We start from the raw sequence: 56913 nt of genomic DNA, 5'->3' as shown, positions 1-56913 counted from the left end.
GAACGGCCGCTTGCCCACCGCGTGGCAGATCGAGTTGATCGACCACGTCACGTGGTGCAGCAGCGCCACGCGCACCAGCGAACCCCAGAAGAAGGCCGTGAACGCCCCCCACCAGGACATCGTCACCAGACCGCCCACCAGCGGCGGGATCGCCAGCGACAGCATCGTCCAGAAGACGAAGTCGCGGCTGATCCGCCGGATCGCCGGGTCCTTGACCAGGTCCGGGGCGTACTTCTGCTGGTCGGTCTGCTCCTCGTCGAACAGCCAGCCGATGTGCGCCCACCACAGGCCCCTCATCAGCGCCGGCACCGTCTCGCCGAACCGCCACGGGGAATGCGGGTCGCCCTCGTGGTCGGAGTACTTGTGGTGCTTGCGGTGATCGGCCACCCACCGCACCAGCGGCCCCTCCACCGCCATCGACCCCATGACCGCCAGCGCGATCCGCAGCGGCCGCTTCGCCTTGAAGGAACCGTGCGTGAAGTAGCGGTGGAAGCCGATGGTGATCCCGTGGCACGCCAGGAAGTACATGAACACCATCAGGCCCAGGTCCAGCCAGGTCACCCCCCAGCCCCAGGCCAGCGGCACCGCCGCCAGCAGCGCCAGGAACGGCACGGTGATGAACAGCAGCAGCGCGATCTGCTCCACGGAGCGCTTCTGCTCACCACCGCGCGTCGCGGAGGGCGCCGGGGGCGCCGAGGAGTCCTCGATCAGTTCGGGACTGATGGTCATGGTGGGGTTCCCCTGGGGGGTGAGAAGCCGGCAGGCGCCGGGCCACGGACCTACGGGTCCGTAACTTACGGCGTCGTAAGTATGGCAAAGACCCCGCGCGCGGCAACAGGACGACGCCACCTGCGCGAACCGAGTCCACAGAGCGGGCGCTCTGCCGGGGCACAGGGGCGGGACACCTATCCTGGTGTCGTCGGACAGCGCGGTCCGCACGGGCAGCCCGGGCTGCGCAGCACGACCGGCATGGCCGCGCACCCCCCGGGAGCCCACAGCCCAGTAGCGCTCGAACACTGCAAGGAGCCGCACCTGTGAGCAGTGCTGACCAGGCCGCCCAGGCCCCCGTCACCCAGCCCGCCGACCCCTCCGCCGCGACGCGGACGGCGGAGACGGCGAACGCGGAGCTGCGCGCGGACATCCGCCGCCTCGGCGACCTCCTCGGCGAGACCCTCGTCCGCCAGGAAGGCCAGGAACTCCTCGACCTCGTCGAGCGGGTCCGAGCCCTGACCCGCACCGACGGCGAGGCCGCAGCGGCCCTCCTCGGCGACACCGATCTGGAGACCGCCGCCAAGCTGGTGCGCGCCTTCTCCACCTACTTCCACCTCGCCAACGTCACCGAGCAGGTGCACCGCGGCAAGGAGCTGCGCGCCCACCGCGCGGCCGAGGGCGGGCTCCTCGCCCGCACCGCGGACATGCTCAAGGACGCCGATCCCGAGCACCTGCGCGAGACGGTCAAGAACCTCAACGTCCGTCCCGTCTTCACCGCGCACCCCACCGAGGCGGCCCGCCGCAGCGTCCTGAACAAGCTGCGCCGCATCGCCGCCCTGCTGGAGGAGCCCGTGTCCGGCGCCGGCGACCGCCGCCGCCACGACCTGCGGCTCGCCGAGAACATCGACCTCGTCTGGCAGACCGACGAACTGCGCGTCGTACGCCCCGAGCCCGCCGACGAGGCCCGCAACGCCATCTACTACCTCGACGAGCTCCACGCCGGCGCCGTCGGCGACGTCCTGGAGGACCTCGCCGCCGAGCTCCAGCGCGTCGGCGTCGAACTGCCCGCCGGGACCCGCCCGCTCACCTTCGGCACCTGGATCGGCGGCGACCGCGACGGCAACCCCAACGTCACCCCGCAGGTCACCCGCGACGTGCTGATCCTCCAGCACGAGCACGGCATCACCGACGCCCTCGAACTCGTCGACTTCCTGCGCAGCCTGCTCTCCAACTCCATCCGCATCGCCGGCGCCACCGAGGAGCTCCTCGCCTCCCTCCAGGCCGACCTGGAGCGCCTCCCGGAGATCAGCCCCCGCTACAAGCGGCTGAACGCCGAGGAGCCCTACCGGCTCAAGGCCACCTGCATCCGGCAGAAGCTCCTCAACACCCGCGAGCGCCTCGCCAAGGGCACCGCCCACGAGGAGGGCCGCGACTACCTCGGCACCGCCGAGCTGCTCACCGACCTCACCCTCATCCAGACCTCCCTGCGCGAGCACCGCGGCGGCCTCTTCGCCGACGGCCGCATGGACCGCACCATCCGCACCCTGGCGGCGTTCGGCCTCCAGCTCGCCACGATGGACGTGCGCGAGCACGCCGACGCCCACCACCACGCCCTCGGCCAGCTCTTCGACCGCCTGGGCGAGGAGTCCTGGCGCTACGCGGACATGCCGCGCGACTACCGGCAGAAGCTCCTCGCCAAGGAACTCCGCTCCCGCCGCCCCCTCGCGCCCACCCCGGCCCCCCTCGACGCGGCCGGCCAGAAGACCCTCGGCGTCTTCACCGCCGTCAAGGACGCCTTCGAGAAGTTCGGCCCCGAGGTCATCGAGTCCTACATCATCTCGATGTGCCAGGGCGCCGACGACGTCTTCGCCGCCGCCGTCCTCGCCCGCGAGGCGGGCCTCCTCGACCTCCACGCCGGCTGGGCCAAGATCGGCATCGTCCCGCTCCTGGAGACCACCGACGAGCTCCGCGCCGCCGACGTCATCCTCGACGAGATGCTCGGCGACCCCTCCTACCGGCGCCTCGTCTCGCTGCGCGGCGACGTCCAGGAGGTCATGCTCGGCTACTCCGACTCCAGCAAGTTCGGCGGCATCACCACCAGCCAGTGGGAGATCCACCGCGCCCAGCGCCGGCTCCGCGACGTCGCGCACCGCCACGGCGTGCGGCTGCGCCTCTTCCACGGCCGCGGCGGCACCGTCGGCCGCGGCGGCGGCCCCTCGCACGACGCGATCCTCGCCCAGCCCTGGGGCACCCTGGAGGGCGAGATCAAGGTCACCGAGCAGGGCGAGGTCATCTCCGACAAGTACCTCGTGCCGTCGCTGGCCCGCGAGAACCTGGAGCTGACCGTCGCGGCCACCCTCCAGGCCTCCGCCCTGCACACGGCCCCGCGCCAGTCCGACGACGCCCTCACCCGCTGGGACGCGGCGATGGACATCGTCTCGGACGCCGCCCACGGCGCCTACCGGACGCTGGTCGAGGACCCGGACCTGCCCGCGTACTTCTTCGCGGCCACCCCCGTCGACCAGCTCGCCGACCTGCACCTCGGCTCCCGGCCCTCCCGCCGCCCCGACTCCGGTGCGGGCCTCGACGGCCTGCGCGCCATCCCGTGGGTGTTCGGCTGGACCCAGTCCCGCCAGATCGTCCCCGGCTGGTACGGCGTCGGCTCCGGCCTCAAGGCCCTGCGCGAGGCCGGCCAGGACACCGTCCTCGCGGAGATGGGCGAGCGCTGGCACTTCTTCCGCAACTTCCTGTCCAACGTCGAGATGACGCTGGCCAAGACCGACCTGCGGATCGCCGCCCACTACGTCGACACCCTCGTCCCCGACGAGCTCAAGCACGTCTTCGACCGGATCCGGGCCGAGCACGAGCTCACCGTCCGCGAGGTCCTGCGCATCACCGGCGGGGAGCGGCTGCTGGACTCCCAGCCCGTGCTCCAGCAGACCTTCGCGGTCCGCGACGCCTACCTGGACCCGATCTCCTACCTCCAGGTCTCCCTGCTGGCCCGCCAGCGCCAGGCCGCCGCCCGCGGCGAGGACCCGGACCCGCTGCTGGCCCGGGCCCTGCTGCTCTCCGTCAACGGCGTCGCCGCCGGCCTGCGCAACACCGGCTGACCGGCCCCGTACGCGCAGGAAGCCCCCCGCCGCAGGCGGGGGGCTTCCTCGTAGGGCACCGGATCAGGAGTTGTACGTGGACTGGGCGCGCTCCAGGCCCTCCTGGACCAGGCACTCCACCGCGTCCGCCGACCGGTCCACGAACCAGTCCAGCTCCTTGCGCTCGGTGGCGGAGAAGTCCTTCAGCACGAAGTCCGCGACCTGCATCCGGCCGGGCGGGCGGCCGATGCCGCACCGCACCCGGTGGTAGTCGGCGCCCATCGACTTCGTCATGGACTTCAGGCCGTTGTGGCCGTTGTCGCCGCCGCCGAGCTTCAGCCGCAGGGTCGCGTAGTCGATGTCCAGCTCGTCGTGGACCGCCACGATCCGCTCCAGCGGGACCTTGTAGAAGTCCCGCAGCGCCGTCACCGGGCCGCCGGACAGGTTCATGAACGACATCGGCTTGGCGATCACCACCCGGCGGTTCAGCGGCCCGGGCGGACCCATCCGGCCCTCGACCACCTGCGCCCGCGCCTTGTGCGCCTTGAACTTCCCGCCGATCCGCTCCGCCAGCAGGTCGGCCACCATGAAACCGATGTTGTGGCGGTTGCCGGCGTACTCCGCCCCCGGGTTACCGAGACCGACGATCAGCCACGGCGCCGCGTCGTCCGACATCCAAAGCTCCTTAAACCCGTGAACAAGCCCGTGAACGAGAACGACCGCCGTCCCGCTCCAGTGGAGCCGGACGGCGGTCGGTCAGCAACTGCTGAGGGGGTGGGGCGAGGCTCAGGCCTCGTCGCCCTCGGCGGCCTCGGCGGCCGGCTCCTCGGCCTGCGGGGCCACGACCTGCAGGACGGCGGTCTCGCCGTCGACGGCCAGCGTGGTGCCGGCCGGCAGGACCAGGTCCTTGGCGTGGACGGAGGCACCGGCCTCCAGGCCCGCGATGGAGACCGTGACCTCGGTCGGGATGTGGGTGGCCTCGGCCTCGACCGTGATGGTCGACAGCAGGGTCTCCAGCAGGTTGCCGCCGGCGGCCAGGTCGCCCTCGGTTACGACGGGAACCTCGACGGTGACCTTCTCGCCCTTCTGGACGATCAGGAAGTCGACGTGCAGGATGTTGCGCTTCAGGGGGTGGCGCTGGACGGCCTTGGGGATGACCAGCTCGGTGCCGTCGCCCTCGATGTCCAGGGAGAGCAGCGCGTTCGGGGTCTTCAGCGCCATCATCAGGGGGTGCGACTCGACGCCGACGTGCTTCGGGGTGGTGCCGTGGCCGTAGATGACACCCGGGGTCAGGGCGTCACGGCGGGACTGGCGGGCAGAGCCCTTGCCGAAGGTGTCGCGGAGCTTCGCGGAAAGCTTGATCTCGGACATGTTCACTCCTCGTGGGGTGACGAAAACGGACAGAGGTCACCCGGCCGGAACGGCCTGCTACGAAGAGCGCGTCGATAACGGAGCATCCGTACCGGAAAACGGGTACGGCCTCCCTCGCCGAGCAACTCGTCGAGTGTACCCGGGAGGGAGGCCGTGCCCAAAAGGATCTAGTCCTACTGCTGTTCCTCGAACAGGCTGGTCACCGAACCGTCCTCGAAGACCTCGCGCACCGCGCGGGCGATCATCGGGGCGATCGACAGGACCGTGATCTTGTCGAGCTCCAGGTCGGACGGGTCCGGCAGGGTGTTGGTGAAGATGAACTCGCTGACCTTGGAGTTCTTCAGGCGGTCGGCCGCCGGGCCCGACAGGATGCCGTGCGTGGCCGTCACGATGACGTCCTCCGCGCCGTGCGCGAAGAGCGCCTCGGCGGCGGCGCAGATCGTGCCGCCGGTGTCGATCATGTCGTCGACCAGGACGCAGACGCGGCCCTTGACCTCACCGACGACCTCGTGGACGGTCACCTGGTTGGCGACGTCCTTGTCGCGGCGCTTGTGCACGATCGCCAGCGGCGCGTCCAGGCGGTCGCACCAGCGGTCGGCCACGCGGACGCGGCCGGCGTCCGGGGAGACGACCGTCAGCTTCGTACGGTCCACCTTGGCGCCCACGTAGTCCGCGAGGACGTTCAGGGCCGACAGGTGGTCCACCGGACCGTCGAAGAAGCCCTGGATCTGGTCGGTGTGCAGGTCGACCGTCAGGATGCGGTCCGCACCCGAGGTCTTCAGCAGGTCCGCCACCAGGCGGGCCGAGATCGGCTCGCGGCCCTTGTGCTTCTTGTCCTGACGGGCGTACCCGTAGGACGGGATGATCACGGTGATGGAGCGGGCCGACGCGCGCTTCAGCGCGTCGATCATGATCAGCTGCTCCATGATCCACTTGTTGATCGGAGCCGTGTGGCTCTGGATCAGGAAGCAGTCCGCGCCGCGAGCCGACTCCTGGAAGCGGACGTAGATCTCGCCGTTCGCGAAGTCGAAAGCCTTGGTCGGCACGAGACCGACACCGAGCTGGTGCGCGACCTCCTCGGCCAGCTCGGGGTGGGCGCGGCCGGAGAAGAGCATCAGCTTCTTCTCGCCGGTCGTCTTGATCCCGGTCACAGCACTGTCTCCTCAGACGTGTGAAAGCTGCTCGCCCCCGTGTGCGTCCGTCCCGCACACGGTGAGCCAGCCGAATTGCGTGCACCTATCACGGTACGCCGTCCTGGGCGTACCTGTTTCCGGTCAGTTCACCTCAATGGCTGCCGGAGTCCTTCTCCGCCGACGACTGCGCGGCCGTCGCCGCCGCGCTGCCGGGACGCTTGCGGGCCACCCAGCCCTCGATATTCCGCTGCTGGCCGCGGGCCACGGCCAGCGCGCCGGGCGGCACGTCCTTCGTGATCACCGAGCCGGCGGCCGTGTAGGCGCCGTCCCCGATGGTGACGGGAGCCACAAACATGTTGTCCGAACCCGTCTTGCAGTGTGAGCCGACCGTGGTGTGGTGCTTGTGCTCACCGTCGTAGTTGACGAACACGCTCGCCGCGCCGATGTTCGAGTACTCGCCGATCGTCGCGTCGCCCACGTAGGACAGGTGCGGCACCTTCGTGCCCTCGCCGATCGTCGCGTTCTTCATCTCGACGTACGTGCCGGCCTTCGACTTCACACCCAGGTTCGTGCCCGGACGCAGGTACGCGAACGGACCCACCGAGGCCAGGTCGCCGATCACCGCGGAGTCCGCGACCGCGTTGTCCACCCGGGCGCCCGCGCCCACGCGGGTGTCCTTCAGGCGGGTGTTCGGGCCGACCTCGGCCCCCTCGCCGATGTGCGTCGCGCCGAGCAGCTGCGTACCCGGGTGGATCACCGCGTCCTGCCCGAAGGTGACGGTCACGTCCACGAAGGTGCCCGCCGGGTCCACGACCGTCACGCCCGCGAGCATCGCCCGCTCCAGCAGCCGCGCGTTCAGCAGCGCCCGCGCCTCGGCCAGCTGCACCCGGTTGTTGATCCCGAGGATCTGCCGGTGGTCGCTGCCGACCGCCGCGCCGACGCGGTGGCCCGCCTCGCGCAGGATCCCGAGCACGTCGGTGAGGTACTCCTCGCCCTGGCTGTTGTCGGTGCGCACCTTGCCGAGCGCGTCCGCGAGGAGCGCACCGTCGAAGGCGAAGACCCCGGAGTTGATCTCCCGGATCGCGCGCTGCGCGTCGGTGGCGTCCTTGTGCTCGACGATGGCGGTCACGGCGCCGGTGGCCGGGTCGCGGACGATGCGGCCGTAGCCGGTGGAGTCGGGGACCTCGGCGGTGAGCACGGTGACGGCGTTGCCGTCGGCCTCGTGGGTGGCCGCGAGGGCGTGCAGGGTCTCGCCGGTGAGCAGCGGGGTGTCGCCGCAGACGACGATCACGGTGCCGGCCAGCGGGCCGCCGAGCTCCTCCAGGGCCATGCGGACGGCGTGGCCGGTGCCGTTCTGCTCGTGCTGGACGGCGGTGCGGACGCCGGCGTCGACGCCGGCGAGGTGCGCGGTGACCTGCTCGCGGGCGTGGCCCACGACGACCACGAGGTGGGTCGGGTCCAGCTCGCGGGAGGCCGCGACCACGTGACCGACGAGCGAGCGCCCGCAGATCTCGTGCAGAACCTTGGGTGTGGCCGACTTCATGCGGGTGCCCTCACCCGCTGCGAGTACGACGACGGCTGCCGGGCGGGTTGCGCTCACGGGTGGGCCCTTCGGCTTCGGGGGTGGACCCGTGAAGGATAGCGGGGGGTCACAGTCCGAAAACGAGGCCGGGTCCCGACCGTGAGGCCGGGACCCGTACGCGTGCTGCTCCCCCGCCAGGACTCGAACCCGGACATAAGGCACCAAAAGCCTCAGTGCTGCCAATTACACCACAGGGGATGGCAAATCAAGTCAACTGGGACATCTGCTGGTCCCGGTCCACGTTGATCGCTCCTACTATGCCGCACCCTGCCCCCTCGACGCGACGGTCAATCGGGGGTCCGGACCGGCGTCTTTCGGCCGCCGGCGGCTCACGGGATTTCGGCCCGCCGCGGTGCGGGGGCCGCTGCGTACGCTGGACGGCATGACCAAAACGGGGGATGAGCGCGGGGGGACGGGCCGGGACGGGCCCTGGTGGTGGGAGCGGCGGCGGGCGGCCGTGCTCGACGTGGGGCTCGGGGCGGCCTCGGCCGTCGAGTGCGCCCTCGAAGGGGTGCCGACCGCCCGCGAGGCCGGGGTGCCGGTGTGGGCCGGGGTGCTGTTCGGGGCGCTGGTGGGGTCCACCCTGGTGCTGCGCAGGCGCCGGCCGGTCGCGGTGGTGCTCGTCGGGATCGCCGTCACCCCGGCCACGATGGGCTTCCTGCTCGCCGTGGTGGGCCTGTACACGCTGGCGGCCTGCGAGGTGCCGCGCCGGGTCCTGGCGACGCTGGCCGCGATGTCGCTGGCCGGGACCTTCGTGGTGACGTACGTGCAGACCCGCGGGGACGTGGAGGCCGACGGCACGCTCGTGATCGTGCTGTCCGTGTTCATGGCGGTGGCGCTGACCGTGCCGCCGGTGCTGCTCGGGCTGTACGTGGGCGCGCGGCGGCGGCTGATGGAGAGCCTGCACGAGCGGGCGGACTCGCTGGAGCGGGAGCTGTCGCTGCTGGCGGACCGGGCGGAGGAGCGGGCCGAATGGGCCCGCCAGGAGGAGCGGACGCGCATCGCGCGGGAGATGCACGACGTGGTGGCGCACCGGGTGTCGCTGATGGTCGTGCACGCGGCGGCGCTCCAGGCGGTGGCGGCGAAGGACCCCGTGAAGGCGGCGCGGAACGCGGCGCTGGTGGGTGACATGGGGCGCCAGGCGTTGACGGAGCTGCGGGAGATGCTGGGGGTGCTGCGGGCTCCGGAGAAGCAGCCGGCACAGCGGCGGCCGGTTCCGCTGCCGTCCGCGCCGGCGGTGCCGGAGGAGGGGCCTTCGCTCGGGGAGCTGGAGGCGCTGGTGGGGCAGTCGCGGGCGGCCGGGATGGCCGTGGAGGTCCTGGTGCAGGGCGAGGGCGGCGGCTACCGGCCCGAGGTGGAGCAGACGGCGTACCGGGTGGTGCAGGAGGCGCTGACCAACTGCCACAAGCACGCCCCGGGCGCGAGGGTCGTCGTACGGCTGGCGCACCGGGAGGGGGAGGTGGCCATGCAGGTGGAGAACGGGCCGTGCGAGGGGGAGGCGCGGGGTGCCGACCTGCCCAGCGGCGGCAACGGGCTGGTCGGGATGCGGGAACGGGTGCTGGGGCTGGGCGGGGTGTTCGTGTCCGGGCCGACGGACGGGGGCGGGTTCAAGGTGTCGGCCGTGCTGCCCGCCCGGTAGCCGCGGCGGTCCGTCAGCCGGTGGTGAGGCGGGCGGGCTGGAGGCCGGTGAGCAGGAGGGTGAGGGCCTCGTCGAGTCCGGCGCCCAGGTACCAGTCGCCGGTGTGGTCGACGAGGTAGACGCGGCCCTCGCGGTCGATGGCCAGGTGCGAACCGCCGTCGGTGCCCGCGCCGAGCGGGCAGAGCTGGGTGGACAGGGCGCGTCCGAGGTCGGCGAAGGTGCGGGCGAGGTGGAGGCCGGTCAGCGGGTCCACGCGTACGGGCGTGGGGGCTATCTGGCGGCCGGGGCCCGGGGCGCTCAGGGTGAGGCCGCCGAACTCGGCCCAGGCCTCGACGGCCGCGGGGAAGACGGTGTGCCGGTGGCCGGCGGGGGTGGTGTGGTCGCGCAGGGCGTCGGCCCAGTATTCGGCCTGCTTGATGTCCCAGCGGCCGGGTTCCCAGCCGGCGGTGCGCAGGGCGGAGTCCACGGGGCCGGGGAACCGGGTGGCCGAGGAGCGGTCGTAGGAGGCGGAGGACGCGGTCATGGCGGCTACTCGGGGTGGGTGAGGTCGACGGGGCGTACGCCGAAGTGGTTGAGGAGGGCGTCGCAGGAGCGGCAGGGCGGCGCGTAGGTGCCGTGGAGGGGGTCGCCGTCCTCGCGGATGCGGCGGGCGGTTATGCGGGCGTGCTTGAGGGAGCGGCGGGCCTCGCTCGCCGAGAGCGGCTTGCGGGAGGCGCGCTTGCTGCGGGCGCCCTCGACGGCGGCGAGGTGGCGGGAGAGCAGGATCGCCTCGGGACACCGTCCGGTGAAGCGTTCCCGCTGGCCGCTGGTGAGGGTGTCGAGGAAGTCCTGGACCAGGGGGTGCAGGACGGGCGGCCGGTCGCCCTTGCCGGCGGTGCCGGTGAGGGTCTCCCCGCGGACGGAGAGCGCGGCGGCGACGGTGGGCAGGATGCCGTCGCGGCGGAAGCGGAGCACGGGCGTGGTCTGGGCGGTGCCGGTGCTGCTCCAGCGCAGGCGGGGATCGCCGACGGGACCGGCCTCGGCCGGCTGCGGGCGGCCCGTGCCGGGTGCCGCGTTTTGTGTGGCCGCAGTCTGTGTGGTCGCGGTCTGCATCGTTGCTCTTCCCTCCCGTGGCGGCGGTGGTGGTCGCTGTCGCGCACGCCCCCGTGCTGCGGGACAGCCTGTCAAATGTCACCTGTCGCGCGGAAGCGGGGTCGAATATTCGTATCAATTCGGATGTTCCCGCCCCGTCGGTGCACGCGGGACTCGGGGGCGGGTGAGGGTCTTGCCGGAGCACATAGGCTGTGGTGAACCAGCCAGATCCAGCAGGGGGCTACCGCCATGACGACAGGTCGGCTCGGGCAGCAGGCCGCGCCACCCAACGCCGCTTACTCGGGGCAGGTCGTGCATTTCCCGGACCCGGTCCGGGCCGCTCGGCATCCCCACGGGGTGCGGATGGACGGCAACGGTCATCCCGACTTCTCGCGCTACGCACGCGCGGCCGTGGAGATCGCCGAGCCCCCGGAGGGCTTCGGCGTGGACGAGCTGCGCCTGACGGACTTCGTCTCCGCCAACGCGGCGATGCGCGCCTCCGGCCACCCGCTGTGGGACACGGTGGGCCCGGTGGCGACCCCGCACGGCTGGACCTGGCACCACGTCGCCGGCTCGCGGCGGATGGAGCTGGTCCCGGTCGAGGTCAAGGCGCTGCTGCGGCACCACGCGGGCCTGGCGACGGCCCCGGTGGACCACGACAAGCGCGGGGCGCGGCCGCTGCAGGAGGCGCGTCCGGCGCACCTCGGGCTGCCGAAGGCCCTGGTGTCGGTGTCGGAGCTCCAGGTGCAGGGGGTCGAGGAGGACCTCGGCTACCGGCTGCCCGAGGCGTACCGCTCCTTCCTGAAGGCGGCGGGCGGCTGCGCGCCGGTGGGCGCCGGGCTGCTGGTCGAGCTGGGGCTGCTGGTGGACCAGCCGTTCTTCACGGTGCGCGAGGAAGCGGCCGTCAACGACCTCGTGTACGTCAACAAGTGCCTGCGGGACCACCTGACGAAGGACTACCTGTGCGTGGCCTTCGTCCAGGGCGGGCTGCTCGCGGTGAAGGTGAAGGGCGAGGGCGTGGGCTCCGTCTGGTTCTCCCCGTACGACGACGGCCGCGACCGGGACGGCTGGACGGTGCAGGAGCGGGTCGAGCGGCTGTTGCTTCCGTGCGGTGCCGATTTCGATGCCTTCCTGGAGCGGTTGGCGGGTAATCCGCCGGAGCTGGAGACGGTGGCCGGTCTGATGGTGGACGGCGGATTCGCGCGTTCGGTTGCAGTGTCCGGCGCCGGCATGGGTGAGGGGTGACGGCGTCGTGGTGACGTTCGCGCAGGCGCAGGAGCGCGCCGAGGAATGGATCAACGGGGACGTGCCCGCGTACCAGCACCGTGAGGTGCGGGTACGGGAGTTCGGGCTCGGGTTCGTGGTGTGGGCCGAGGACCGGGCGGCCGGTCCGGTGTCCGGCGGGGGCCGGCAGCGGCTGGTCATCGCGCGGGACAGCGGCGAGGTGACGCTGTGGCCCGGGCTGCCGGTCGGCGAGGTGATCCGGAGGTACGAGGAGGAGTACGGGGCGGCTGCCGCGCCGGCGTCCTCGGAGGCTTCGGTTCCGCCGCCGCGGATCGACTCGGAGCAGACCTCCTTCATGATGGCGCCGCCGCAGTGGCTCCAGGAGGCGGCCGACCGGGCGGGGATCCCGGCGGCGGGGGCCTCGGCGCCCGCGCCGGCCGCGGCTGCCGGCTCGGGCTCGGGTCCGGGTTCCGGGGCTGCGCAGGGGGCGGTTCCGCTCGGGCGCGGCGGTCACGGGGCCGGGGTGCCCCACGAGCCCGCGAACGACGGGGTGCCGTCCGGTTCCACGCCGTGGGCCGGGACGGACGTGAACTCCGGTGCCGACGACGGCTCCGTGCCGCTGCCCGCCACCGTCTTCGCGCCGCCGCTGTCCGGCTCCGACCTGGACGACGCGCCCGCCGCCTCGGGGGTGGCCCCGGAGGCCAAGACCACGCTGATGGCGGGTGGCAGCCAGCTGCCGAGGACGACCGTCGCCCCGGTGGTGGCGGTTCCGGCGGAGGCCCCGGGCATCGCCGACGCGCCGGCGAGCCGGGCCCGCGTCTCCCCGCCGGGCGGGGTCGCGCAGCCCCCGCAGCCTCCGCACGCGCCGCCGGCGCCGCAGCAGCCCCCGCAGACGCCGCCGGTCCCGGCGGGTGCGCCCGGGGCTCCGGGTGCGCCGGGCGGCGGGGCGGCGTACGCCGCGACGATGCTGGCCGCGCCGGGCACGACGCCGGCGCCTCCGGGAACGCCGCCGGCGCCTCCGGGGACGCCGCCGGCGCCGCCCGGTCCGCCCGGTTCCCTGGGCGGGGGGATCGACCACGCCGCGACGATGCTCGCCGGCCCGGCCGTCGTGCAGCCGCCCGGTCCGTCGGCGCCTCCTGGTCCGCCTGGTCCGCCGGCTCCGCCCGCGCCTCCGGGTGCTCCCGGCGCGCCCGGTGCCCCGGGTGCGCCCGGTGCCGGTGCGCATCATGCCGCGACCATGCTGGCGGCGCCGGGCATGGTGCAGCCGCCCGGTCCGCCCGGGCCTCCCGGTGCGCCGACGCCGCCCGGTCCGCCCGGGGCCCCCGGTGTGCCCGGGGGGTCCGGCTCCCTGGGCGGGGGGATCGACCACGCCGCGACGATGCTCGCCGGCCCCGCCGTCGTGCAGCCGCCCGCTCCGCCCGGCCCGCCGGGTGCTCCTGGTGCGCCCGGTGCCGGTGCGCACCATGCCGCGACCATGCTGGCCGGTCCCGGTGCGGTCCAGCCGCCCGGTCCGCCCGGCATGCCCCCCGGTCCGCCGCCCGGCCCGGCGGCACAGCCGCAGGCCCCGTCCGGCGCGCCCACGGTCGGCCCCGGCTACCAGGCCGTGCTGCGCTACCGTGCGCCCGACGGCTCCGAGCAGCAGCTGATCCGCCGCTCGGCGCCCGGCACCCCGCACCCCGAGTGGCAGATCCTGTACGAACTGCGCGCGATGAACGTGCCGCCGCAGCAGGTACTGGAGCTGCACACCGAGCTGGCCTCCTGCGAGCTGCCCGGCGGCTACTGCGCCCGGATGATCCGGGAGACCTGGCCGCAGGTGCGGATCACCAGCGTGGCCCCGTACGGAACCGACCACGCGGGCCGTCAGCAGGGCATGCGGCACCTGCTCACCCATCAGGGTGAGCTGCACCAGGTGGCCGACGGCCCCGCACGCCCCGCGCCGGTCCGGGCGCCGCTGCCGCAGGTGCCGCTCCAGCCGGCGATCCCGATGGACGCGATCGCGCAGGAACTGGCGGGCGCCTTCGGGCCGCAGGGGGTCTTCCGCTTCGACCAGCGGGCGGTGTCCCGTCAGGGCGTGCCGGAGATCGTGGCGCAGACCCTGATGTGGGCGGGCCTGCCGGTCGACTTCGGTCCGTTCTTCTGGGCGCAGGCGGTGCCCGGCCAGCCGGTGCCGACGCTGGCCGAGCTGGCCGCGCAGCGCGGGGTGCAGCCGGCGTCCGACGCGGGCTCGTACCTGGTCGTCGGCAGCGACTTCGGCAAGGCGCTGTGCGTCCAGTACGGGACCGCGCACATAGTGGCGGTGCCGGTCGAGGCCGGTCCCGGCGGGGCGCCCGTGCCGCCGCAGTTCGTGAACTCGAGCCTGCCGCAGTTCGCGCGTTCGCTGGCGATGCTGGGTCACATGTGGCGCCTGCGACAGCATCTGACGCCGGAGCAGGCGGGGCGTTGGACCGTCGATTTCCAGGCGAATCTGGCGGGTCTGGACAGTGCGGCGCTGGCCTCGCCCGAGAGCTGGTGGTCGGTGCTGCTGGAGCAGATGTGGGACGGCCTGCTCTGACGGCTTGACCTTCGGAACGGCCGGGCCGGATCCCCTCGTGCGGGGGATCCGGCCCGGCCATTCCGGCTTCTGCGACCAAATGACGCATCCTTGACAGCAATCCCCGCGAGAGAGGCGCTCCCAGGATGACTGCACCCTTTGCGACTGTGCGCGGTCGCGGCTACCGGACGGACGAAGTCGACCGGTACCTCGCGCGGCTGTCCGGCAGCCGGGACGAGGCCTGGGAGCGGGTGGCGCGGCTGACCGTGCTGGCCCGTCAGATGGAGGCGGAGGCCGAACGGTTGCGGGCGGCCGTGGCCGCGCTGGCCCCGCAGACGTACGACGAGCTGAGCGAGCGCGCGCGGCGGATCCTGCAACTGGCGCAGGAGGAGTCGGAGGTCCTGCGGGAGGAGGCGCGGGCGGACGCGGCGGAGGCGGCGGGCGCGGCCGAGGCGCACGCCGACCGGGTGGCCGAGCTCGCGCGGCACGACGCGGAGGCGGTGCGGGAGCAGACCGAGGTGCGGGCGCGGCAGGGGCTGCTGCGGGCGCAGCGGGAGGCGGACGGGCTCCGGTCGGAGGCGCGGGAGGACGCGTCGGGCTGGCGCTCCGAGGCGCAGGCCGCGCTGGCGGAGACGGGACGCCGGGCGCGGGCGCTGCTCGCGGAGCGGGAACAGGAGCAGGTCGAGCGGTGGGACGCCTCGGGCCGGGAGCTGGCGGCGCGGGCTGACGAGCAGGACGCGCGGTACGCGGAGCTGGAGCGGCACGCGGAAGCGCGGCTGGCGGAGGCGCGGCGGGGGTACGCGGAGGCGGAGGAGTCGGCGCGGCACGGCCAGGAGGACGCGGAGGCGCGGGCGGAGGAGCTGATCGCCCAGGCGCGGGTCCGGGAGGAGCGGACGGGGCGCGAGACGGAGCGGATCCTGCGGGAACACGAGGAGGCGCAGGAGGAGATGCGGGCCCACATGAGCCACGTCCGCTCCAGCCTGGCGGCCCTGACGGGGCGTGCGGCACCGGCGGAGGGGTAGCCCCTGCCGTTGCCCTGGCCGGGCGGTTGACGTTGGGGCCGCTGCCCTGCCGGGCGGGCGGGGGCCGGGGGCGTGCTGCGGGGCCGGTGGCGGGGACGGGGTGGGGTGTCGTCCGGGACGGGCTTCGATGTTCGGCGCCCGTTCCGGATCCGGATGCGCGAGGTACCGCGCGCGGAAGTCATCTCGTTTTAGTCCCGGACGACACCCCACCCCGTCCCCGCCCCCGGCGGGTACCGGTCTATGGGCGGCCCCGGCGGAGGGACTCGTGGGCCGTGGCCAGGGTGAGCTGGGTGCCGTCGCTCCAGGAGCAGACCTCCAGCCACGACAGGTAACCGTCCTCGGTGAAGACCAGCACCTCGCCCGCGCAGTCGCCGTCCTCGGTGTGGATCGGGGCCTCGGCCGCCACTGCTCTGCCCGGCCCGCACGGCGCCGGGCGGAGGCCGGCGGTGTCGAGGTCGAAGTACGCGGTGCCGCAGCCGCAGGCGCAGCGCCCGTTCAGGCGCAGGTGCGGCACCTGGGCGCGGAGTGCCGGGTCGCCGTCCGCGAGGAGGAGCTCCAGTACGCCGGCGACATCGGGGGGAAGGGCCTCGGGCATGCCCGCACCGTACTCGGGGCAACCAAGTGGGTTGTCAGTGGGCGGCGTTAGCCTCGCGGCATGAGTTCTTCGCTGAGTGTGTACCTGCTCGACCTGAACGCCACCCACGCCCTCGTCGGCTCCCGCGACGATGCGCTCCTGGAGACCGTACGGACGAGGTTCGCGGCCGATCTCGCGCACGACGACGACTGGTTCGACTCCGAGATCGAGAACGGCGCGCCCCGTGCGTACGAGGCGCTGCGCGCGGTGGTGCACGGGGGGCCGTTCAGCGAGGACCGGGAGCACGCCTTCCAGTACGCCTACGCCTACAAGCGGCTCTGCGACCTGACCGGCTCCTTCCTCGACAACTCCTCCTTCTCCCCGTACCGGGGCGACTGGCTGTCGATGGTCGACGCGGGGCTGCGGGCGCTGAAGATCGACGCCGTTTCGGTCGAGGAGTTCGACTTCTCCGGTCTGCCCGCCGGGCTGCCGTCCACGTACACGCCGGGGTGCGGCGAGTGGACGTACGGGGAGTGCGTGAAGGCGCTGGAGCAGTTCGAGGAGACCAAGCGGCAGGGGAACCCCCCGCTGCTGGAGAGGGAGGTCGCGGAGGCCGTCCAGGACGTGCTGGGGTGGCTGCGGCAGGTCGAGGCGCGGCCCGGGTTCGGGATCGTGGGCTTCCGGTCCTAGTGGGCGACGGGGCGTGGAGGCGCGCGGGGGTCGAGGTGCTGCCCGGCGGGGAGCCGGCGCCGGTTCCGTGCGTCGAGGGGGAGGTTTCCGGGGGCGTCTACGTCCGGTACGCGGACCCGCGGCTCGTGGAGGCGCTCAACGGCTGTTGGCACCGCCTCGCCGTGGCCGAGGGCCTGTTCGGCGAGGACGGTGCGTTCCTGCTGATGGCGCCCGGTGGGGAGGGCCGCTGGCGGCGGGTGCGGTTGCTGGAGGGGTGGGACGTCATGGGGGCCGGTGCGGAAACGTTTCTCGGGTTGGGCGCCGGCCGCCCCGGCTTCACCGCGCTGGCGCTGGACGGCAGCGTTGCCGTCGTCGCGGCGTCGTACCGGGCGGGGGCCGGGGTGCACGCGGTGCGGCGTCCCGGGGGCGTCACCGGCCGGCGGCGGGCGGGGTGAGGAAGTCGCGGATCAGCGGGGCGATCTCGGAGAGGTGCGTCTCCAGGGCGAAGTGGCCCGCGCCCTCGAAGACGTGCACGTCGGCGTGGGGTGCGTCGCGGAGGTAGGCCTTGGCGCCCGCCGGGGTGAAGAAGGGGTCGCCCGCGCCCCAGACGACGAGCACCGGGACGGCGGCCGTGCGGAGCCAGGCCTGCCAGGCGGGGTAGTGGGCGAAGTTCGAGGCGTAGTCGAAGGCGAGGTCGGCCTGGGCGTCGGCGCGGCCGGGCAGGCCGAGGTAGTGGACGTCGAGCGTCCAGTTGTCGGGGGAGACGAGGGCGGGGTCCGCGACGCCGGTCTCGTACTGGAAGCGGGTGCCCTCCTCCGTGAACAGGGCGCGGACGCGTTCCTCGTTGCCGGGCACCTCGCGCCGCAGCCCGGCGAACTCCCGGGCGGCGTCGGAGAGGCCCTCGTCGTAGGCGTTGCCGTTCTGGACGATCAGGTGCGTGACGCGGTCCGGCCGGCGGGTGGCGAGCCGCAGTCCGACGGGGGCGCCGAAGTCGAAGGCGTACAGCGCGAAGCGGTCCAGGCCGAGGGCGTCGGTGAAGCCCTCCACGATGTCGGCGAGCCGGTCGAAGGTGTACGTGAACCCGGCCGGGGCGGTGGTGCGGCCGAAGCCGGGGTAGTCGGGGGCGATCAGCCGGACGGGGGCGTCGGCGAGGGCGTCCATCAGGCGGGTGAACTGGTGCGAGGCGGTCGGGAAGCCGTGCAGGAGCAGCAGGACCGGGCCGTCGGCCGGGCCGCTCTCGCGGTAGGCGACGGTCACGCCGTCCACGTCGACGGTGCGGTGAGCGATCATCACATGCCTCCTTGGGCTTCGGTGGCATTAGTCTGCGGGAGATGCGGCTAATGGGTCAAGAGGGATTGCTAGCATTAGTCGGGTGAACGTCTTCCCGCTGCTGGGCGAGCCCCTCGCCCTCGATCTGCTGAACACCCGGCCCGCCGGCTCCGGCGACCTCATCGCCGACCGGGCGGGACTCGCCGCCTGGCTGGCCGAGCAGCCCGGGCGGCTGAGCCACGTCCCGGAGGTCGGGGAGGACGAGGTGGCCGCCGCGCACGCCGTGCGGGAGGCGGCCGGGCCGCTGCTCGCCGCCGCGCGGCGCGGTGAGCGTCCCCCGGCCGGCGAGCTGGACGCCCTCAACGGGATCCTCGCCGCCGCCCCGGCCCGCACCGAGCTGTCCTGGACGGCGCTGACCGGCATGACGGCGGCCCCCTACCGGGAGGCCGCCCCCGCCCGGCGGCTCGCCGCCGAGCTCGCGGAGGCCGTGGTGCAGCTGCTCACGGACCCCCGGGTGACGGCGGTGCGCGCGTGCGAGGCGGAGGACTGCGTGCTGCTCTTCCTGCCCGCCCACCCCCGCCGCCGCTGGTGCGTGGCCTCGGCCTGCGGCAACCGGGCCCGGGTGGCCCGTTACTACGCCCGGCACAAGGGGGAGGGCGTGTGAGCCGCGAGTGGGAGTCGCTGACCGAGAGCCAGCGGGCCTTCATGATCAGTGCCTTCGAGATCGACATCCTGCCCGGCGTCTGGGGCGACCTGGCCGAGGAGGACAAGGAGCTGCCCGTCGCCGAGCTGTCCCCGATCCTGCTCGACCTCGTCGACCGGGGCTGGATCGAGGTGCGCCGGGTGGCCCCGTGGGTCGCGCCCGACGGGACCCCGGGGTTCCAGCCGGGCGAGGTCGTGCCGCGCGAGGTGCTGCCGGAGGTGCTGGCGGACCCGGACGAATGGGAGTACCCCGAGGGCGGAACGGACTGGATCGGGGCCCTGACGCTGACCGAGACCCCCGAGGGGTGGCGGGTCAACCGGATCTCCCCGGAGGAGGCGGCGGGCTGAGCCCGTGGGGGCAGGGCGGGTGAACCTCGGGGCGCGCTCCCGGCGAGGAAAGGTTTCGCCAGCGCGCCGCGCTCCTACGCTCCCTCCCGGATGCCACCGGACCGGCATCCGCCCGCGGAAGAGAAGAACGGAACCCCCTCATGCGTCTTCGCACCACCGCCGTCGCCCTCGCCGGAGCCCTCACCCTCGTCCTGCCGACCGCCGCCACCGCGCTCGCGGACGACGGCAAGGTCCTCAGCTACACCTTCGTCAAGGACGGCGCCAGCAAGACCGGGCAGGTGAGCGACCTGGCCGAGGACAAGTGCCACGCGCTGGCCGTGACCGACGCCCCGATCGAGGAAGTCGTCAACGAGACCGACAAGGTGGCCCTGTTCTTCGACAACAAGAACTGCGAGGGCGAGCCGGTCGCGGCTGCGGGTCCGGGTGAGAAGGCGGGCGACTTCGATGCCTCCGCCGTGGCCTTCGAGGCCGCCGAGCCGGGGCAGGGGCAGCAGAAGGACGAGAAGCGCGAGGACGCCGCCCAGGCCCCCGTCCAGCAGCCGGCCGACAGCGGCAGCGACGCCGTCGACGCGGAGGACGCCGACACCTTCGAGTCCCCGTTCCGGATGATCGGCTGATCTTCCCCGGGCGCGACGAGGGGCCCGGCACCCGGGGGTGCCGGGCCCCCGTCATGCCCGCGGGGCGGGGACCGCGGGCGCGCCCTCGTAGCGGTACGGGTCGCTGCGCAGCCCGCGCGAGACGACCACCACCGTGAACGGCGGCTTCGCCGTGGCCGGCAGCGGGGCGGTCAGGGCTCCGGTCGCCGCGTCCGGCGTCACCGCGAGCGGGGTGTCGTCCAGCGTGAGGCGGGGCTCGGTGAAGCCGCCGCCCTCCACCCGGAGCAGTCCCTCGGGGGTGACGGTCACGTCGGTGATCACCGGGTTGGCGCGGGTGGCCATCTTGTTCACCAGGTAGGCGCCCGCCGGAGCGCCGGTCAGCGCCCAGATCTCGGCGGGCAGCCGGGGGAGCCCGCCGCCCACGTCGGAGAGGAAGAAGAGGACGACGTAGAGCATCGTGACCGCGCTCAGGGCCACGTACTGGAGGTCGACCAGGTCGGTCCGGCCGCTGTCGTTCGCGATCAGCTCGCGCAGCGGGCGGCGGCCGCCGGGGGTGGGTTTGGGGGCCGGCTTGGCCAGGGTGCCGCTCTCGATCCGGAAGCCGACGACCGCCTTCGCGGCGATCAGGGCCGCGTACGGGCCCCCGAGCAGCGGCAGGTAGACCGAGGTCAGGGAGGCCAGCGGGCCGTCGGAGCCGGAGGTGCGGAAGTAGGAGACGCCGCCACCGGCCGTCAGCCCGTACGCGAGGATCGTGAGCAGCAGCCAGACCAGGATCACCGTCCAGGCCAGCGCGAGGGTGGTGGAGGTGGAGAGCCGGCCGTCGCGGCCGGTGACGAAGCCCGGCCTGCTGCGCAGGCGCAGGGCCACCGGTCCGGCCAGGGCGGCCAGTAACGCGAGCGCGAAGAGTGCGGATGCCATGTCGTCCCCCCGGAAACGGTCCTGGGGACGAGGGTCGCCCACTGGGCCCGAACATGACAACCCGCCCCGCGGGCCGGGCCCGGCCGCGAGCCGCCCCCCTGCTACTGGTGCTCCGGCAGCACCGGGAACCTGCGGGGCGCCACCAGCAGCAGCACCAGCACGGCCGCCACCCCGGCGGCCGTCGCGCCGAGGAAGATGTGCTCCACCGCGGCCGCCACCGCCCCCCGCAGGTGCTCCGCGGCGGCCGGCGACAGCCCGCCCGGTTCCGCCAGGGCCCGCGACACGTCGTCGAGGTGCTCCGGCAGCCCCGGCAGCGGCGTCCCCGCCAGCCGGGCGGTGACGGTCGCGTTGGCCACCGCCCCCAGCAGCGCGGCCCCCACGCTCTGCCCGACGGTGCGGCAGAACAGCACCGAGGCCGTCGTGGTCCCCCGCTCGGCCCAGCCCACCGTGGACTGCACCCCGACCATCAGCGGCAGCTGGAAGAGCCCGAGGGCGGCGCCCAGCAGCAGCATCACCAGCGCGGGCTGCCACGGCCGCGCCGGGTACGGCAGCAGGGTGAAGGCGAACAGGACCACCGACGCCAGGCCCACGCCCAGGGCGGCGGTGTCGCGGAAGCCGATGCGCCGGTACACGTGCTGGCAGAAGGCGGCCGACAGCGGCCAGCTCAGGGTCATCAGGGCGGTCAGCAGCCCGGCTCCGACCGGCCCGAGCCCGAGCACGGACTGGGCGTACGTCGGCATGAACACCATCGGGGCGACCATCAGCAGCCCCAGCGCCGCCATCGCCAGGTTGACGGCGGCGATGGTGCGCCGCCGCCACACCCAGCCGGGCAGGATCGGTTCTGCGGCCCGGCGTTCCACCCGGACCACCACGGCGGCCAGGACCGCGCTCGCGCCCAGCAGCGCCAGCGAGGGCGCCGACAGCCAGGGCCAGGCCACCCCGCCCTGCACCAGCGCGAACAGCAGCAGCCCGCCGCAGGCGAAGACGGCGAGCGCCCCGGCCCAGTCCACCGGGCCCCGGCGGCCGGGGGAGCGTACGGGCTCCACGAGGTGGCGGGCGGTCAGCCAGAGGGCCAGCCCGGCGAGCGGCACGTTGATCAGGAAGGTCCAGCGCCAGCCCGCGTACTCGGCGAGCACGCCGCCGAGCGCCGGGCCGAGCAGGGCGGAGCTCGCCCACACGGTGGTCATCCGGGCCTGTATGCGGGGGCGGTCGCGCAGCGGGTAGAGGTCGGCGGCCAGGGTCTGCACGGTGCTCTGCAGGGCTCCGCCGCCCAGCCCCTGGACGATCCGGAAGGCGATGAGCGCGGCCATGTTCCAGGCGGACGCGCAGAGCAGGGAGCCGGCCAGGAAGAGGGCGGTGCCGAAGAGCAGGACCGGCTTGCGGCCGAAGGTGTCGCTGAGCTTGCCGTAGACGGGGAGGGTGACGGTGACGGCGAGGAGGTAGCCGGAGAACAGCCAGGAGAAGACGGAGAACCCGCCGAGGTCCCCGACGATCTGCGGGACGGCGGTGGAGACGATCGTGCTGTCGAGCGCGACCAGGGCCATGCTCAGCATCAGCGACACCACCACCCGGGTGGGCGGCCGCCCGGGTGTGCCCGACCCCGTCCCCAGGTCCGACCCCGCCCCCGGGTCCGGCCCCGCCCCCGAGTCCGGCCCCGAGTCCGTTCCGGGTCCGGGGGCGGCCGCTGAAGCCCGCCCTCCGAAGGCCGCCGGCCCTTCCGCAGGGGTCTCCGCCGATCCCTTCGCCCCGCTTTCTCCTGTTTCCACCACGTTCCCCTCGTCTGCGGGGAACACCATCTCACCGGGCCGCGCCGGGCGGAATCCCCGTCTCACGGGCGTCCGGTCCGTGGGTGTCCCCTACCGCCGGTCCGCCGAAGGGCGGACAACCCCTAGGGGTGGGTCCGCATTTGGGTCCAGGGGACGTTCGTCCCGGCGGAGGAGGCCGAAGGGCCCGCGAGGTCCTTAACTGGTTCATACGAGCGGGGCCGCCGGGGGGCGGGGTGGGGTTAACCCCCCGGCGGATACGGCCACGGGCACCAGCGCGCAGGCCGCCCCCGCGCAGCAGACTTCGACGGCGGCCGTACGGAAATCGGCCATGCGCACACCGGCCGGACACGCACGGCCGCACCGGCACACGCAGGACCGGCAGGACCGGCACACCAACAGGGGAGACAGCACCGTGACAACGGCGATGACCGAAACCAGGCAGGGCAGCGGCGGGGGGCAGAACTCCGTCGCGGCCCGGGCGCGCCAGGTCGTCAAGGCCTACGGCTCCGGCGAGACCCGCGTGGTCGCCCTCGACCACGTGGACGTGGACATCCACCGCGGCCAGTTCACCGCGATCATGGGCCCCTCCGGCTCCGGCAAGTCCACGCTGATGCACTGCCTCGCCGGGCTGGACACGGTGACGGGCGGGCAGATCCACCTGGAGGACACCGAGATCACCGGCCTGAAGGACAAGAAGCTCACGCAGCTGCGCCGGGACAAGATCGGCTTCATCTTCCAGGCGTTCAACCTGCTGCCGACGCTCAACGCCCTGGAGAACATCACCCTCCCCATGGACATCGCGGGCCGCAAGCCGGACCCGCAGTGGCTGGACCGGGTCGTCCAGACGGTCGGCCTCGCCGGCCGCCTCAAGCACCGCCCGACCGAGCTGTCCGGCGGCCAGCAGCAGCGCGTGGCGGTCGCCCGCGCCCTCGCCGCCCGCCCGGCGATCATCTTCGGCGACGAGCCGACCGGGAACCTGGACTCCCGCGCCGGCGCCGAGGTCCTCGGCTTCCTGCGCCAGTCGGTCGACCAGCTGGGCCAGACCATCGTGATGGTCACCCACGACCCGGTCGCCGCCTCCTACGCGGACCGCGTCATCTTCCTCGCCGACGGCCGCATCGTCGACGAGATGTACGCGCCCACCGCCGATCAGGTCCTCGACCGGATGAAGGACTTCGACGCGCGCGGGCGGACCTCGTGACCGTCATGAAGACCGCGCGGCGGAACTTCCTCGCGCACAAGGGCAGGATGGCGCTCTCCGCGATCGCCGTGCTGCTGTCGGTCGCCTTCGTCTGCGGGACCCTGGTGTTCACCGACACCATGAACACCACCTTCGACAAGCTGTTCGCGGTCACCAGCTCCGACGTCACCATCAGCCCCAAGGGGGCCGAGGGCGGCGAGGACGTCCCCGACCGCGGGAAGCCGGAGGGGCTGCCCGGTTCCGTGGTGGAGAAGGCGCGCGGCGCCGAGGGCGTCAAGTCCGCCGAGGGCGGCGTCGTCTCCATGGCCGTGACGGTCGTCAACTCCAAGAACGAGAACATGGGGTCGACCACCGGAGCCCCGACCATCGCGGGCAGCTGGAACGACAACGAGCTCAAGTCGATGAAGATCACCTCCGGCCACGCCCCGCGCGGCCCCACCGAGGTGATGGTCGACGCCGACACCGCCGACAAGCACAAGCTCAAGCTCGGCGACGAGCTGCGCACCATCGCCGTCACCGGTGACGTCCGGGCGAAGATCAGCGGCATCGCCTCCTTCACCGTGACCAACCCGGGCGCGGCCATGGTCTACTTCGACACCGCCACCGCCCAGGAGAAGCTGCTCGGCGCCCCGGGCACCTTCACCCACGTCAACATCACCGCCAAGGACGGCGTGACGCACGAGCAGCTGAAGAAGAACGTGGCGGCCGCGGTCGGCGCCGACACGTACAAGCTGCAGACGGCCAAGGAGGCCACGGCCGCCAACAAGAAGGACATGGGCTTCCTCGACGTCATGAAGTACGTGATGCTCGGCTTCGCCGGCATCGCCTTCCTCGTCGGCATCTTCCTGATCTTCAACACCTTCTCGATGCTGGTCGCCCAGCGCACCCGCGAGATCGGCCTGATGCGCGCCATCGGCTCCGACCGGGGCCAGATCAACCGCTCGGTCCTCATCGAGGCCTTCCTGCTCGGGGTCGTCGGCTCGCTCGCCGGTGTCGCGGCGGGCGTGGGCCTGGCCGTCGGCCTGATGAAGCTCATGGGCCAGATGGGCATGCAGCTGTCCACCGCCGACCTGACGGTCAAGTGGACGACCCCGGCCGTCGGCCTGGTCCTGGGCATCGTCGTCACCGTGGTCGCCGCCTACGTCCCGGCCCGCCGGGCCGGCAAGGTCTCCCCGATGGCGGCCCTGCGCGACGCCGGCACCCCCGGCGACAAGAAGGCCGGCACGGTCCGTGCGGTCCTCGGCCTGGTCCTCACGGGCATCGGTGCCGCGGCCCTGTTCCTCGCCGGAGCCGCCGAGAAGGCCGGCGAGGGATCGCTGTGGCTGGCCGTCGGGGTGCTGTTCAGCCTCATCGGCTTCATCGTGATCGGCCCGCTGCTGGCCGGCGTCGTCGTCCGGGTGCTCGCCGCCCCGGTGCTGCGGCCCTTCGGCTCCGTCGGCCGGCTCGCCGAGCGCAACGCGCTGCGCAACCCGCGCCGCACCGGCGCCACGGCCGCCGCGCTGATGATCGGACTGGCGCTGGTCGCCTGCCTGTCGGTGGTCGGCTCCTCCATGGTGGCCTCCGCCACCGATGAACTCGACCGCTCCGTCGGCGCCGACTACATCGTCTCCTCGCAGACCGGCCAGCCGCTGATGCCCCAGGCCGAGCAGGCCATGCGCGCCACCAAGGGCCTGGACCACGTCACCGCGTACCGCGAGGTCGAGGCGAAGATCACCGCCCCGGACGGCACCTCCGCCAAGGACCGGCTCAGCGTCACCGACCCGACGTACGCCCAGGACGTGCGCCGCAAGACGATCGCCGGCGAGCACAAGGACGCGTACGCGGCCGGTTCCATGGCGGTGGGCTCGATCTACGCAGAGAAGCACCACGTCAAGGTCGGCGACGAGCTGACGGTGGCCTTCAACGGCGGCAAGACCGTCCGGCTGAAGGTCGCCGCGATCACCTCGGACGAGGGCAACCTCGACAAGGGCGTGAAGTACATCAGCACCGCGACCGCCGAGGCCAACGTCCCGGCAGACCAGCTGGCGCGCCCGTTCATGCTGCTGGCCAAGGCCGAGAAGGGGCAGGCCGACAGCGCGTACACGGCGCTCAAGGCGGCCATGGCCGAGTACCCGCAGTACAAGGTGCTCAACCAGACCGACTACAAGCAGGACCTCAAGGACCAGGTCGGTCAGCTGCTGAACATGGTCTACGGGCTCCTCGCCCTCGCGATCATCGTCGCGGTGCTGGGCGTCGTGAACACCCTGGCCCTCTCGGTGGTCGAGCGGACCCGCGAGATCGGCCTGATGCGCGCCATCGGCCTCTCCCGCCGCCAGCTGCGCCGCATGATCCGTCTGGAGTCGGTGGTCATCGCCCTGTTCGGCGCCCTGCTGGGCCTCGGCCTGGGCATGGGCTGGGGTGCCACCGCCCAGCAGCTCCTCGCCCTCCAGGGGCTGAAGGTGCTGGAGATCCCGTGGCCGACCATCATCGGCGTCTTCGCCGGCTCGGCCCTGGTGGGCCTGTTCGCCGCACTGGTCCCGGCCTTCCGGGCGGGGCGGATGAACGTTCTGAACGCGATCGCCAGCGAATAGCGGGGGCGGTCGTACGGGGGAAAGCACGGGGGAGAGCACGGGGGACCACGGGGGAGAGAACGGGGGAACCACGGGGGAACGCGCCGGCCCCGGACCGTCCGCAGGGACGGTCCGGGGCCGGCGCCGTCCGTCCGGGGCCGGGATCCGGCTCAGAGCACCCGCTGGAGCAGGACGTACCCGCCCGCCTCGCCCGTCAGCACGAAGCGCGACCCCGGGTGCAGCCGCTCGGCGTAGGCGACGGGGTCGCCGGCCCGGTCGCCGGAGTTGTCGAAGACCAGGAAGGCCGGCCGCACCCCCTCGGTGCCGCCGATCCAGTACACCTGGCAGCGCGAGGTCAGCCGGGTCAGCGGGCCGTACACCGTCTCCACCCGCACCCCGTCCGGTATCTGCGCCAGCAGCCGTTCGACGGCGGTCACCCGCGCGGGCTTCTCGTACGTGGACCGCTCGCCGAGCCGGGCCAACGGCAGGCTGGTCGCGCTCAGCGCGAGGGCGGCCGCGAGCACGGCGGCGGGCAGGTGGTGGGCGTACGCCCGCACCCGCGGCCGGGGGCTGCGCCGGGCGGTGTCGAGGGCGTCGGCCAGGGCGAGGGCGACGACCGGCATCAGGACGGCGCTGTAGTGGAAGTCGGTGGACCAGTAGTGCGGGTCCCCGGACAGGAACCGCCAGCCCAGGGTGGGCCCGGCCACCAGTAGCAGCGGGGAGCGCAGCGCGAGGAGCCCGCTGGTGGGGAGCAGCACCCAGCCGAGGGTGGTCAGCTTCGTGCCGAGGCCGCCGAGCGGGCCGCCGCCCCCGTCCGCGCCCCCGCCGAGCTTCTCCCAGTAGGCGTAGCCGTCGGCGGCGAAGGCGGGGATCACCACCGTGAACACCAGTACCGCGGCGGCCACCCCCGCCGCGGCGACGGCCGCGGCGAGCCGCGCGGCCCGCGGGTCGGCGCGCCGGGCCCGCCAGGCCGTGACGAGGGCCAGGGCGGCCAGGGTGACCCCGAGGTCCTCCTTGACCAGCAGCAGCGGCAGCCCCCAGCCCAGGGCGGCTCGCCAGCGGCGCGCGAGCAGCGCCTCCAGGGCGAAGGCCAGCAGCGGCACGGCGAAGCAGATCTCGTGGAAGTCGAAGTCCACGGCCCGCTGGATCCCCCAGGACAGCCCGTACGCCGCCCCGAGCGCGAGCCCCCGGGCCTGCCCGAGGAGCTTCGCCGAGGCCCGGGTGACGGGCAGCGCGGACAGGGCCATCAGGGCGGCCTGCACCACCAGGAGGGTGACGGGGCTCGGGAAGAGCCGGTAGAGCGGGGCGATCAGGGCGATGACCGGGCTGAAGTGGTCGCCGAGGACGTGGGAGCCGGGCCCCTTCAGGTCCACCACGGGCGGCTGGAGCCAGGCGTAGGCCCGCACCGCCTGCTCGAATATCCCGAGGTCCCAGGAGGCCTCCTCCATCCGCCGGTACCGGGTCACCGAGAGCACGGCGTACGCGAGGAACAGGGCGGCGGTGAGGGCGTACGGCGCCCGGCGCGCGGCCCGGCCGGCGCGGTCGCCGGCGCCCCGGGTGCTTCCGGATATCGGCATCCGGACAGATTCTCACCCTCAACCGGAACGCTTTCCTCCGGCCCCCCGGCCCACGTCACGCCCGGCTCACCCGCACCGTCCGCCCCCCGCCACACCCGCGCGGAGGCGGAATGCCCCGCGCGGCCGGGGGAGCGGCGTCATAGGGTGGGAACCCCCGGCCCGTTCACGTGTCGGGCCCTTCGCGTTGCCCCCGGCACCCCTCGCCCCTCACCGGATGGAAAGCCTGTCTCATGAGCCTGCACGGACTGCTCGACGCCGTCACCCGGGATCCCGCCCTCGCCGAGGCGGTCACCGCGGCCGGGGAGGGCAACCGCATGCACGTGGACCTCGTCGGCCCGCCCGCCGCCCGGCCCTTCGCGATCGCCGCCCTGGCCGCCCGTACCGAGCGGACCGTGCTCGCGGTCACCGCCACCGGGCGGGAGGCGGAGGACCTCGCTGCCGCGCTGCGCTCCCTGCTGCCCCCCGACGAGGTGGTCGACTACCCGGCCTGGGAGACGCTGCCGCACGAGCGGCTCAGCCCGCGCAGCGACACCGTCGGCCGCCGCATCGCGGTGCTGCGCCGGCTCGCGCACCCGAGCAAGGAGGACCCGGCGGCCGGCCCCGTCCAGGTGGTCGTCGCCCCCATCCGGTCCGTGCTCCAGCCGCAGGTCAAGGGGCTCGGGGACCTGGTTCCGGTGAGCCTGCGGCAGGGCGACACCGCCGACCTCGGCGTGGTGACCGAGGCGCTCGCGGCAGCCGCGTACGCCCGCGTCGAGCTGGTCGAGAAGCGCGGCGAGTTCGCCGTGCGCGGCGGCATCCTCGACGTGTTCCCGCCCACCGAGGAGCACCCGCTGCGCGTGGAGTTCTGGGGCGACGAGGTCGAGGAGATCCGCTACTTCAAGGTCGCCGACCAGCGCTCCCTGGAGATCGCCGAGCACGGCCTGTGGGCCCCGCCCTGCCGGGAGCTGCTGCTCACGGACGAGGTGCGCGAGCGGGCCGCCGCGCTGGCCGAGGAGCACCCGGAGCTCGGCGAACTGCTGAACAAGATCGCCGAGGGGATCGCGGTCGAGGGCATGGAGTCCCTCGCCCCGGTCCTCGTCGACGACATGGAGCTGCTGATCGACGTCCTGCCCGCCGGGGCGATGGCCGTGGTCTGCGACCCGGAGCGGGTGCGCACCCGGGCCGCCGACCTGGTGGCGACCTCGCAGGAGTTCCTGATGGCCTCCTGGGCGGCCACCGCCGGCGGCGGCGAGGCCCCCATCGACGTCGGCGCGGCCTCGCTGCGCGGGATCGCGGACGTGCGCGAGCACGCGCGCGAGCTCGGCATGATGTGGTGGTCGGTGTCCCCCTTCGCGGCCGGCGACGAGGTCATCGGCGGCGACGTGCTGAAGCTCGGCATGCACGCCCCCGAGGCCTACCGCGGCGACACCGCCCGCGCGCTCGCCGACACCAAGGGCTGGATCGCCGACGGCTGGCACACCGTCTACCTCACCGAGGGCCACGGCCCGGCCGCCCGTACCGTCGAGGTCCTCGGCGGCGAGGGCATCGCCGCCCGGCTGGAGCCGCGGCTGGGGGCGCTGGAGCCCTCCCTCGTGCACGTCGCCTGCGGCTCGCTCGACCACGGCTTCGTCGACCCGGCGCTGAAGCTGGCCGTCCTCACCGAGACCGACCTGACCGGGCAGCGCACCGCCACCAAGGACCTCGGCCGGATGCCGACCCGGCGCCGCAAGTCCATCGACCCCCTCACCCTGGAGGTCGGCGACTACATCGTGCACGAGCAGCACGGTGTCGGCCGCTACATCGAGATGGTGCAGCGCACCGTGCAGGGCGCCACCCGCGAGTACCTGCTCGTCGAGTACGCGCCGGCCAAGCGCGGCCAGCCCGGCGACCGCCTGTACATCCCGACCGACCAGCTGGAGCAGGTCACCAAGTACGTGGGCGGCGAGGCCCCGACCCTGCACCGGCTCGGCGGCGCCGACTGGACGAAGACCAAGGCGCGGGCGAAGAAGGCGGTCAAGGAGATCGCCGCCGACCTCATCAAGCTGTACAGCGCGCGCATGGCCGCCCCCGGCCACACCTTCGGCCCGGACACCCCCTGGCAGCGCGAGCTGGAGGACGCCTTCCCGTACGCGGAGACCCCCGACCAGCTCACCACCATCGCCGAGGTCAAGGAGGACATGGAGAAGTCGGTCCCGATGGACCGGCTGATCTGCGGCGACGTCGGCTACGGCAAGACGGAGATCGCGGTCCGGGCCGCCTTCAAGGCCGTGCAGGACGGCAAGCAGGTGGCCGTCCTGGTCCCCACGACCCTCCTCGTGCAGCAGCACTTCGGGACCTTCTCCGAGCGCTACAGCCAGTTCCCCGTCAACGTGAGGGCGCTGTCGCGCTTCCAGACCGACACCGAGTCCAAGGCCACCCTGGAGGGGCTGAAGGAGGGCTCGGTCGACGTGGTCATCGGCACCCACCGGCTGTTCTCGCAGGAGACCAAGTTCAAGGACCTGGGCCTGGTCATCGTCGACGAGGAGCAGCGCTTCGGCGTCGAGCACAAGGAGCAGCTGAAGAAGCTCCGCGCCAACGTGGACGTGCTGACCATGTCCGCGACCCCGATCCCGCGCACCCTGGAGATGGCGGTGACCGGCATCCGCGAGATGTCGACGATCACCACCCCGCCGGAGGAGCGCCACCCGGTGCTCACCTTCGTCGGCCCGTACGAGGAGAAGCAGATCGGCGCGGCCATCCGGCGCGAGCTGCTGCGCGAGGGCCAGTGCTTCTACATCCACAACCGGGTCGAGTCCATCGACCGGGCGGCCGCGAAGCTGCGGGAGATCGTGCCCGAGGCGCGGATCGCGACGGCCCACGGCCAGATGTCCGAACAGGCCCTGGAGCAGGTCGTGGTGGACTTCTGGGAGAAGAAGTTCGACGTGCTGGTCTCCACGACGATCGTCGAGTCCGGCATCGACATCTCCAACGCCAACACCCTGATCGTGGAGCGCGGCGACAACTTCGGCCTGAGCCAGCTGCACCAGCTGCGCGGCCGCGTCGGGCGCGGCCGCGAGCGCGGGTACGCGTACTTCCTCTACCCGCCGGAGAAGCCGCTGACGGAGACCGCGCACGAGCGTCTGGCCACCATCGCCCAGCACACCGAGATGGGCGCCGGCATGTACGTGGCGATGAAGGACCTGGAGATCCGCGGTGCGGGCAACCTGCTGGGCGGCGAGCAGTCCGGGCACATCGCGGGCGTCGGCTTCGACCTGTACATCCGGATGGTCGGCGAGGCCGTGGCCGACTACCGGGCCGCCGTCGAGGGCGGGATGGAGGAGGAGCCGCCGCTGGAGGTGAAGATCGAGCTGCCGGTCGACGCGCACGTCCCGCACGACTACGCGCCCGGCGAGCGGCTGCGCCTCCAGGCGTACCGGTCCATCGCGGCGGCGAACTCCGAGGCCGACATCAAGGCCGTCCGCGAGGAGCTGACGGACCGCTACGGCAAGCTGCCGGAGCCGGTGGAGAACCTGCTGCTGGTGGCGGGCCTGCGGATGCTGGCGCGGGCCTGCGGGGTCGGGGACATCACCCTCCAGGGCCCGAACATCCGCTTCGGGCCGGTGGAGTTGCGCGAGTCGCAGGAGCTGCGCCTCAAGCGCCTCTACCCGGGGACGGTCCTCAAGCCGGCCACCTCGCAGGTGCTGGTGCCGCGCCCGAAGACGGCCAAGGTCGGCGGCAAGCCGCTCGTCGGCCGCGAACTGCTCGCCTGGACCGGGGAGTTCCTCACCACGATCCTCGGCTCCTGACCGGGCGCGGTACGGGAACCCGCCCGCGCGGCGCACGCGGGCGGGCCCGGGGCCGTGCGTAACATCGGCCGATGATCACACCGACGGTCCTGCGCTCCGCCGCGACGGCGGACCTGCCCGCCCTGATGCTGCGCCCCTGGCGGGAGCAGGACGCCCCCGCGCTCGTGGCGGCGTACGCGGACCCGTTCCTGCGGCGCTGGACCGCCGGGCCGCCGGACGGCGCGGACGGCGGGCTGCGGTGGGTGGCGGAGCAGCGGCGGGGCTGGGAGGAGGGCCTGCGGTTCGCCTTCGCGGTGGTGGAGCCGGCGGGCGCGGCCCTGGTGCTGGTGGGCGGTGTGGTGCTCAAGCGGCCCGTGCCGGACGGGCCGTCGGCCGAGGTCGGCTACTGGACGGTGGCCTCCGCGCGGGGCCGGGGCGTCGCCCCGCGGGCCCTGGAGTCCCTGACGGGCTGGGCGTTCGCGACCTTCGGGGGCTCCGGGCTGGAACGCCTCGAACTGCTGCACCAGGAGGACAACGGGGCCTCCTGCCGGGTGGCGGAGAAGAGCGGCTACCCGTTCCGCGCCGTCCTCCCGGCGGCCCCGCCCGCGTTCCCGCTCAGCGGCCACCTGCACGTCCGGGCCGTGGCCGGGGCCTGAACGGGCGGCCGGGTCAGCCGGAGCGGCGTACGCCGGTGTACTCGACCGAGCCGGAATCCGGGCCCTGCCGGTCGTGCTTGACCAGGTACGGCACCGCGTCCAGCAGGACGTGGTCGGTGACCTCGGCGCCGCCGGCGGCCTTCGGCCGGAACACCGCGACCGGCTTGCCGTTCTGGCGGGCGTCCGGCTCGCGGCGGACGTCCGCGGGCTCCGCCGGGAAGGCCTGGTCGGGCCGGGCCGCCGCGCACAGGGTGCGCAGGTGCGCGACCGAGGGGTCGGAGGTCCTGGAGTCGATCCAGCCCTGGCCGCTGTCGGGGTAGCTGGCGGTCGGGTCCCTGAAGTGGTCCTTGAGGAAGCCCTCGTCGCCCTTGACGGAGAGCCTGCCGCCCTCCATCAGGATCTCCCCGGTCCCGGCGTGCGCGACGGTGACCTTCCCCCAGCAGCCGCCGTCGCCCTCGAAGGTCAGTTGCGCGCTGATCTCGCGGTCGCCGATGGTGCGCTTCACGAGGGCGTTCTTGGTCTCGGCCCGTGCCGTCTCCTGGTACGCGGCGCGCAGGACGGCGGCCGGGTCCCGGCCCGCGAGCGGGTCGGGTGCCGCCGAGGCGGCGGGTGCCTCCTTCGCCGCCGGGCCGGCTCCGGGGCCGCAGCCGGTCACGGTCAGCAGGGCCGCGCAGGCGAGTGCGGTCGCGGTCGCGGACATGGCGGCGGGCGTGGTGGTGCGCATGAGCGGGTCCCCCCCTGGGATCTGTTCAGAGCCCGGAGGGTATCCGGTGGCGCTGGAGTCCTGGGTCAGGACTTCTTCCAGGTCGCGCAGCCCGTGGTCTTGAAGTAGCCGTCCTGCGCGGAGACGGTGACGACGGCCGGGCCGGTGGGGTTGTCGTTGGCGGCGATGGAGTCGACGTCGTGGGCGGCGTTCTTGGCGCGCTCCCAGTAGCAGCCGGCCGAACCCGCGGCGGGGCCGCTCGACTTGTAGGTGCCGGGGGCGAGGTCGAGGCCCACCTTGAACATGCCGCCGTCGCCGGCGGCCTCGGTCTTCGGGGCGTCGGAGACGGCCTTCGGGTCGACGGCCTCCCAGTCGTTGCAGCCGGTGGACTTGAAGAGCTTGTCGCCCGCCTGGACGGTCACGTAGCTGGTGCCGACGACGTTGTCGTTGGCGATGATCGACTCGACCTCGCCCGAGGCGTCCTTGGCGCGCTCCCAGTAGCAGCCCAGGCCCTTGTTGCCGGTGGTGCGGTAGGTGCCGGGCTGGAGGTCCGAGCCGACCTGGAAGGTGCCGCTGCCGCGCATCGCCGCCTTCTTGGCGTCCTTCTTCGGCTCGGCCGGCTTCGGGCTCTGCGTCCCGCCGCCGCTGCCCGCCTTGGGGCTGCCGCCGGTGGAGGAAGAAGAGGAGGAAGAGGAAGAGGCGGCGGGCTTCTTCGCGCCGGTGTCCTTCGAGCCGCCCGTGCCGCCGCCCCCGGTGCACGCGCCCAGTGCGACGAGGGTGACGAGCGCTCCGGTGCCCGTGAGGACCTTGTGGCGGACGATCCAGCTCTGGCGCGGGGTGGAGGACTGGGACATGGGTGTGCTCCTGTCTCGGATCTCTCGGGGCGGCCGGCGTTCTCCGCTGTTGACGGGATCATCACAACAGAGGGTGTGAACCGAGTCAACACGATTCACGTGATTGATTGGATTCACGCTGTGAAGTGGATTCCAGGCTGTGTACCGGTATGCTCCCGGCATGCTGGAGGAGAACGTCCCCGAGGTCACCGCCGCCGAGATCGCCCGCCTGGCCGGGGTCGGCCGGGCCGCCGTGAGCAACTGGCGCCGCCGCCACCCCGACTTCCCCAAGCCCGTCGGCGGAACCGAGACCAGCCCCTCCTTCGCCCTGCCCGCAGTGGAGGACTGGCTCCGGGCCCAGGGCAAGCTCGCCGAGGTCCCGCTGCGCGAACGCGTCTGGCAGCAGATCACCGCCCACCCCGGCGGGGCCGTCGCCGCGCTCGTCGAAGCCGGCGCCGCACTGCTCGTCGTACGGGACCGCCCCGCACAGTGGCTGGAGCTCGCCGCCCTCCCCGACGAACGGTTCGCCGAGCGGCTCCCCGCCGTACGCGCCGAGGCGCTCACCGCCCGGCTCGGAGCCGGCCACCCCGTGCCCGCGCTGCCCGCCGCCACCGCCGTACCGCTGCTGCGCGCCGTCGCCGAACTCGCCGCCGGACCCGGCGCCCGCCAGACCTTCGAGTTCCTCCTCGGCCGCCACCTGGAGGCCAACCCCCGCCAGTACACGCTCACCCCCGACGGCTGCGCCGAGCTCATGGCCGGCCTCGCCGGACCCGGGATCCGCACCGCCCTCGACCCCGCCTGCGGCACCGGCAGCCCCCTGCGCGCCCTCACCGGCGCCGCCGTCCTGCACGCCCAGGACGCCTCGCCCGAACTGGCCGCCCTCGCCGCGCTCCGCCTCGCCCTGCACGGCTCCGCCCAGGTCCGCGCCGCCGCCGCCGACAGCCTGCGCGCCGACGCGTTCCCCGACGCCGCCGTCGACGCCGTGCTCTGCCACCCGCCGTTCAACGAACGCAACTGGGGCCACGAGGAGCTCGCCTACGACCCCCGCTGGGAGTACGGCTTCCCCGCCCGCACCGAATCCGAACTCGCCTGGATCCAGCACGCCCTGGCCCGGCTGCGCGAGGGCGGCACCGCCGTACTGCTCATGCCGCCCGCCGCCGCGGCCCGCCGCTCCGGCCGCCGCATCCGAGCCGACCTGCTGCGCCGCGGCGCCCTGCGTGCCGTGGTCTCCCTCCCCGCCGGCGCCGCACCCCCGTACGGGATCCCGCTCCAGCTGTGGGTGCTGCGCAAGCCCGCCCCCGGAGCCCCCGCCCCCGCCGGACTGCTCCTCGTGGACACCGCCGGCCTCGACCCCGACGGGCCCGCCCGGGCGCGGGCCGCCCGGCCCGGCGTGCGCGACGCGGTCCTCGCCACCTGGACCGCGTACGACCGCACCGGCACGGTCCCCGAGACCCCCGGCGTCAGCCGCGTCGTACCCGTTGTCGAACTCCTCGACGACGACGTCGACCTCACCCCCGCCCGCCACCTGCCGCCGCCCGCCGCCGGCGGCGGCCTCGCCGAACTGGCCGCCGTACGCGAACGCCTCGACGGCACCCTCGCCCGCGCCGCCCGGCTCACCCCGCCGACCGCGTCCCCCGCCGGGCGGTCCGCCGCCCCGCCGTCGCAGACCACCGTCGGCGAACTCGCCCGCGCCGGAGCCCTGCTGCTGCGCGCCGGCACCGGCACCGGACCCGGCGAACTGCCCGTCCTCACCGAGTACGACGTCTACGCCGGAAACGCCCCCTCCGGCACCGCGGCCACCCCCGGCCCCGACACCGGCGAGACCCTCGTCGCCGAACCCGGCGACGTCGTCGTCCCCGTCGTCGGCGCACTGTCCGCCGCCCGCGTCGTCACCGAGGACCCCGCCAGCGGAGCCGGCGCCGTCATCGGCCGCAACCTCCAGCTGCTGCGCCCCGACCCCGCCGCCCTCGACCCCTGGTTCCTCGCCGGGTTCCTGCGCGGCACCGCCAACACCCGCCGCGCCAGCAGCCACGCCTCCACCGCCACCCGCCTCGACGTGCGCCGGCTCCAGCTGCCCCGGCTGCCCCCCGCCGAACAGCGGCGCTACGGGGCGCGGTTCCGGGCCCTCGCCGAGTTCGAGGACGCCCTGAGGCTGGCGGGACGCCTGGGGGAGCAGCTCGTACAAGGCCTGTACGACGGACTCTCGGACGGCAGCGTCACACCGGACTGACCGTGCTGCGACCCTGCAACGGTTGGGTCCATCCCCTCACGAACGGCCGGAAACGCTGTATACGCTTCGAGCCGTCACCTATCCGCACGGCCCGTCAGGAGCACCGATGCACGGCCCCGGCATCCCGCCGCAGCAAGGCCCGAGCGGCCACCGGCCCCTCTCCGGGGGCGCGATGGCGCTGCGCGTGCTGTTCACGGCGCTGCCCGTCCTCACCTGCGGGTTCTTCGCCTGGGGCTCGATGGTGCGGCTCGCCATCCTCACCCGCAAGGGCCGCGACTGGGCGCTGCTGGTGCTGAGCCTGCTGCTGTCCGTCGTGTGGATCGTCTTCATCGAGCTCGACCCGACGGAGAAGACCAACGGCTGGCAGGGCAACCTCGGCGCCGGCGGCTCGATCTTCACCGGCTTCGCGATCTGCGTGTACTACCTCGTCTCCGACATCAAGCACCACGAGGCCAAGGCCCTGGCCCCGGCCCCCTGGTACCCGCCCGCGCCGCAGGCCCCGTACGCCCAGCACCACCAGCCCCAGCCCCACCAGTCCCACCAGCTCCACCAGCCGCAGCCGCCGCACCAGACCACGCCCGGCTACGGCTACCCGCCGGCCCAGCAGCCGCCCGCCCAGCCGCCCGTTCCCCCGCAGCAGCCCGGCCCGCCCCCGCGCCTCGGGCAGGTCCGCGCCGAACTCGACGAGCTCAGCGAACTCCTGCGGCAGCAGAACCCGCCCCGGCCCCCGCAGCCCGGCGGCCCCTACCAGGACCCGAACTCCACGGCGATCCAGGACGACCGCCCGTGACCGAGCGCCTCATCGGCGAGCGCTACCAGCTCGCCACCGTCCTCGGCCAGGGCGGCATGGGCCAGGTGTGGACGGCCTACGACCGCCGCCTCGACCGCCGCGTCGCCGTCAAGCTGCTGCGCCCCGACAAGGTCGCCGGCCCCGGCACCGTCGCCGAGGAACTCCGCCGCCGCTTCGTGCGCGAATGCCGGGTCACCGCCCAGGTCGACCACCCCGGCCTGGTCACCGTCCACGACGCGGGCAGCGACGGCGACGAGCTCTACCTCGTCATGGGCTACGTCGAGGGCTCCGACCTCGCCGACCACCTCGCCGAACACGACCCCTACCCCTGGCCCTGGGCCGTCGCCGTCGTGGCCCAGCTGTGCGCGGTGCTCTCCGCCGTGCACGCGGTGCCGATCGTCCACCGCGACCTCAAGCCGCGCAACGTGATGATCCGCCCCGACGGCACCGTCCTCGTCCTCGACCTCGGCGTCGCCTCCGTCATGGACACCGACACCACCCGCCTCACCAGCACCGGCTCCCCCATCGGAAGCCCCGCCTACATGGCCCCCGAACAGGCCATGGGCGGCGCCGTCGGCCCCTACACCGACCTGTACGCCCTCGGCGTGCTGCTGTACGAACTCCTCAGCGGCGGCGTCCCCTTCGCCGGCACCACCGCCCTCGGAGTCCTGCACCGCCACCTCTACGAACCCCCGGCCCCGGTGCGCCCGCTGCGCCCCGAGATCCCCGCCGAGCTGGAGGCCGTCCTGCTGCGCCTCCTCGCCAAGGACCCCCAGGACCGGCCCGGCTCCGCCCAGGAGGTCTACGAGGCCCTCGCGCCGCTGCTCCCGGTCCCCGGCAGCCGCCACCCCTCCGGCCCGCTCGACCCCACCCGCCCCTTCCTGCGCCCCCAGGCCCCCTGGCCCGACCGGGCCGCCGCCGTGCCCCCGCGCCCGGCCGCGCCCCCCGCACCGCCCCGCCCCGACATCCCCGGCGCGGTCGACGAGGCCCGCAAGCTGCTGGACCAGGGCCGGCTCACCCAGGCCGTGGACATCCTCGGCAACATCCTCCCGGCCGCCGCCGCCGAGCACGGCGAGCACTCCCCGGTGGTCCGCAGCCTGCGCAAGCAGTACGCCGCCACCCTCATGGACGACGGCCAGTACCGCCGGGCCCTGCCCGAACTGCGCCGCCTCGCCGACCAGTCCCCGGCCGGGGACCCCCAGTCGCTGCGCTTCCGCTACGACGCCGCCCAGTGCCTGGAACAGCTCGGCGAACCGGCCGCCGCCCTGGCGGAGTACCGCTCCCTGCTGCCCCTGTTCGAGAACCACTACGCCAATCCGGACCCGGGCCTGCCGCTGGAGGTCCGCCGCCGGATAGCGCACCTGCTGCTCTCCCTCGGCGACCGCGCCGCCGCCCACGACACCCTGGTCCGCCTCCTCTACGACGCCGACCGCGTCCACGGCCCGGCACACCCCCTCCCCGTGGAGGTCCGCCGCACCCTCCAGTGGCTGGGCCAGGTGCGCTGAACCGCCCCCCCGGCGGCCCGGACGCCGGGGGCTCCTACACCGCCGCGCCCCCGCCCCGCCGGCGCCGCCGCAGCGCCAGCCCGGCCAGCACGAGTACGGACACCCCCGCGACGGCCGCCCCGGCCGGCAGGCCCGGCGGGCTGAACGCGCAGCTCACGGTCGTGCTCCGGCCGTCCAGCGGGACGGCGAGCAGGCCCAGGCGGGACTGCCCCGGGCGGCCGTCGCAGCTCCAGCCCGCGATGGCCGGCACCGCGACCACCGCCGTGCCGGCGCTCCCCGGCGGCAGGGCGGCGGTCAGCCCCGACGAGGTCACCCGGACCGCGGTGGCGGCCTTCGCCCGCAGCCCGGCGACCGCCGCGTGCAGCCGGGCCCCGTCCAGGCAGGACAGCGCCCACCGGTCGGGGGCCGGGCGGTCGAAGACGAGCTTCGAGGCGGGCCCGCGCGAGAGCCCCAGCGACTGGAGCGCCGCCCGGTTCTTGGGCGGGTTGCCGTTCAGCTTGAAGGGGCGCCCGCCCGTCAGCCGGGCCGTCGCGTTGTACTCCGGCGCCCACAGGAACGCCTCCGTCCCCGCCCGGCAGACCCCGGGCGCGACCGGGTCCTCGTACACCTTCGCGCCCAGCAGCAGCTCCTGGTTGGCGAACGGCGAGTCCCCGTACGCCCCGGGCTCCCCGGCCGGCCGGACGGTGACCAGCGGCAGGGCCTCGGCGCGGGCGACCGTGCCGTCGGGCTTCAGCCGGGCGCCCACCGCGAACAGGGCGTCCGTCACCGGGTTGTCCAGGCTCTGCACGCTGCGCCCGCGCGAGGTCGAGCCCGCGCCGAGCGCCGTCATCGTCCGCGTGAACACGTCCGGGGTGTGACTGCTGTAGTACGAGCCGCCCTCGCCGCCCAGCAGCACCGGGTCGTTGCCCGACAGCGCCGGCCGGCCCGCGTCGGTCCGGTACGCCGGCCAGCCGTCCGCCCCGGCCAGGGCGCGGGCGCGCGCGGTGTGCGCCGTGTTCCACGACGGGTAGTCGTCCAGCCCGGCCAGCTTGCCCTTGTGCCCGTACGCCGTCGTCGCCGCGGCCTGCGCCACCAGCACCGCCGCGAGCAGCCCGCCGGCCGCCGCCCGCAGCCGCCGCCGGTCCAGCGCCCGCCAGGCGGCGGCCGCCACCGCCAGCCCGCCCGCGAACAGCGCGTACCCCCACGGCGTCACCAGGGCGCTGCTCCCCGCCCACAGCGCGGCGGCCACCAGCAGCCCGGCGCCCGCCGCGAGCGCCCGCACCCCGGGCACGCCCGCGGCGAGCCCCGTCCAGGCGGCGATCACCGCGAGGCCGGCCAGCACGAAGGTCTGCCGGTACGCGCTGCCGTTCGGGGTGGCGAAGAGGTGCCACAGCAGATGGGTCGGCTCCCACTGCAGGGACAGCGCCACCACCGCCACCAGCCCCGCCCACCAGCAGCGGGTACGGACCGGCAGCGCCCGGTGGAACGGCAGGGCCGCGACCAGCAGCAGGGTCCCCGTTCCGACGAAGACGGCGGGGGAGTTGAACGAGTACGTGGCCGGCAGCAGCCGGGCGAAGAAGTCGGACCACGGCACCGGCCCGAACTCCTTGGACCAGCCCGGGTACGCCTGCTTCGTGCTGAGGAACAGCGGCACCAGCACCGGCGCCGCCAGCCCGATCCCCAGCAGGGTCGTCACCGCCGCCCGCCCGACCACCCGGGCCCGCTCGCGCACCCCCTCCCGGGTCAGCACCACCCGCACCACCAGCACCAGGGCCGCGCCGAGCGTGGCCATGTACGCGGTGTAGAAGTTGGCCGTCCACCCCACCGCGACGACCAGCACCCCGAGCACCGGCCGCCGCCCCCGCAGCGCCCACTCCCCGGTCAGGCACAGCAGCGGGAAGGCGACGAGCCCGTCCAGCCACATCGGGTTGTACGCGGCCTCGATCACCGACCACCCGCACAGCGCGTACGAGGCCCCCAGCAGCCCCGCCGCCCACCACGGCCCGCGCCGCTGGCCCAGCAGCAGCCACGCCATCGCGGCGGCGGCGGCCGTCATCTTGAGCACGGTCACCACGTACACGGCGAGGTCGATGTCCTCGCGCGGGAACACCGCCACGAGCAGGGCGAACGGGCTCGTCAGGTACGTCCCGAAGTCGGGCAGGAAACTCGTCCCGTACCCGGACTGCCAGTTGAACAGCAGCCCGCCCTCGGCCCGCCCGTGCAGCAGGTCCCACAGGTGCGCGTGGAACGGCACGAACTGGTTGCCGAGGTCGTTGACGCTGCGGTGGCGCCCCCCGTACGGGAACACCCGCGCGACGGCGTCCCCGCCGCACACGGCAACGGCCGTGACGAGCGAGGCGAACACCGCCCCGGACACCCCCGCAGCCCGCCCGGCCCCTCGCGGGGCCCGTGTCGCGGACCGGTCCGGAATCTGGCGCTGGGCGAGCTGAGATGTCGGCATGGTGCACCGACGATCTCAGGAAGGAAGGACTCCGCGGTGACCGGGGGGTGAACTCGCACCCCAACACCACCGGAATCGTTGGTCGAACCGGTGGCTCGGGCCACCCTGACTGCATACCATCGATCACCGCAAGGCCCTTGTGCACCGAAGCACAATCTCCCGGCCCTGGAGGCTCCTTTGCACCGTCGCACAGCGCTCTCCGTCTCCGCCGTCCTGCTCGCGGCGGCCCCCCTGCTGACCGCGTGTTCCGGCGAGACCCGGCCCGGTACCGCCGCCGTCGTCGGTGGTGAGCGGATCACCACCTCGGCGCTCCAGGCACAGGTCGGCGACGTGCGCGCCGCCCAGAGCACGTCCGAGCAGGGCGCGCAGCTGATCGGCGCGACCGCCGGGCTGGAGCGGCTGAAGCTGAACAAGATGATCCAGAGCGCCGTCCTGGAGCGGGCGGCGGAGGACGCCGGGCTGAGCGTGACGCCCAAGGAGGTCCAGGACGTCCGCAAGGCGCAGCTGGAGCAGCTGGGCGGGGAGAAGGAGCTGCGGGACGCGGCGCTCCAGCAGGCGCAGCTGGCGCCGGGGCAGATCGAGGCGGACACCCGGTTCAAGCTGCTGCGGGACAAGCTGTTCGCGCACTACGGCAGCCAGGACAAGGCGCTGGCCAAGCTGGCGGAGGCGGCGAAGGCGCTGCACATCGAGGTCAACCCGCGCTACGGGCAGTGGGACGCGCAGCAGATCCTGCTCGGGGACCAGAAGACGCCGTGGATCACCCAGGTGACCCGTCCCGAGCAGGCGGCACCCGCCGGAGCCTGAGGGCGGCGGGCGGGGGTAGGTTCGGGGGGTGAACGACACCTCCGCCTCCGCCGCCGCTCCCGCCGAGCCCACGGGCCGGATCGTCCTGCTGACCGCCAGCCACCGGGTCGCCCCCGGGCTGCTGTCGTGGCCGGCCTGGCAGACCCTGCACGCCGCGGACCGGGTGGTGTGCGCCGACCCGGGCCACCCGCAGCTGCCGTACCTGCGCGAGGCGGGGGTCGAGGTGGTGCAGGAGAGCCCGGACGCGCACGCGCTGGTCGAGGAGTGCGCCGGGGGCCGCACGGTCGTGGTGCTGCCCTCCGGTGAGGGCGACCAGCGGCTGACGGACGGGCTGGCCCGGCTGGCCGGTTCGGGCCGCGTCGCCATGCCCGACCTGGAGCTGCTGCCCGGCTCGTACGACCTGCCGGGGGCGCGGCTGCTGGACCTGGTGCAGGTGATGGACCGGGTGCGCCGGGAGTGCCCCTGGACCTCGCGGCAGACCCACGAGGGGCTGGTGAAGTACGCCATCGAGGAGGCGTACGAGCTGGTCGAGGCGATCGAGGACGGGGACCGGGACGCGCTGCGCGAGGAGCTCGGCGACGTCCTGCTCCAGGTGGTCTTCCACGCCCGGATCGCCGAGGAGGAGGGCGGCGGCGAGGACGGGGCGGAGGCCTTCTCCGTCGACGACGTCGCCGGCGACCTGGTCGACAAGCTGATCCGGCGCCACCCCCACGTGTTCGGGGACGCCACGGCCGAGTCCCCGGAGGACGTCAGCGCGCACTGGCAGGCCACCAAGGCGGTGGAGAAGCAGCGGGACTCGGTCACCGACGGGATCCCGCTGGGCCAGCCGGGCCTGGCGCTGGCGGCGAAGCTCGCCGGGCGGGCCCGTACCGGCGGGGTGGCCGTGGAGCTGCCCCGGGGCGAGGGCATCGGGTACGAGCTGCTGGAACTGGCGGCGCGGGCCGAGGCGTCGGGGACCGACCCGGAGACGGCGCTGCGTGCGGCGGCGCGCGTCTACCGGGACGCGATCCGGGCGGCGGAGGGCGTGGCAGCGGAGTAGCCCGGGGGCGCGGGCTTCCTCTGCCGGATCCCGCCGGGCCTACGCCTCCGGGGAGCGGGGCTGGGCCGAGGGGATCCGCTGGGTGAAGAACAGGGCGATCAGTGCGCCGAGGGCCAGCACGGCGAGGGCCGCGCGCAGGCCGTCGAGCCTGGCCTCCGCGTTCGCGTCGAGTGCGGCCTCGGACACCTCCGGGCTCGTGCCGGCCTCCGCGAGGGCGGTCTTCAGCTGGGCGTCGGACAGGAACGGCGCACCGCTCTCCAGCTGGACGGTCGCCCGGCTCGTGACGCTGTCGGGGACCGCCGGGTTCTGGTCGATGGTGGTCAGGAAGGAGGTGGTGAGCGAGGCGATCATGATCGACCCGGCGAGTGCCGTGCCGATCGACGCGCCGAGGTTCGTGACGGCGTTCTGCACGCCGCCGACCTCGTCGCTCCGCGCCTGCGGCACCGCGGACACGGTGACCGAACCGAGCTGCGAGGCGAGGGCGCCCATGCCGAGCCCGATCAGCAGCAGCGGGACGGTGACGATCTCCGCGCCGGCGTGCAGGTCGAGGGCGAGCATCAGGACCAGTGCTCCGGCGAGCAGCGCGAGGATCCCGAGCCGCACCACCCGCCGCGGCGAGGCGTCGGGGAGGAACCGCGGGATCAGGGTCGCGGCCGCGAGCAGGCTGACCGAGAGCGGCAGCAGGCGGGCGCCGGTCTCCAGTGCCGACAGGCCCAGTGCGACGGACAGGTAGAGCGGGACGACGAAGAACACGCCCATCTGTACGAGGTACTGGAAGAAGAACATCGTCAGGCCGCCGGTGAGCTGCTTGTTCTGCAGCATGTCGGGGTCGACGAGGGGGTCCCGGCCCCGCTCGGCGAGCCGGGCCTCCCAGCGGAGGAAGAGCCACAGCAGCGCGATGCCCGCCAGGACCAGCCAGGTCGTCAGGGACACCCCCAGCCATGCGGGCGCGCCGGGCTTCGGCGTGAACCAGCCCCACTCGTCGGACCGGAGCACGCCGTAGACGAACGACCCGAGCCCGAGCGCGGACAGGACGACGCCGACGAGGTCGATGCCGCGGCGTTCCCCGGGCGGCGCGTCCGCGACGCGGCGCGCGAGCGCGAGGATGCCGAGCACCACCAGGACCTCTCCGGCGAAGACCCACCGCCAGGAGAAGTAGGTCGTCGCGATGCCGCCGATCAGCGGTCCGACGGCGATCGCGACCGCTCCCGCGGCCATTACGAGTCCGTAGGCGGCGGGGCGGCGTTCGACGGAGAAGTTGCCCGCGACGAGCGACACGATCGCGGGCAGGATGAGCGATGCCCCGATCCCCTCCAGGAGCGCCCAGCCCAGCAGCAGTACGCCGATGTTCGGGGCGAGCGCGGTGGTGAGGGAGCCGGCCCCGTAGATGCAGCAGCCGATCACGAAGGCGCGCTTGCGGCCGATCAGCGCCCCGACCTTGCCTCCGGGGATCATGAACATCGCCATCACGAGGGTGTAGGCGGTGATCGCGCCCTGGATGCCCGTGACGCTCGTGCCCACGTCCTCGGCCACCGTGGCGATCGAGACGTTCATGACGGAGCTGTCGAGGGCCATCAGGAACTGTCCGGACGCGAGCGTCAGCAGGACGGTCCGCGCTGTGCCCGCATTCTTCGGCGTATCTGCCCGGGATGACATGGCCGCATGCTTCCAGCCGTTCGGGGGCTCGCGGGACAGACCCGCCGCGCAGTCCGCGAGACGGCCTAGTCGCGCGGGGCGCGGGCCGAGGGGTTGTGCCAGTGCGGGGGCGGGCGGTGCAGGAACCACTCGCCGAAGCCCAGGGGCCGGGTGCGCTGGGAGCCGGTGACGGGGACGGCGTCGTGGAAGAGCCGGTCGGGACGGGCTCCGAGTTCCCGGAGGAGGAAGGAGGTCTCCTCGACGAACAGGGCCGGCCCGCTGAGGTAGACGTCCTGCTCCCGCCACAGGGCGCGGTTGCCGAGGGCGGTCGCCAGCCGGTCGGTGGCCTGGTTGCGGTGCTGCCCGGGGGCGGGGGTGATGTAGGTGACGCCGAGCCAGCGGCAGGCGGCGGCGTGCCGGTCGATCAGGGGCCGGTCGTAGAGGTACGCGGCGTCCCGGGCGACCACGAAGAGGCGTACGTCGTGATCGGGAGGGCGCTGGAGGAGTTCCTCCAGCAGGGCCCGGACGGGTGCCCAGCCGGTGCCGGCGGCGATGAGGGTGAGGGGGCGGTCGTCGCGGCGCAGGGTGAGCTGTCCGCCGGGGGCGCCCAGGCGCAGCACCTCGCCGGGCAGGACGTCGCGGACCAGGGCGGTGCTGAGCCGGCCGCCCTCGATCCGGCTGACGTGCAGGTCGACGGTGCCGTCGGGGCGGGGGGCGTTGCCGAGGGAGTAGGTGCGCCAGGTGGTCGGGACGCGGTCGCTGCTCACGCTGACGTACTGGCCGGGCCGGTAGGGCAGCGGGGTGCGCGGTGCGAGGGTCAGTACGCCGATGTCCTCTCCGTACTGGAGGTGGCGCACCACCTCGGCCTCCCACCAGGGGGGTTCGTCGCTCTCGGCGGCGCCGGCCGTCATGGCGTCGGCGATGACCTGGTAGGCCTCGTACCAGGCCTTCTCGACGGCCGGGGTCCAGGCGTCGCCGGAGGTCTGGGCGAGGGCGGCGATCAGGCTGGTGCCGACGGCGGCGTAGTGCTCGGGGGCGACGAGGAACTTGCGGTGGTCGCGTCCGAGGTCGCGTAGATAGGGGAGGAGGGTCCCGCTCTCCAGGTGGGCGACGACGTGGGTGAGCGCGGCGAAGAGCCGGTCGCGCTGGCGTTCCATGTCCTCGGCGGAGGCCGGGAAGAGTTCGCGGAGCCCGGGGTTGTGCCAGAAGAGGTGGGAGTAGAAGTACTTGACCGAGTGCTCGGCCCTTCTCTCCACCACCGCGAAACTGCTTTTCAAGATCCTCACATCCACAGAACCGAAAGTAGGAATGTCGCAGAACCCGGCGTCAAGTGATGTCCGATCTACGGACAGCCGCGACGAAGCGGCCATAAGGGATGGCCGGCGGCGGGCCGGGATACGGTCGTCGGGTGCACGATCAGACCTCCGCCGCCCAGCCCGACCCGTCCCGTCCCGAGGGGCCGACGCTCTTCGACTGGGAGTTCGCGACCGACCCGTACCCGGCCTACGCCTGGCTGCGCGAGAACTCCCCGGTGCACCGCACCCGGCTCCCCAGCGGGGTCGAGGCGTGGCTGGTGACCCGGTACGCGGACGCCCGCCAGGCCCTCGCGGACCAGCGGCTGAGCAAGAACCCGGCGCACCACGCGGAGCCGGCGCACGCCAAGGGCAAGACCGGGATCCCGGGGGAGCGCAAGGCGGAGCTGATGACGCACCTGCTGAACATCGACCCGCCGGACCACACCCGGCTGCGGCGGCTGGTGTCGAAGGCGTTCACCCCGCGGCGCGTGGCGGAGTTCACCCCGCGGGTGCAGGAGCTGACCGACCACCTCATCGACCAGTTCGTGGAGAAGGGGGAGGCGGACCTCATCCACGAGTTCGCGTTCCCGCTCCCCATCTACGCCATCTGCGAGATGCTCGGCGTACCGCGCGAGGACCAGGACGACTTCCGCGACTGGGCGGGGATGATGATCCGCCACGGCGGCGGTCCGCGCGGCGGGGTGGCCCGCTCGGTGAAGCAGATGCGCACCTATCTCGGGGAACTCATCCACCGCAAGCGGGACGACCTGGGCAATGACCTCATTTCCGATCTGATCCGGGCGAGTGACCACGGAGACCACCTGACGGAGGCCGAGGCCACGGCGATGGCCTTCATCCTGCTCTTCGCCGGCTTCGAGACGACCGTGAACCTCATCGGCAACGGCATCCACTCCCTCTTCATGAACCCGGACCAGCGCGAGCGCCTCCAGGCCTCCCTCGCGGCCGGGGAGAGCGCCCTGCTGGAGACCGGCGTCGAGGAACTGCTCCGCTACGACGGCCCCGTGGAGCTCGCCACCTGGCGGTTCGCCACCCGGCCGCTGACGCTCGGCGGGCAGGACATCGCGGCCGGGGACCCCGTGCTGGTGGTCCTCGCGGCGGCCGACCGCGACCCGGAGCGGTTCGCCGACCCGGACACCCTGGACCTCTCCCGGAGTGACAATCAGCACCTCGGATACGGCCACGGGATCCACTACTGCCTCGGTGCCCCGCTCGCCCGTCTCGAAGGGCAGACGGCGCTCGGAACTTTGCTGAAGCGTCTGCCGGATATGGAACTTGCGATTCCCCCTACGGACCTGCGCTGGCGCGGCGGACTCATCATGAGGGGCCTGCGCACCCTCCCCGTCCGCTTCACAGTCCCGAACGAATGAGTCCGCGAGCGAAGCGGGACTGACCGGAAGTCAGTCCGCAACTCGGTCCACCGTCGAACTTGTGACATCCGTTCGAAGGCGGCTAGGTTCTGCCGTTACCCCGCCGTTATGCGAAAGGTGCAGTCTCATGCTTCCCGGGAACGGCCGCCACAGACGCCCCCGCCAGGTACCCGCGCTCGTCGTCACCGCAGGAGTCACCGGCTCCGCGCTGGCCATGCCGCTGCTCGCCGCCACCGGTGCGAACGCGGCCGACACCGCCACGTGGGACAAGGTCGCCGACTGCGAGAGCGGCGGCACCTGGAGCGCGAACTCCGGCAGCGGCGCCTACGGCGGCCTGCAGTTCACCCTGGAGCAGTGGCGCAACGCCGGCGGCCTCGCGTACGCGGAGCGCCCCGACCTCGCCAGCCGCTCCCAGCAGATCGCGGTCGCCGAGCGGGTGCTGGCCTCCCAGGGCCCCCAGGCGTGGCCGCTGTGCTCCGCCTCGGCCGGGCTGACCCAGCAGGGCCCCGCGCCCGAGGTGGACCCGGGCGACAAGCTGAACCCCGGCCCCGTGGCGCCCACCCCGACCCGGCCCGACGACTCGGTGCCGAACGCGGGCAAGGGCAAGCCCTCCACCGACTTCGGGGCCCCGACCCCGGCGCCGGGCACCCCGTCCAACCCGAGCGGTCTGCCGGACTACCCGCTGGGCCCCTCCAGCGGACTGCCCGTCATGCCCGCGCCGGACTTCACCGTCCAGCCCACGACGCCCGGCACGCCCACCCCCACCCCGGGCACGCCCACGCCCACGGCGCCGGGCACCCCGACCGCCCCGGGCGCCACCCCGACGACTCCGGCCACGCCGGGCGCCACTCCCACCCCGGGCGTCACGCCCACCGCCCCGGCCACCCCGGGCGACCCGACGGCCACCCCGTCCGCCGGGGCGACCGACGGCTCGGGCAAGCACCGCGGCCCGGCCGCCGTCGAGGTGCCGGGGGCACCTGGCACGGCGTCAGCACCCGCCGGGCAGCCCGTCTACACCGTGAAGGCGGGCGACAGCCTTTCGGACATCGCGAAGGCCAAGGGCGTCGAAGGCGGTTGGGGCGAGCTCTACAAGGCCAACGAGCAGGTCATCGGTGGGGACGCGGACCTCATCAAGCCCGGACAGAACCTGGATCTAACCAAGAAATAGGGGGCAGTTCGGACATCCATTAAGAGTTGAATGTCCGTTATCGCCAAATGAGACATGCATCTCTTCCGGACAACTGGCGTGTCTCGTTCCGGAACTGTTGCAAACCCCCCTCTCACCTGCGCAAACGCGCTTCCGAGAGTGGCAAGTAGGCCGGTTTCTCCCCAAAATCGCACGTTGAACATCGGGGAGAGACCTGTCTACCTTCTGAATCGCTCGCCACCGCGGGCTCCTTCGACCGCATCGCCGAATCCTGCCGGCGGACGGAGGGAACAGTCGTCGCGCAAGCGCCGAAGGCAGGAGCGGGGGAACCAAGGTAGGCGCCGGGAAAGGCCGTTGAGAGACGGTCCGCGTACCGGCTAGGGGTGAAGACACGCGCCGCAATCCGCGTGACCGGGCAACTCATCCGCCCGAACCCGACAGCTCACCTCGAAGGCGTCGGTGAGGAGAACTCCATGCTGCTTTCCGGCAAGGGCAAGCACCGCCGCGGCTCCAAGGCCGTCCGCATCGTCACGCTCGCCGGTGTCGCCGGTGTCGCCGTCGCGGCCCCGCTGATGGCCGCCGGTACCGCCAGCGCCGCCACCGCGGCCGAGTGGGACAAGGTCGCCGCCTGCGAGTCCGGCGGCAACTGGTCCATCAACACGGGCAACGGCTACTACGGCGGCCTGCAGTTCTCGTCCTCCACGTGGGCCGCGTACGGCGGCAAGGCGTACGCCTCGCAGGCCAACCAGGCCACCAAGGGCCAGCAGATAGCCATCGCCGAGAAGGTCCTCAAGGGCCAGGGCAAGGGCGCCTGGCCGCACTGCGGCGTCGGCCTGTCCAACTCCTCGTACAACGGCGGCGGTTCGACCACCCCGGCCAAGCCGAAGCCCGAGACCAAGCCGGCCCCGGCCAAGCCCGCTCCGGCCAAGCCGGCCCCGGCGAAGCCCGCTCCGGCCAAGCCGTCCACGCCGAAGACCGAGACCGAGACCGAGACCAAGGGCTCCGGCTCCGGCTCGGGCAACTGGACCCCGTCGAAGCCGTCGACCGGCACCCCGGCGACCGGCTCCTACACGGTCAAGGAAGGCGACACCCTCGGCACCATCGCCGACGCCAACAAGGTCAAGGGCGGCTGGGAGAAGCTCTTCGAGCTGAACAAGGACACCGTGTCCGACGCCGACCTGATCTACCCCGGCCAGAAGCTGAAGCTCGGCTGAACCTCCGCGTAACACTCGCGGCACCCCGCAGCATCCCCGCCGCCCGGCGCGTATCCCCCCACGCGCCGGGCGGCGGCGTGTCGTCCGCGGGTCCCCGCATTCCGGAACCGGACGACCGGCTTCCGGCATCTCCTCTCCCAGGGAGCCGGGGAATTCAAGGGCCCTATGTCCCGGAAGGCGGGTATTCGGCCCCTTTTTCGTCCCAGGACCCGGGCGGTCGGGCAGCCCACTGCCCGGAGCCGGTTAGGCTCTAGTCGGCAGGGCCGTCCCACGGCCCACACGCCACCGCACACCCAGCGTCACATCCCAGAAGGAGATGCTCGTGCCGTCCATCGACGTCGTCGTAGCCCGGGAAATCCTGGACTCCCGAGGCAACCCCACGGTCGAGGTCGAGGTGGGCCTCGACGACGGCAGCACCGGCCGTGCTGCCGTTCCGTCCGGCGCCTCCACCGGTGCCTTCGAGGCCATCGAGCTCCGTGACGGTGACCCCAACCGTTACATGGGCAAGGGCGTGGAGAAGGCCGTCCTCGCCGTCATCGAGCAGATCGGGCCGGAGCTCGTCGGCTACGACGCCACCGAGCAGCGCCTGATCGACCAGGCGATGTTCGACCTCGACGCCACCGACAACAAGGGCTCGCTCGGCGCCAACGCCATCCTCGGCGTCTCCCTCGCCGTCGCGCACGCCGCCTCCGAGGCCTCGGACCTGCCGCTGTTCCGCTACCTCGGCGGCCCGAACGCGCACCTGCTGCCCGTTCCGATGATGAACATCCTCAACGGTGGGTCGCACGCCGACTCCAACGTCGACATCCAGGAGTTCATGATCGCCCCGATCGGCGCGGAGTCCTTCTCCGAGGCGCTGCGCTGGGGTGCCGAGGTCTACCACACCCTCAAGAAGGTCCTGCACACCAAGGGCCTCTCCACCGGCCTGGGCGACGAGGGCGGCTTCGCCCCGAACCTGGAGTCCAACCGCGCCGCGCTCGACCTCATCATCGAGGCCATCAAGCAGGCCGGCTACACCCCGGGCAAGGACATCGCGCTCGCGCTCGACGTCGCCGCGTCCGAGTTCTACAAGGACGGCAAGTACGAGTTCGAGGGCCAGTCCCGCTCGGCCGCCGAGATGACCGACTACTACGCCGAGCTCGTCGAGGCGTACCCGCTCGTCTCCATCGAGGACCCGCTCTTCGAGGACGACTGGGCCGGCTGGAAGACCATCACCGACCGCCTGGGCGCCAAGGTCCAGATCGTCGGCGACGACCTCTTCGTCACCAACCCCGAGCGCCTCGCCCGCGGCATCGAGGAGGGCTCCGCGAACGCCCTGCTCGTGAAGGTGAACCAGATCGGTTCCCTGACCGAGACCCTCGACGCCGTCGAGATGGCCCAGCGCAACGGCTTCAAGTGCATGATGTCGCACCGCTCCGGCGAGACCGAGGACGTCACCATCGCCGACCTCGCCGTCGCCGTGAACTGCGGTCAGATCAAGACCGGCGCCCCGGCCCGCTCGGACCGCGTCGCCAAGTACAACCAGCTGCTGCGCATCGAGGAGATCCTCGACGACGCCGCCGTGTACGCCGGCCGCAGCGCCTTCCCGCGCTTCAAGGGCTGACACCGCCTCAGGGCGGAGCCCCCGGGGGGACACCCCTGGGGTCTCAGCCTCCGTACGTCCCCGCACTCGGTCCCGTACCGTGTGCGGGGACGTATTGCGTAGTGCGCGCACAGGGGAGGCGGGGCCATGGCCGGGAACCGGGATCGGTTCTCCACCTTCTCGACGGCGACCCGGCTCAAACAGCTCGGCGAACGGACCGCGGCCCACGTCTACCGCTCGCAGTCCCGCCGGCACATCCGCCGCAGCCGGCTCACCGGCCGCGCGGCACTGCTGGTCCTCGTCCTCTGTACGCTGGTCGTCGCCCTCGCGTATCCGATGCGCCAGTACGTTTCCCAGCGCTCGGAGATCACGGACCAGCAGCGGGCCGCGGACACCGCACGCAAGCGGCTCGAACAGCTCCGCGACGAGAAGGCCCGCTGGCAGGACCCCGCGTACGCGGAGCAGCAGGCGCGCAAGCACCTGCACTTCCTGCGCCCGGGGGAGATCGGCTACATCATGACCGACCCCGGGGCCGCGGCCCCGGAGCGCCGCCGCGGCGGCCAGGACGGTTCCGACCGCCCCTGGTACTCCAACGTCTGGGACGGCGTCGACAAGGCCGACCGCCCCGGCGAATGACCCACCCATCACGTACGACCGAACGAAGAGACTTCCTCCAGGCATGCAGACGCCCCCGCCCCAGACCGACCGGACCGAGCCGACCGACGCGGACATCGAGGCGTTCGAGCAGCAGCTCGGCCGCCCGCCGCGCGGGCTGCGCGCCATCGCGCACCGCTGCCCCTGCGGCCAGCCGGACGTCGTCGAGACCGCACCCCGGCTGCCCGACGGCACCCCCTTCCCCACGCTGTACTACCTGACGTGCCCGCGCGCGGCCTCCGCGATCGGCACGCTGGAGGCCAACGGCGTGATGAAGGAGATGCAGGCCCGGCTCGCCGAGGACCCGGAGCTCGCCGCCGCGTACCAGAAGGCGCACGAGGACTACATCCAGCGGCGGGACGCCATCGAGGTGCTCCAGGGCTTCCCGAGCGCCGGCGGCATGCCGGACCGGGTCAAGTGCCTGCACGTGCTGGTCGGCCACTCGCTGGCCGCCGGCCCCGGGGTGAACCCGTTCGGCGACGAGGCCCTGGCCATGCTGCCGGAGTGGTGGGCCAAGGGCGCCTGCGTCACCCCGTGCGGGGAGAAGAAGGAAGAGGAGACCGGGGAGGAGTCCGCATGACCCGGGTCGCGGGCATCGACTGCGGTACGAACTCCATCCGCCTCCTGGTCGCCGACTGCGACCCGGTCACCGGCGACCTGGTCGAGCTCGACCGGCGGATGACCGTCGTCCGGCTCGGCCAGGGCGTGGACCGGACCGGCCGGCTGGCTCCGGAGGCGCTGGAGCGCACCTTCGCGGCCTGCCGCGAGTACGCCGGGGTGATCAAGGAGTTCGGCGCCGAGCGGGTGCGGTTCGTGGCCACCTCGGCCTCGCGCGACGCGGAGAACCGGGACGAGTTCGTCCGGGGCGTGCTGGACATCCTCGGCGTCGAGCCCGAGGTGATCTCCGGCGACCAGGAGGCGGAGTTCTCCTTCACCGGCGCCACCCGGGAGCTCGTCGCGCACGAGCACCTGGAGCGGCCGTTCCTGGTGGTGGACATCGGCGGCGGCTCGACCGAGTTCGTCGTCGGCGAGGACCGCGTACGGGCGGCCCGCTCGGTCGACGTGGGCTGCGTCCGGATGACCGAGCGCCACCTGGTGGTGGACGGCGAGGTCACCGACCCGCCGACCGCGGCGCAGATCGCCGCCATGCGGGCCGACATCGAGGCGGCCCTGGACCTGGCCGCCGAGACGGTCCCGCTCGCCGAGGCACGCACCCTGGTGGGCCTCGCGGGCTCGGTGACCACGGTCGCCGCGATCGCGCTCGGCCTGACCGCGTACGACTCGTCGGCGATCCACCACTCCCGGATCCCCTACGAGCGGGTCCGCGAGATCAGCGAGCGCATGCTGACCGCCACCCACGCCGAACGCGCCGCCATCCCCGTGATGCACCCGGGGCGGGTCGACGTGATCGGCGCGGGCGCCCTGGTGCTGCTCGCGATCATGGAGCGCATCGGCGCCACCGAGGTCGTGGTCTCCGAGCACGACATCCTGGACGGCATCGCCTGGTCCGTGGCCTGACCGGACTGGACGCCGCGAGGGGCCCCGCGGAGCGCGGGGCCCCTCGCGGCTTCGCGCCTTCCGGGGTCCCGGAGGCGTGTCCGGGGGTAGCCTCGCAACCATGATCGACAACTCCGCCCCCGCCGACGCGCTCCGCGCAGTGATCGCGGACCTCGCGGCCGTCCCGGACCCGGCGGACCGTGCTCGCGCGGTGGCGGCGGTCCTGGACGCCGTCCCGGGTCTCCAGGCCGAGCTGCGGGCGGTCAGGCAGGCCGCCGTCGTCGAGCTGCGGGCCACCCGGTCGCTGGCGGAGGTGGCCGCCGTCCTCGGCATATCGGTGCCGCGCGTCTCCCAGATCGCCTCCGGCATCAGCCGCAGCGCGCGGCACGGGGCGGCGTCCCCGGAAGAGCCGGAAGAGGACGCCCGGCCGGCCGGGCCCGCCGCCCTGGCGCCCCCGGCCGGCCGGGACGGCGTCACCTTCGCCGAGATCGCCGCCCACTACGGCAAGAGCGCCCGCTACGTCGCCGGGGACGACCGCTGGGGGCGCCACCCCGAGTGGCCCGCCCCGACGGGGAAGCGCGGGCGCAGCCTCGAGTACGACCCGGGCGCGGTGGCCGCGTTCGCCGCCGCGCACCACACCCGTGAGGCCGTCCCGCTGGACCCGGACCGGCTCTACACCGTGGGCGAGATAGCCGCGGAGACGGGCGTCCGGCGGGTCACCGTGGCGGCCGACATCAGCCGCGGCCGGTGGCCGGCACCGGACGAGGTGGGTGCGGACGGCACGAAGCTCTGGCGGGGGTCGACCGTCGCGGGGCACCTGGCGGGACGCCGCGGCTACCGCCGGTCCGGCTGACGGCGTCCGGGCGGCGGCTACTTGCCCTTGGCCAGCTGGTCCACCCTCGGTATGGACAGGCCCAGCATCTCCCCCACCTCCCTGAGCGTGCGGCCCTGGCGCAGTTCCAGGACCGCGGTGGTCCGCGCCTGCCGCGCGGCGCGCACGGCGTGGGGGAGCAGGTCGTCCGAGAGCAGGCGCGCCGCGCGTTCGCGCTCCAGCGGGTCCTCGATGCCGTCGAGGTGGGCGAGGGCGGCGCCGATGTGCTCGGCCATGAGGGCGCGCAGCTCCTTGAGCCGCGCTTCCAGGGAGTCCTTTTCGATCATGGACTCACCCTACGAGCGGGCCGGGCCCCCGCGGTGCGCTTTGGCGACCCCGCCTCGACCGGTTCCCGGGCGGACGTGCAGCGGCCGTCGTGCGGTCGTGTGGCTGAACATCGCGTTCCGCCCGATGGGCGGCTGGTGGGCGGGGGGAGGGGGGCCGGTGCGGCGGCAGTGCGGAGGTGCCGAACAGCCCCTGGAGCGGCCGAAAGTGCCCCTGCGGGAACGAGGTTCGTGAAGTTCTTCACAAGGAAAAAGGGGCTGCCGGGTAAACAAGGGGGTCCTTCGAGGCCTTCTTGGGGGTCGCAGGGCCGTTTCGCCACCTGTTTGTGCGATGCGGGGCCGCGACGGGTTTCGTATCAGAGGTAAGGACGAAACCCAGTGGTCCAGTCCGGTTCAGGCCTTGGAGGCCAGTTCAGACCGGGTGCACAACGACTCCCGTTGTACGTTGGTTCCCGTTGCGGGCCATGATCTGGGTCACGCGGGCCGCGCAGTGTAGCAGAGACCCTGTGGCACCTTGTGAAGGGGCTCACGAGCGTCACCCCTTGGGGTGCTGGATACTCATTCCATGAGCACCACGGAGCGTCCCAGGATCCTCGTAGTAGGAGGTGGGTACGTAGGTCTGTACGCGGCCAAGCGCATCATGAAGAAGATGCGCTACGGCGAGGCGACCGTCACGGTCGTCGACCCGCGGTCGTACATGACCTACCAGCCCTTCCTCCCCGAAGTGGCCGCAGGCAACATCTCGCCTCGGCACGTTGTCGTCCCGCTGCGACGCGTGCTGCCCAAGGCTGAGGTTCTCACCGGCCGGGTCACCACCATCGACCAGGACCGCAAGGTCGCCGTCGTCACGCCGCTCGTCGGCGAGGCGTACGAGCTGCCCTTCGACTACCTGGTGATCGCGCTCGGCGCCGTCTCCCGCACCTTCCCGATCCCCGGCCTGGCCGAACAGGGCATCGGCATGAAGGGCGTCGAGGAGGGCATCGGCCTGCGCAACCACGTCCTCGAGCAGCTCGACAAGGCGGAGTCCACGACGGACGAGAACGTCCGCCGCAAGGCCCTCACCTTCGTCTTCGTCGGCGGCGGCTTCGCCGGCGCCGAGACGATCGGCGAGGTCGAGGACATGGCCCGCGACGCCGTGAAGTACTACTCCACGATCAAGCGCGAGGACATGCGCTTCATCCTGGTCGACGCGGCCGACAAGATCCTTCCCGAGGTCGGGCCCAAGCTCGGCACCTGGGGCAAGGAGCACCTCGAGTCCCGCGGCATCGAGATCTACCTCAGCACCTCCATGGACTCCTGCGTGGACGGCCACGTGGTGCTGAAGAACGGCCTCGAGGTCGACTCCAACACCATCGTGTGGACCGCGGGCGTCAAGCCGAACCCGGCGCTGGCCCGCTACGGCCTGCCGCTGGGCCCGCGCGGCCACGTGGACACCGCCCCGACCCTCCAGGTCCAGGGCACGGACTACATCTGGGCCGCGGGCGACAACGCCCAGGTCCCGGACGTCGCCTCCCGCAAGGCCGGCGTCGAGAACGCCTGGTGCCCGCCGAACGCCCAGCACGCGCTGCGCCAGGCCAAGGTCCTCGGCGACAACGTGGTCTCCGGCATGCGGGGCTTCCCGCAGAAGGAGTACTCGCACTCCAACAAGGGTGCGGTGGCGGGCCTCGGCCTCCACAAGGGCGTCGCGATGATCGTCATGGGCAAGATGAAGATCAAGCTCAAGGGCCGGCTCGCCTGGTACATGCACCGTGGCTACCACGGCATGGCCATGCCGACCTGGAACCGCAAGATCCGCGTCTTCGCCGACTGGACCCTCGGCATGTTCCTCAAGCGCGAGGTCGTCTCCCTCGGAGCGCTGGAGACCCCCCGCGAGGAGTTCTACGAGGCCGCCAAGCCGGCGCCGGCCCCGGCCGCCGCCGCTGCCCCGGCCGAGAAGGCCAAGGCCTCCTGACCCCGGCCGGTCCGGCAGGAACCTGAGTACGACCCCGAAGGGGCCGCCCGCCATCCGTGGTGCGGGCGGCCCCTTCGGCGTACCCGGGGACCGCCGTTCGGGGGTGGCCGGATCCATGCGCGGGCGTGGCCGGACCAGCCCCCCTTACCGCGGGTCCGGCGCGGCGGGCTGGAGCCCGGGTCGAGTGCCGGTCCAGCGGGCAAACCGGTGGTGATTGCCCCAGAGGGGAAGTGGGAAGTCGTTCCACGGAACTCCTGGAGGTGCCTGAAATGACCGACGCCGCGCCGCGGCTGGCAGCGATTGCCGAAACCCTGCTGGGCGCCCCCGTGCCCGTGCGGATACGGGCCTGGGACGGCAGTGAGGCCGGCCCGGCCACCGGCCCCGTGCTGGTGATCAACCACCGGCGGGCCCTGCGCCGGATCCTGTGGAAGCCGGGCGAGCTGGGGCTCGCCCGCGCCTGGGTGGCGGGCGACCTGACCGCCGAGGGCGACCTGTTCGACCTGCTCGACCGGGTGGCCGGCCTGCTCTGGGAGCGGGAGCCCCCGGCGCCCGCGGCCGCCCCCGTCCCGGCCCTCACCGGGCTGGGCAAGCTCGCCGCCCTGCGCCCGCACCTGCCCGGGTACGGCTCCGCCGCCGGGACCGCCGCGCTCCTGCGCGACCCGGCCGCACGGGCCGCCGTACGCGACCTCGTGGCCCTGGCGCGCCCCTGGGCGGCGCCCGCGCCGCCGCCCGAGGAGGCCGTCCGCAGCGGCGGGCCGCGCCACTCGAAGCGGCGCGACAGCGAGGCGATCAGCCACCACTACGACGTGGGCAACGACTTCTACGAGCTGGTCCTCGGCCCCTCGATGGTCTACTCCTGCGCCTACTGGACCCCGGAGGGCACCCTGGAGGACGCCCAGCGGGACAAGCTCGACCTGGTCTGCCGCAAGCTCGGCCTGGAGCCGGGGCAGCGGCTGCTGGACGTCGGCTGCGGCTGGGGCTCCATGGCCCTGCACGCCGCCCGCGCGTACGGGGTGCACGTCACCGGCATCACGCTCTCCCGGGAGCAGGCCGCGTACGCCCGCAAGCGGATCGCCGAGGAGGGCCTGACGGACCGGGTCGAGATCCGGGT

At 73.4% G+C, this 56913-nt stretch carries 47 protein-coding genes, 1 tRNA gene and 1 riboswitch (2 of these 49 running past the window's edge); of the genes, 29 read left to right on the top strand and 19 right to left on the bottom strand.

Annotated elements, in window-relative coordinates; all coding sequences use genetic code 11:
* On the bottom strand, positions 1-729 hold the 5' portion of the coding sequence (locus tag ACIPW5_RS12935) for an acyl-CoA desaturase (protein WP_401244020.1). It extends 243 nt beyond the left edge of the window; only the first 729 of its 972 coding nucleotides appear in the window; the start codon lies at positions 727-729; its stop codon lies off the left edge, out of view.
* A 398-nt stretch (positions 730-1127) separates the two neighbouring features.
* On the opposite strand from ACIPW5_RS12935, the gene ppc reads away from it, so the two are divergent.
* Positions 1128-3821 carry a phosphoenolpyruvate carboxylase gene (gene ppc / locus ACIPW5_RS12930; protein ID WP_401244375.1) on the top strand — a complete coding sequence of 898 codons (2694 nt, stop codon included), beginning with the start codon at positions 1128-1130 and terminating at the stop codon, positions 3819-3821.
* Positions 3822-3884: 63 nt separating this feature from the next.
* Here the strand turns inward: ppc and pth are convergent, their stop codons facing one another.
* The 5 genes from pth to ACIPW5_RS12905 form a co-directional block, all read right to left on the bottom strand.
* A complete protein-coding gene (gene pth, locus ACIPW5_RS12925; protein WP_401244019.1) occupies positions 3885-4475 on the bottom strand; it encodes an aminoacyl-tRNA hydrolase in 591 nt (196 codons plus the stop codon).
* Between the two features lie 111 nt (positions 4476-4586).
* Complete coding sequence (locus tag ACIPW5_RS12920) at positions 4587-5171, bottom strand: 50S ribosomal protein L25/general stress protein Ctc (protein ID WP_401244017.1); 585 nt, start codon at positions 5169-5171, stop codon at positions 4587-4589.
* Between the two features lie 173 nt (positions 5172-5344).
* Positions 5345-6322, bottom strand: a complete 978-nt coding sequence (locus ACIPW5_RS12915) for a ribose-phosphate diphosphokinase (protein WP_125603935.1) — start codon at positions 6320-6322, stop codon at positions 5345-5347.
* Positions 6323-6455: 133 nt separating this feature from the next.
* A complete protein-coding gene (glmU, locus tag ACIPW5_RS12910) occupies positions 6456-7904 on the bottom strand; it encodes a bifunctional UDP-N-acetylglucosamine diphosphorylase/glucosamine-1-phosphate N-acetyltransferase GlmU (protein WP_401244015.1) in 1449 nt (482 codons plus the stop codon).
* A 108-nt stretch (positions 7905-8012) separates the two neighbouring features.
* Positions 8013-8084: transfer RNA gene (locus ACIPW5_RS12905), tRNA-Gln, on the bottom strand.
* A 184-nt stretch (positions 8085-8268) separates the two neighbouring features.
* On the opposite strand from ACIPW5_RS12905, the gene ACIPW5_RS12900 reads away from it, so the two are divergent.
* Entirely contained in the window at positions 8269-9525 is a 1257-nt protein-coding gene (locus ACIPW5_RS12900) for a histidine kinase (RefSeq protein ID WP_401244013.1), read from the top strand.
* Positions 9526-9538: 13 nt separating this feature from the next.
* On the opposite strand, the gene ACIPW5_RS12895 is transcribed toward ACIPW5_RS12900, so the two are convergent.
* On the bottom strand, positions 9539-10048 hold the full coding sequence (locus tag ACIPW5_RS12895) for an SUKH-3 domain-containing protein (RefSeq protein ID WP_401244011.1): 510 nt from the start codon (positions 10046-10048) through the stop codon (positions 9539-9541).
* A gap of 5 nt (positions 10049-10053) precedes the next feature.
* On the bottom strand, positions 10054-10617 hold the full coding sequence (locus ACIPW5_RS12890; RefSeq protein ID WP_401244009.1) for a YwqJ-related putative deaminase: 564 nt from the start codon (positions 10615-10617) through the stop codon (positions 10054-10056).
* A 228-nt stretch (positions 10618-10845) separates the two neighbouring features.
* Here ACIPW5_RS12890 and ACIPW5_RS12885 point away from each other — a divergent pair, with 228 nt between their 5' ends.
* The 3 genes from ACIPW5_RS12885 (at position 10846) to ACIPW5_RS12875 (ending at position 15372) form a co-directional block, all read left to right on the top strand.
* Entirely contained in the window at positions 10846-11841 is a 996-nt protein-coding gene (locus ACIPW5_RS12885; protein ID WP_401244007.1) for an SMI1/KNR4 family protein, read from the top strand.
* 7 nt (positions 11842-11848) lie between these two features.
* Positions 11849-14371 (top strand): SUKH-4 family immunity protein, encoded by a 2523-nt coding sequence (locus ACIPW5_RS12880; protein ID WP_401244006.1) that lies wholly within the window; start codon positions 11849-11851, stop codon positions 14369-14371.
* 125 nt (positions 14372-14496) lie between these two features.
* Positions 14497-15372 (top strand): cellulose-binding protein, encoded by an 876-nt coding sequence (locus ACIPW5_RS12875; protein ID WP_401244004.1) that lies wholly within the window; start codon positions 14497-14499, stop codon positions 15370-15372.
* A gap of 238 nt (positions 15373-15610) precedes the next feature.
* Here ACIPW5_RS12875 and ACIPW5_RS12870 read toward each other — a convergent pair whose 3' ends face one another.
* Complete coding sequence (locus ACIPW5_RS12870; RefSeq protein ID WP_401244002.1) at positions 15611-15967, bottom strand: hypothetical protein; 357 nt, start codon at positions 15965-15967, stop codon at positions 15611-15613.
* A gap of 60 nt (positions 15968-16027) precedes the next feature.
* On the opposite strand from ACIPW5_RS12870, the gene ACIPW5_RS12865 reads away from it, so the two are divergent.
* Positions 16028-16636, top strand: coding sequence for a hypothetical protein (locus ACIPW5_RS12865; protein ID WP_401244000.1), 609 nt, complete (start codon positions 16028-16030; stop codon positions 16634-16636).
* Positions 16636-17070 (top strand): hypothetical protein, encoded by a 435-nt coding sequence (locus tag ACIPW5_RS12860; protein ID WP_401243999.1) that lies wholly within the window; start codon positions 16636-16638, stop codon positions 17068-17070. Before ACIPW5_RS12865 ends, ACIPW5_RS12860 begins: the two co-directional genes overlap by 1 nt.
* Here the strand turns inward: ACIPW5_RS12860 and ACIPW5_RS12855 are convergent.
* Positions 17045-17905, bottom strand: coding sequence for an alpha/beta fold hydrolase (locus ACIPW5_RS12855; RefSeq protein WP_401243998.1), 861 nt, complete (start codon positions 17903-17905; stop codon positions 17045-17047). The genes ACIPW5_RS12860 and ACIPW5_RS12855 overlap by 26 nt on opposite strands.
* A gap of 82 nt (positions 17906-17987) precedes the next feature.
* On the opposite strand from ACIPW5_RS12855, the gene ACIPW5_RS12850 reads away from it, so the two are divergent.
* The 3 genes from ACIPW5_RS12850 (at position 17988) to ACIPW5_RS12840 (ending at position 19551) form a co-directional block, all read left to right on the top strand.
* Positions 17988-18548 carry a CGNR zinc finger domain-containing protein gene (locus tag ACIPW5_RS12850; protein WP_401243997.1) on the top strand — a complete coding sequence of 187 codons (561 nt, stop codon included), beginning with the start codon at positions 17988-17990 and terminating at the stop codon, positions 18546-18548.
* The gene (locus ACIPW5_RS12845; RefSeq protein ID WP_401243995.1) at positions 18545-18934 is read left to right on the top strand and encodes a hypothetical protein; all 390 of its coding nucleotides are present in this window, start codon (positions 18545-18547) and stop codon (positions 18932-18934) included. Before ACIPW5_RS12850 ends, ACIPW5_RS12845 begins: the two co-directional genes overlap by 4 nt.
* A 140-nt stretch (positions 18935-19074) precedes the next feature.
* A complete protein-coding gene (locus ACIPW5_RS12840; RefSeq protein ID WP_401243993.1) occupies positions 19075-19551 on the top strand; it encodes a hypothetical protein in 477 nt (158 codons plus the stop codon).
* 51 nt (positions 19552-19602) lie between these two features.
* On the opposite strand, the gene ACIPW5_RS12835 is transcribed toward ACIPW5_RS12840, so the two are convergent.
* Complete coding sequence (locus ACIPW5_RS12835) at positions 19603-20448, bottom strand: hypothetical protein (protein ID WP_401243992.1); 846 nt, start codon at positions 20446-20448, stop codon at positions 19603-19605.
* Positions 20449-20549: 101 nt separating this feature from the next.
* On the bottom strand, positions 20550-22001 hold the full coding sequence (locus ACIPW5_RS12830; protein WP_401243990.1) for an MDR family MFS transporter: 1452 nt from the start codon (positions 21999-22001) through the stop codon (positions 20550-20552).
* Positions 22002-22638: 637 nt separating this feature from the next.
* On the opposite strand from ACIPW5_RS12830, the gene ACIPW5_RS12825 reads away from it, so the two are divergent.
* Positions 22639-23415 (top strand): ABC transporter ATP-binding protein, encoded by a 777-nt coding sequence (locus ACIPW5_RS12825; RefSeq protein WP_401243988.1) that lies wholly within the window; start codon positions 22639-22641, stop codon positions 23413-23415.
* The gene (locus ACIPW5_RS12820) at positions 23412-25985 is read left to right on the top strand and encodes an ABC transporter permease (RefSeq protein ID WP_401243987.1); all 2574 of its coding nucleotides are present in this window, start codon (positions 23412-23414) and stop codon (positions 25983-25985) included. Before ACIPW5_RS12825 ends, ACIPW5_RS12820 begins: the two co-directional genes overlap by 4 nt.
* Before the next feature lie 149 nt (positions 25986-26134).
* Here the strand turns inward: ACIPW5_RS12820 and ACIPW5_RS12815 are convergent, their stop codons facing one another.
* The gene (locus ACIPW5_RS12815) at positions 26135-27541 is read right to left on the bottom strand and encodes a DUF2079 domain-containing protein (protein ID WP_401243985.1); all 1407 of its coding nucleotides are present in this window, start codon (positions 27539-27541) and stop codon (positions 26135-26137) included.
* A gap of 230 nt (positions 27542-27771) precedes the next feature.
* On the opposite strand from ACIPW5_RS12815, the gene mfd reads away from it, so the two are divergent.
* Positions 27772-31305: a transcription-repair coupling factor gene (gene mfd, locus ACIPW5_RS12810; protein WP_401243983.1), complete on the top strand. Its 3534-nt coding sequence runs from the start codon at positions 27772-27774 to the stop codon at positions 31303-31305.
* Between the two features lie 71 nt (positions 31306-31376).
* A complete protein-coding gene (locus tag ACIPW5_RS12805) occupies positions 31377-31940 on the top strand; it encodes a GNAT family N-acetyltransferase (RefSeq protein WP_401243981.1) in 564 nt (187 codons plus the stop codon).
* Between the two features lie 13 nt (positions 31941-31953).
* Here ACIPW5_RS12805 and ACIPW5_RS12800 read toward each other — a convergent pair whose 3' ends face one another.
* The gene (locus tag ACIPW5_RS12800; protein ID WP_401243979.1) at positions 31954-32664 is read right to left on the bottom strand and encodes a hypothetical protein; all 711 of its coding nucleotides are present in this window, start codon (positions 32662-32664) and stop codon (positions 31954-31956) included.
* A 65-nt stretch (positions 32665-32729) separates the two neighbouring features.
* The gene (locus ACIPW5_RS12795) at positions 32730-33497 is read right to left on the bottom strand and encodes a hypothetical protein (RefSeq protein WP_401243977.1); all 768 of its coding nucleotides are present in this window, start codon (positions 33495-33497) and stop codon (positions 32730-32732) included.
* A 160-nt stretch (positions 33498-33657) separates the two neighbouring features.
* Between ACIPW5_RS12795 and ACIPW5_RS12790 the strand changes: the two genes are divergently transcribed.
* The 3 genes from ACIPW5_RS12790 (at position 33658) to ACIPW5_RS12780 (ending at position 38001) form a co-directional block, all read left to right on the top strand.
* Positions 33658-35706, top strand: coding sequence for an N-6 DNA methylase (locus tag ACIPW5_RS12790; protein WP_401243975.1), 2049 nt, complete (start codon positions 33658-33660; stop codon positions 35704-35706).
* Between the two features lie 106 nt (positions 35707-35812).
* A complete protein-coding gene (locus ACIPW5_RS12785; RefSeq protein WP_401243973.1) occupies positions 35813-36496 on the top strand; it encodes a hypothetical protein in 684 nt (227 codons plus the stop codon).
* A complete protein-coding gene (locus ACIPW5_RS12780; protein ID WP_401243972.1) occupies positions 36493-38001 on the top strand; it encodes a protein kinase in 1509 nt (502 codons plus the stop codon). Before ACIPW5_RS12785 ends, ACIPW5_RS12780 begins: the two co-directional genes overlap by 4 nt.
* Positions 38002-38035: 34 nt before the next feature.
* On the opposite strand, the gene ACIPW5_RS12775 is transcribed toward ACIPW5_RS12780, so the two are convergent.
* Positions 38036-40441: a YfhO family protein gene (locus ACIPW5_RS12775; protein ID WP_401243970.1), complete on the bottom strand. Its 2406-nt coding sequence runs from the start codon at positions 40439-40441 to the stop codon at positions 38036-38038.
* A gap of 177 nt (positions 40442-40618) precedes the next feature.
* On the opposite strand from ACIPW5_RS12775, the gene ACIPW5_RS12770 reads away from it, so the two are divergent.
* Together ACIPW5_RS12770 and ACIPW5_RS12765 are read left to right on the top strand one after the other, a co-directional pair.
* The gene (locus ACIPW5_RS12770; RefSeq protein WP_401243968.1) at positions 40619-41245 is read left to right on the top strand and encodes a SurA N-terminal domain-containing protein; all 627 of its coding nucleotides are present in this window, start codon (positions 40619-40621) and stop codon (positions 41243-41245) included.
* Positions 41246-41273: 28 nt separating this feature from the next.
* Positions 41274-42284, top strand: coding sequence for a nucleoside triphosphate pyrophosphohydrolase (locus ACIPW5_RS12765; protein WP_401243967.1), 1011 nt, complete (start codon positions 41274-41276; stop codon positions 42282-42284).
* A gap of 39 nt (positions 42285-42323) precedes the next feature.
* Here ACIPW5_RS12765 and ACIPW5_RS12760 read toward each other — a convergent pair whose 3' ends face one another.
* Both ACIPW5_RS12760 and ACIPW5_RS12755 read right to left on the bottom strand, forming a co-directional pair.
* Positions 42324-43940 carry an MFS transporter gene (locus tag ACIPW5_RS12760; protein WP_401243965.1) on the bottom strand — a complete coding sequence of 539 codons (1617 nt, stop codon included), beginning with the start codon at positions 43938-43940 and terminating at the stop codon, positions 42324-42326.
* Positions 43941-44005: 65 nt separating this feature from the next.
* The gene (locus ACIPW5_RS12755; RefSeq protein ID WP_401243963.1) at positions 44006-45178 is read right to left on the bottom strand and encodes a globin domain-containing protein; all 1173 of its coding nucleotides are present in this window, start codon (positions 45176-45178) and stop codon (positions 44006-44008) included.
* A gap of 149 nt (positions 45179-45327) precedes the next feature.
* Between ACIPW5_RS12755 and ACIPW5_RS12750 the strand changes: the two genes are divergently transcribed.
* From ACIPW5_RS12750 to ACIPW5_RS12715, 8 genes are all read left to right on the top strand, one after another.
* Positions 45328-46602: a cytochrome P450 gene (locus tag ACIPW5_RS12750; RefSeq protein ID WP_401243961.1), complete on the top strand. Its 1275-nt coding sequence runs from the start codon at positions 45328-45330 to the stop codon at positions 46600-46602.
* Between the two features lie 127 nt (positions 46603-46729).
* Positions 46730-47770, top strand: a complete 1041-nt coding sequence (locus ACIPW5_RS12745) for a transglycosylase family protein (RefSeq protein WP_401243959.1) — start codon at positions 46730-46732, stop codon at positions 47768-47770.
* 275 nt (positions 47771-48045) lie between these two features.
* A riboswitch (cyclic di-AMP (ydaO/yuaA leader) is annotated at positions 48046-48220 on the top strand.
* Between the two features lie 2 nt (positions 48221-48222).
* A complete protein-coding gene (locus ACIPW5_RS12740; RefSeq protein ID WP_401243958.1) occupies positions 48223-48963 on the top strand; it encodes a transglycosylase family protein in 741 nt (246 codons plus the stop codon).
* A gap of 316 nt (positions 48964-49279) precedes the next feature.
* A complete protein-coding gene (gene eno, locus ACIPW5_RS12735; RefSeq protein ID WP_030028493.1) occupies positions 49280-50566 on the top strand; it encodes a phosphopyruvate hydratase in 1287 nt (428 codons plus the stop codon).
* Between the two features lie 126 nt (positions 50567-50692).
* On the top strand, positions 50693-51181 hold the full coding sequence (locus ACIPW5_RS12730) for a septum formation initiator family protein (protein WP_401243956.1): 489 nt from the start codon (positions 50693-50695) through the stop codon (positions 51179-51181).
* A gap of 43 nt (positions 51182-51224) precedes the next feature.
* Positions 51225-51779 carry a DUF501 domain-containing protein gene (locus ACIPW5_RS12725; protein ID WP_401243954.1) on the top strand — a complete coding sequence of 185 codons (555 nt, stop codon included), beginning with the start codon at positions 51225-51227 and terminating at the stop codon, positions 51777-51779.
* A complete protein-coding gene (locus tag ACIPW5_RS12720) occupies positions 51776-52717 on the top strand; it encodes an exopolyphosphatase (RefSeq protein ID WP_401243952.1) in 942 nt (313 codons plus the stop codon). The genes ACIPW5_RS12725 and ACIPW5_RS12720 overlap by 4 nt, the downstream gene beginning before the upstream one ends.
* 100 nt (positions 52718-52817) lie before the next feature.
* Complete coding sequence (locus tag ACIPW5_RS12715; RefSeq protein WP_401243951.1) at positions 52818-53549, top strand: hypothetical protein; 732 nt, start codon at positions 52818-52820, stop codon at positions 53547-53549.
* A 17-nt stretch (positions 53550-53566) separates the two neighbouring features.
* On the opposite strand, the gene ACIPW5_RS12710 is transcribed toward ACIPW5_RS12715, so the two are convergent.
* On the bottom strand, positions 53567-53854 hold the full coding sequence (locus ACIPW5_RS12710) for a hypothetical protein (protein WP_401243949.1): 288 nt from the start codon (positions 53852-53854) through the stop codon (positions 53567-53569).
* 562 nt (positions 53855-54416) lie between these two features.
* Here ACIPW5_RS12710 and ACIPW5_RS12705 point away from each other — a divergent pair.
* Positions 54417-55802 (top strand): NAD(P)/FAD-dependent oxidoreductase, encoded by a 1386-nt coding sequence (locus ACIPW5_RS12705; RefSeq protein WP_401243947.1) that lies wholly within the window; start codon positions 54417-54419, stop codon positions 55800-55802.
* 269 nt (positions 55803-56071) lie between these two features.
* Positions 56072-56913: the 5' portion of a class I SAM-dependent methyltransferase gene (locus ACIPW5_RS12700; protein WP_401243945.1), read on the top strand. The gene runs 544 nt beyond the window's last position; the window shows 842 of its 1386 coding nt (coding positions 1-842); its start codon is at positions 56072-56074; its stop codon lies beyond the right edge, outside the window.

It is taken from the genome of Streptomyces sp. NPDC090077, from assembly GCF_044747545.1.
In the GTDB taxonomy this organism is placed as follows: domain Bacteria; phylum Actinomycetota; class Actinomycetes; order Streptomycetales; family Streptomycetaceae; genus Streptomyces.
Note: the sequence above shows the minus strand (reverse complement) of the source record. Positions and strands in the feature narration are given on the sequence as shown.

Bases quoted from the DNA above. Each gene is read 5' to 3' on its own strand.
- ACIPW5_RS12835 (WP_401243992.1), bottom strand. From the start codon at position 20,448: ATGGCATCCGCACTCTTCGCGCTCGCGTTACTGGCCGCCCTGGCCGGA.
- ACIPW5_RS12895 (WP_401244011.1), bottom strand. From the start codon at position 10,048: ATGACCGCGTCCTCCGCCTCCTACGACCGCTCCTCGGCCACCCGGTTC.
- ACIPW5_RS12760 (WP_401243965.1), bottom strand. From the start codon at position 43,940: ATGTCATCCCGGGCAGATACGCCGAAGAATGCGGGCACAGCGCGGACC.
- ACIPW5_RS12740 (WP_401243958.1), top strand. From the start codon at position 48,223: ATGCTGCTTTCCGGCAAGGGCAAGCACCGCCGCGGCTCCAAGGCCGTC.
- ACIPW5_RS12855 (WP_401243998.1), bottom strand. From the start codon at position 17,905: ATGATCGCTCACCGCACCGTCGACGTGGACGGCGTGACCGTCGCCTAC.
- ACIPW5_RS12865 (WP_401244000.1), top strand. From the start codon at position 16,028: ATGAGTTCTTCGCTGAGTGTGTACCTGCTCGACCTGAACGCCACCCAC.
- ACIPW5_RS12805 (WP_401243981.1), top strand. From the start codon at position 31,377: ATGATCACACCGACGGTCCTGCGCTCCGCCGCGACGGCGGACCTGCCC.
- ACIPW5_RS12795 (WP_401243977.1), bottom strand. From the start codon at position 33,497: ATGTCCCAGTCCTCCACCCCGCGCCAGAGCTGGATCGTCCGCCACAAG.
- eno (WP_030028493.1), top strand. From the start codon at position 49,280: ATGCTCGTGCCGTCCATCGACGTCGTCGTAGCCCGGGAAATCCTGGAC.
- mfd (WP_401243983.1), top strand. From the start codon at position 27,772: ATGAGCCTGCACGGACTGCTCGACGCCGTCACCCGGGATCCCGCCCTC.
- ACIPW5_RS12870 (WP_401244002.1), bottom strand. From the start codon at position 15,967: ATGCCCGAGGCCCTTCCCCCCGATGTCGCCGGCGTACTGGAGCTCCTC.
- ACIPW5_RS12815 (WP_401243985.1), bottom strand. From the start codon at position 27,541: ATGCCGATATCCGGAAGCACCCGGGGCGCCGGCGACCGCGCCGGCCGG.
- ACIPW5_RS12825 (WP_401243988.1), top strand. From the start codon at position 22,639: ATGACCGAAACCAGGCAGGGCAGCGGCGGGGGGCAGAACTCCGTCGCG.
- ACIPW5_RS12715 (WP_401243951.1), top strand. From the start codon at position 52,818: ATGATCGACAACTCCGCCCCCGCCGACGCGCTCCGCGCAGTGATCGCG.
- ACIPW5_RS12730 (WP_401243956.1), top strand. From the start codon at position 50,693: ATGGCCGGGAACCGGGATCGGTTCTCCACCTTCTCGACGGCGACCCGG.
- ACIPW5_RS12720 (WP_401243952.1), top strand. From the start codon at position 51,776: ATGACCCGGGTCGCGGGCATCGACTGCGGTACGAACTCCATCCGCCTC.
- pth (WP_401244019.1), bottom strand. From the start codon at position 4,475: ATGTCGGACGACGCGGCGCCGTGGCTGATCGTCGGTCTCGGTAACCCG.
- ACIPW5_RS12710 (WP_401243949.1), bottom strand. From the start codon at position 53,854: ATGATCGAAAAGGACTCCCTGGAAGCGCGGCTCAAGGAGCTGCGCGCC.
- ACIPW5_RS12785 (WP_401243973.1), top strand. From the start codon at position 35,813: ATGCACGGCCCCGGCATCCCGCCGCAGCAAGGCCCGAGCGGCCACCGG.
- ACIPW5_RS12920 (WP_401244017.1), bottom strand. From the start codon at position 5,171: ATGTCCGAGATCAAGCTTTCCGCGAAGCTCCGCGACACCTTCGGCAAG.
- ACIPW5_RS12890 (WP_401244009.1), bottom strand. From the start codon at position 10,617: ATGCAGACCGCGACCACACAGACTGCGGCCACACAAAACGCGGCACCC.
- ACIPW5_RS12725 (WP_401243954.1), top strand. From the start codon at position 51,225: ATGCAGACGCCCCCGCCCCAGACCGACCGGACCGAGCCGACCGACGCG.
- ACIPW5_RS12800 (WP_401243979.1), bottom strand. From the start codon at position 32,664: ATGCGCACCACCACGCCCGCCGCCATGTCCGCGACCGCGACCGCACTC.
- ACIPW5_RS12830 (WP_401243990.1), bottom strand. From the start codon at position 22,001: ATGCTGAGCATGGCCCTGGTCGCGCTCGACAGCACGATCGTCTCCACC.
- ACIPW5_RS12900 (WP_401244013.1), top strand. From the start codon at position 8,269: ATGACCAAAACGGGGGATGAGCGCGGGGGGACGGGCCGGGACGGGCCC.
- ACIPW5_RS12775 (WP_401243970.1), bottom strand. From the start codon at position 40,441: ATGCCGACATCTCAGCTCGCCCAGCGCCAGATTCCGGACCGGTCCGCG.
- ACIPW5_RS12705 (WP_401243947.1), top strand. From the start codon at position 54,417: ATGAGCACCACGGAGCGTCCCAGGATCCTCGTAGTAGGAGGTGGGTAC.
- ACIPW5_RS12790 (WP_401243975.1), top strand. From the start codon at position 33,658: ATGCTGGAGGAGAACGTCCCCGAGGTCACCGCCGCCGAGATCGCCCGC.
- ACIPW5_RS12875 (WP_401244004.1), top strand. From the start codon at position 14,497: ATGACTGCACCCTTTGCGACTGTGCGCGGTCGCGGCTACCGGACGGAC.
- ACIPW5_RS12885 (WP_401244007.1), top strand. From the start codon at position 10,846: ATGACGACAGGTCGGCTCGGGCAGCAGGCCGCGCCACCCAACGCCGCT.
- ACIPW5_RS12745 (WP_401243959.1), top strand. From the start codon at position 46,730: ATGCTTCCCGGGAACGGCCGCCACAGACGCCCCCGCCAGGTACCCGCG.
- ACIPW5_RS12840 (WP_401243993.1), top strand. From the start codon at position 19,075: ATGCGTCTTCGCACCACCGCCGTCGCCCTCGCCGGAGCCCTCACCCTC.